We start from the raw sequence: 48,955 nt of genomic DNA, 5'->3' as shown, positions 1-48,955 counted from the left end.
GTTCATCCTGAGCCAGGATCAAACTCTCCAAAAAGAGTATTGATTGCTCAATAGTTTGTTACTTGATAAAACGTTGACGCTTGTTTATTGTGTTCAGTTTTCAAAGAACTTTTGTTCAAATCGCTCAAAAGCGACTTTATTAATATAACATTTATCAATTACAGTGTCAATGTTTAATTTCAATCTTTTTTTGTGACACTCACTTATCAAAACTGCTTGTTTTGCAGCGACGTTGATTAATATACCATGCTTATTTTTTCTTTTCAAGTGTTTTTATAAATTTTATTTAATATTATTTTTCATCTATAAAATATGATATCCAATTCGATTAGCTATATCAATATAAGTTCTTCTAAGAAATGATCATCAAAAAAAGATTGCCCTATCACAGGAGCAACCTCTAGATTATTGATTTATAATATTGATGAAGTTTTTGGATATTTTCACACTCATCGTTTTTACCTAATTCTTTATAAATTGAAACTAAAACATTAAATGGAAACAGATTTATGTTATTTTTATTGGTTCTGTCTTTTTCTTCAATTAATAACGGGACTATCGCAATATCATTATTACAATAGAAGATACATTTATCAATGGAGTTCTTATTGCTTTTTCTCAGCTTATCATGAATTTTAATTAACCATATATAAGAAGCATGTACAGTTGAAATATCTTTTGCAATCTCAATTGCTTTAAGCAAAATTTTCTCGGTTAAATTATACTTTCCCATTTCAAATGTCCAGATGCCAATTCCAAGTAAGAAAGAACTCGGATCTCTTCTTGTAGTTAAATCACTGTCAAAGGAATCTACCTGATGCAGATTAAAGCTCGAGAAGCCGTATGATCTTTTACAAACTTGTCTTACGATGTTCTTTTCCTTCTCAGAAAGGGTTTCCCAAAATTCTTCTAAATTAAGCTGCCTAATGATTCCACCATACTTTATAGATAATTGCTGATTCATTTCATTATTTTTCGATTTAAACAAATTTATCAAACTCATCTGACCACCTCTTTTTTGTACAACCATTCTATGCGTGAATCCTTAAATTGATGAAAGATATATACAAGGGTAGTGACTAGATTGTTATATCAAAAGGTAGTCTAGCAATTTTAGTAATAGAGTGAGAACGTAAGGAATGCAAAAACAAGACCCATTGTTACAGAAAAGATAAATGAGCCGGCCTGTACTTTCCCTTCACAATTAGATATTCGAATCCCCTCCATATAAGCATTTGAAATAAGGAAAAGACACATGATAAATGATAAGAACATTGCAAAAGCATGAATAAATTCCATCTTGTTACCTCCAAATAGATTGTTTGATAGATATATATGATAGAACACATACTAGTATTCCCATTATTACTAGACTCTTTTACTATTAAATTCTAGGGCAGTTTTATTTAAATATGACTGAAAGATAAACATCTAATTATCGTCTAATATATAAACATTAAATTTATAAAGGAGGTTTGAAGCGATGGATCCTCAACTAATTGAAAAATGGTTTTATTCCTACAGTGATGATATCTATTCATACCTTGTTTACTACACTGGCTCTAAGGATGTTGAAGACCTTGTGCAAGAAGTTTTTTTAAAAGCCATTCATTCCATTCATCAATTCGAAGCTAAAGCCCATCCAAAAACATGGCTTATATCAATCGCTAGGAATTTAGTGATTGATCGGTTACGCAAGAGGAAGCTCTTAAATCTTATCTCTATTAACATGCTATTTAATAAAGAAGCAGTGATCCAAACAGGAGAAATGCCAGAGGCTATACTCCTTACAAATGAAACACTTTCTGAAATCTATCGTGAGATCAGTTCATTAAAGAATTCTTACAAAGAGGTGCTCATATTACGCCTTGTTCTTGAATACAGCGTAGATCAATCCGCCACTATACTCGGGTGGTCAAATGCTAAGGTCAGTTTAACCTATCACCGGGCATTAACGGCATTAAAGAAAAGGTTGAATAGAACAAATGACAAAGGAGGTAATAACATTGAGAAAACGTCATTATGATCCTGAGAAGGAAAAGTTCCCTACCTTTACAATAGAAGCGACAAAGAAGAAGTCTATGATTAGGACATTAGTTACTGAGGCATCAGACGAACCTCGTAATAAAGTAATTCAAAGAAATATCATGACATACGTTAGCAGTGTGATGATCCTTTGCGTTGTAATTGGACTTGGTTATTATGGTATAACAGCTATAATATCTGATGTAAATCATAATAGTTCTATTCTTCAACAGAATTATGACTTTAGTTTGCCAGCAGGTATGGAAGCTGAGAAACAAGATGATGGTTCTTACCTTTTTAAAGAAGGAAATACAATCGTTGGTGGCATTAGAAAAATAAATAAAGAAGAGAAATCAGAGATATTAGCTGAAGGAGGCATTTTCAAGGAGACGACTATTGAAGGCCTTATGTATCCGACAGAACTTAAATTAATCCATATTAAACGTGATCATATCACTGCGACTTTTCATTACTTCATAAAACCCACTGACACTGAAAAAGATGAATTTAATGTCTACCTCCATCTATATGGTTCTTATGAACAAGAAGAAATGATTACAGAGCAACTTCATCGTATAGCTGAATCTTTGGTAATCCATTAATTTAGATAAGCAACTACCCCTGTTCTCGAATATGATAACAAAAAGAAATCGGGGGATAGGTATGATTAGGATTAATGGTACAACTGTACAATTTGATGACGATAACGAAAATCTTGCTTTAATGAATAAAGAAGAAATTGATATTCTTCAAACCATGGCAAGCCACCAAGATATTTATGAATACGATTCGTTCGAACAACTTTTATTTGAATTAAAAATGCGTATAGAGACAATTGTGGCTGCAGAAGAACTTAATCGTAGTGGTGCTAGATTCGCTACGTTTGAAACCTCATTCTGCAATGAAGAGTATTGGGATTTAATTGAAACCGGGGCATTTGTATTAAAAGATGATACTTCTCCAGCTGAAGCAGTGTTGGATATATACAGTCAAGGAGACAAATATGCATTTGAATGTGCTACAGCCATGGTTATTGTTTTTTACAAGGCTGCTGTTGAATCAGTTGGTAAAGAATCCTTTGATCATTTATTTGCAGATTTAGTTCTCTATGATTGGCATTATGATAAGGACATTGGTTTGATGACTACAAGAGGGAATGAATTTATACCGGGTGATTGCATTTACTTTAAAAATCCAGACTTTGACCCAGAGACTCCTTATTGGAGAGGCGAGAATGCGATTGTTATCAATGAGGACTTATATTACGGGCATGGAATTGGCATTAAAAACGCTACTGAAATCATAGAACATCTTAATAACCATAGAAAAACAAATGCAACAGAATCGGCTTATATTCTTAGTCAGCACACAAGGCCTGATTATCGAACTCTATCAAATTATTCTCTTCCTCAAACAAGATCTGCTCAAATAAATTTGATTACACCTGTTTCTCAAGCTTTTATCGGTAGTAATTTCTATATCTTTTAAAACGGATGCATTATTTGGTAATTGCTTGAAAATACTACAAGTTAAGATCATATTTGTTTGGAGGAAGTTTCATGAAACGATTTGTAGTCATTTGTTTTGTCCTTACTCTTTTCAATATAAGCACAACGAATTTTGCTTTTGCCGAGATAACTGATAAAGAAGTTAGTCAATATATTAACGATATTGGATTAACAAATGAAGAAGTGGAAAACTACCTAACATCTAACCATTCAAGTATCGATGAATTTGATTCTGTTGCCGATTTAGATTCGTTTTTAGGGACTCCAATTACATCAGAGAATCTAAATCAGCTATTAACTGTACATGATCTATCAGAGGAAGAGCTCCATACTCTCCTATCTGGATTTGGAGAAAATCTTGATAATTACTTATTTATTGAGGATTTAGAGGTGGACGTTGGATTTTATTTAAAGCATGCAGAAATCATCCATGAAGCTGAAAGATTACTTTCTGATATCGGGATGACAAGAGATGAAGCCAATCAACTATTTGACCATATAATTACCTTAAATAATAATGGTTCCTTAGAGAGAGAGCTTAGTCCTATTAGTATTAATCTTGAGCAATACTACTCTTATGACTCGAACACTCAATTGTCAGATGCTCAGAAAGCTGATTTACGAACACAGTTTGAGAACATGTTAAGTATTCTTCAGTTAAATCCAAGTTACTATGTTATGAATAATGGAGAACAACAACCGGTAAATTTAGATCAACTTCTTTCAACAGATATTACTGAAGATCAAGTAATCATCGTTCAGTTGAATAATGAGGATGATCAGGTTGTTATGGACCTCCAATTAACTAAGGATAAATTATCAGCAGATTTCCTTATTCTCCGAGGAGAGCAATTTATTAATATGGCAAGCTTAGCAAATGAACTTAATGTATCGATGATGGCTGCTGAATTACCAAACACAGCTTCTCCATTTTGGAACAACATATTAATCGGTCTAGCCTTATCTCTATTAGGCTGGTTCATTTTAGTTAGAAATCGTCCAGCAAAGAGCTAGATAATTGAACAAGAGCAGAGTGGTTACTCATCTGCTCTTTTTTCAATCAAAGCCTTCATATCTCTCCATCCATATGATTGTTCCTCTAATTCCACACCTGAAATAAATATCGTTGCTGTCCCAACCAATTCTGGATTCATGGACTCATAGAATTTACGTGATGGATTATCCTTTAAAAACCAAACTAGCATTGATTGATATCCTTTTTCATAGAGATTATTACATAGTCGGTTAACGAGTTTTTTTCCGATTCCCATTCCCTGGTACTCTTTTAAAAGATAGATGGCATATAACTCTGCATCATACTCATATTTGCCACTTCTTTCTTTGCCACCATTTGCAAATCCAATGATTTCATTCGACTCATTTACAGCAACATATGCACATGACGTTTCAAACCCTTGCTCCAAAATCCTTGTCCACACTTTTTGTTTATCTTGAACCTGTAGACTGTTGAGGTATGCATCTGGGACAATCCCTTTATATGTTGTCAGCCAACTCTCCACTTGCACTCTAGCAATTCCTTCACTATCGGATAACACTGCATGTCGAATCTTTTGCATAGTCCCTCCTATTAGTTCTTATTTGTTTGTACACTCGTTTCTTTATATACTCTTCGCTCATTTAATAAATACAATGAAATACCTACAATAATAACAAGTCCACCAATGACTTGAGTCCAAAGAACATGTTCACCTAAGATAAAATACGCCAAGATGGCAGCCCCTACTGGCTCAAACAAAATAGCTATCGAAATCGTAGAAGTACTCAACCATTGTAGAGACCAGTTAAACATGCTGTGGCCTAACAGTGTTGGCACAATTGCCAGAAGCAGAAAAACCATCCAATCATTTAATGGATATGGAGCTAAAGGATACTGTAAAGCAATGACATAAAGAAACAACGTGATTGAACTAATCCCATATACAATAAAAGTATAGGTGATCAATGACAGCCTCTTCCTAACATGTTGTCCAAAAAGAAGATATGCTGTAACCATGATGCAAGCAATTAATGCTAAGACATCACCATATAGAGCCATTCCACTAATTTGGAAATCTCCCCACGCAATAATAACACTCCCACAAATCCCTAATATGCCACTAGCCACTGAACTAAACCTTATTTTCTCTTTGAAAAAGAGATACGTACCTATAAATGCAAATAAAGGCTGTAAGGTAACTAGAACTGTTGAACTAGTAACTGATGTGTAATTCAATGATTCAAACCATAATATAAAGTGAAAGGCGAGGAATACTCCTGCGATTAACGAGTATAACCAATCTCTTTTAGAAATGAATTGTAGTTCATGTTTATATTTGATTAAGAAAATCGGAAGCAGGATAAACGTAGAAATTAACAAACGATAAAACGCTATCACTGGTGCAGGTGCACTTGCCAGTTTAACTAAAACAGCTGACGTTGATACAGCAATGACACCAATACCAACTAATACAAAGGGATTTATTTTCATTTTACTTAGTACTCCTCTAAATTATGAGATATTTACACTGTTCTAATTATATCTGAATTTTATAAATATAACAGAAAAAAGAGTGACTAAGTCGTCACCCTTTTTTTTGGCTATTTTCGTATATATTGTTGCTTTTTTGATACCGCAGCCTGAATCCACTCCGCGTCCTGTGAGAGCCAACTAGTCCCACGGGAGTCTTTTAGTGTATTCAGTCTGCTAGAAATCTATTCTCAATTAATTAACCTCAAAAAACAACATACTTTGAGAAAACAACCTATTTATTAAATAGTAGTTCCCCGCTTAATTTAAAGGAGTCCATTTGGTGGGCAGTGATTTTTGATGGTGAAAGGGCATATAGATGATCTCCTATATAGACCGTTCTAAAAATCGTACTTTCCCATTCCTCATAAAAATGCTCGCCTTCCATATGTGTAATTTTTGACTGAAGGTTGAAGCCTTTGTTAAGGTCTAGATTGTACACATAAGCCCCTTGGAACTCAAATCGTTGTTCATAAGTATTCCCTTCTACGTCATAATAAACGGACACTGGAAATGCAAACATCCCCTTTGTCTTGTGAAATAACAGAGATTTATGATCAAATTCAATCGGAGAATATGTGCCCCTACCGCCAATAATTTCATTGAATTTTTCCTTAGGGTTTGATACATCACTGACATCAAATAGAGATATTTTGACTCCTTGTGTGAAGACTAATGGCTCTTCTCCAGACTGTTTACTTGGTACAACTTTTGTATCATGTCCAAATCCAATCAGATGATTTTCATCATACGGGTGTAAATACGAGCTAAATCCAGGTATCTTCAATTCCCCTAACACACTTGGTTTCGTCGGATTACTTGCATCGATTACAAACAATGGATCCACTTGCTTAAAGGTGACAATATAAATTCGCTCCCCCATAAATCGCGCAGAATAAATCCGTTCACCACGAGCTAAATTTTCAAGCTGCCCGATTTGTTTTAAATTCTCATCATAGATATAAAGATTGTTTGATGATGGTCTTTCCTCGTTCCATGTATCTCCTTTTGTTGTAACAACACGAAAATTCCCATCGTGCTCATCCATTGAGAACTGGTTCAAAATCGTACCTGATACTTCAGTGGAGCTTCGGAACTCAACCTTCTCCTTATCAATAGAAAATTTGTAAATATTCGTGTCAGGTGAATAGCCTTGATCCATCCTCAAACTAACGAACGTACTATAGTCCGAAACGGCTAAGTATAGGTTATCCTTAGACATATATATCTGATCTCCACTGCCTAAATACGTTGTGAAGGTCGTTTCTTTTTCTGGTTCATTCAAGTTAAATGCTGCAATCATGGTATAGTTCGTTTCATTGGAATTCGGAAAATATTGAATGTCCTTATAGTCTATGAGCTTCTCTTCTTCACTACTAGCTGTATCTGAATATCGCGGCCTAAGCTCCATATTCCCTTCCTCTTCAAGTGTCCAAATATCAGGGTAATGATTTGAAACAAGATAAATGTATTCTCCAATTCTCCTTGAAGTAATATAATTCCCCTCAATTTCAACCTCGCGAATTTGCTTAGGCTCTTTTTTATTACTTATATCGTACACAAGCGCTCGAGTAGAATGAAAAGATGGCAGTATGCCAATCTCTCCATTTCCAGTACTTTGCTTCTTTACATCAGCTCTCTCTTCGTATCCATAACCAATAACAACTAATTGGTCCTCAAAGAGAAATAGCTGTGAAGGTGAAAAAGACTCCTTATAAAGAATAGTTCCTGCAAGCTTCATATCACTTGCTGGGAGTGCCTTCGTAATTAGAACCTTCCCATCCTGTACTTGATAGATATATTCTCCGTCTGTTTTTACGGAATCAGCTTCATCTACACCATCCACTTGGATATTCGTTTCTGAATAACTCATATCAGCAGCATTATTACTTCCAGCTGAACCCGCTGACGATTCTGCCATTTTATCGTCTGAACTCTCCATTCTTAGAAATGAAGATCCTCTACCTTCTTTTGCTCGATCTATCGCTACTTTAAATATTTCGTCCAGTTTTTGTTTTGTTCCGACTACTGGTAGGGTTTCTTGAACAACAAAGGTTAACTGTTTACCTGATTTAATAGCTCTTCCATTATCTGCTTTGATTGTTTTTTTGATATACAATGTATAGAACTCGGCATCGAGCTTAAATCCTTCTTGGGGTGGGGCAATCATCACTGTTTTTCTATCATCACTTACAGATAAATCAACCTCTTGTTTTTCCCCTTTATCATTTATGATAAATACAGATTCCTCCGTAACCGTCTTAGGATCAATTGCTTTTGAAAAATGAACCGTCCATTCCTTATTTGGCAAAACAAGTAATTTCTCATCTGCCCATTCATTAATAATTTTCGGACTCAAACCAAGTAAAATAATTAAAATGCTCACTAATAACAGAATCAAACCGCCCGTGATAAGTATTTTCTTCTTCATTACTTACCCTCCTTTTCTCTATAGACGCAAGGAAGGTTGATTTGTTACAGCATTTCTTAAATAAATTTTAAAAAGGCTGTTTTCCCATAGTTTGTTGATATTAGACATAAATTATTTGAAAGTGAAGGTTCTAGCAGACTGAATACACGGGGGACTCCCGTGGGATTAGTAGGCTCACACAGGACGCGGAGTGTATTCAGGCTGCGGCTTTATAAGCAACATTTCATACAATTACACTAAAAAAAAGTTATAACTATCTACCTATATTTTTTTGTTATTGACTATCTCATTTATGCTAATTAAAATGAAATTAATTCAGCTTTTCTTTTTGGGACTGTAGTTCAGTGGGAGAATACTTGTCTGGCAGACAAGGGGTCGTGGGTTCGAATCCCATCAGTTCCATCCTAATGTAAACACACAAAACACTCTTTCAACTTCTTTATTACTTTGAAGTTGAAGGAGTGTTTTTTTATGGAAAATTAAGTCTTAAGTCTTAGTCGTTAATTGGCCTGTAGTTGGTGTAACAATGATAAGGGATTATATATGATGAATATACCAATAACGAATATCGAAAAGGATGAGTGTTGATGAAGAAAATATTATTTTTCCCCTTATTAAGAATGCCCTCTGGTCATCATCAAGTAGCTGATACATTAACAGCAATCATACAGAAAAGAAACCCCGACATCTTATGTAAGAAGGTTGATTTACTTAGTGAGTGGAATCCAGTGATCGAAAGTATAGTCACCAAAACGTACCTTGAATGGATTCACCATCTCCCTGAAACATACGCTTGGGTATATAAACAAATGGCGTACTCGTCCAAGTCTGGGCGCTCTTATAAATATTATGAATTATTATTCATGAACAAAATGAAGAAAATCATTTCCGAGGAACAGCCTGACCTGATTATTTGCACACATGGCTTCCCTTCATACTTTCTAAGCAGGTTAAAAATAAAAAAACAATGTCCAATACCGGTTATCAACGTCTACACAGACTTTTTCATAAATGATGTATGGGGGAAAGAAGGAATCGATTATCACTTTGTACCAACACTTGCTGCCAAACAACATTTAGTAACTACCAATAATGTGCTCGAAAAAAAGGTGTTTGTCACTGGAATACCCACACATGAATTGTTTGAACAACATGTAAATCATACAAAGACGAACTCGAAATTTCATGTTTTAGTTTCAGGTGGAAGTGTTGGACTTGGAAATATGATTGATATGCTACAGAATCAACCAAACGAGAATAATTGTGAATTTTATGTTTTATGTGGCAAGAATAAAAAGCTTTTCCAACATCTAGTAAAGCTTAAATGTGACAATATCCATCCCTTACCTTATATTTCATCACGTGAAAGAATGAATGAACTATATAGTAATGTTGATGCAATCATCACGAAACCAGGTGGGGTGACAATTAGTGAGGCGTTAAAGAAAAGGATCCCGATTTTCATTCACTCTGCACTCCCTGGACAAGAGGAAATTAATCTAAAGCTATTAAAAGAGGCAAACCTAGTACATGAATTAAAAGATACACATTCACTAGAATACCAGCTTTCTACTGTCTTAAGCGATCCAGCTATGACTGGACAATACCAATATTCAATACAGAAGTACTTAACTGAAATAAAAACAGGCAATCCAGTTGAAATCTCCAATCTCATTAACGATTTGATCACTTTTCATAAAGAAGATATAGGTTCAGATACTTCTCAAGTTGTCAGGTAGATTGGAGGAATCATGAATGATTGAACAATTTTTGCAATGGCTTAATACACTTGGATTTCCAGGGTTATTTCTCGTGATGTTTTTAGAAGGATCATCTTTACCGTTTCCAGGTATTGTTATTGTACTTTCTTTCGGTTATCTCTTCTCTCCTGGTTATTTAGGTACAGCTGTTATCGCTATTGGAATGAGTATTAGTTATACCATTGCAAGTCTTATCCCTTATTTTTTTGGGCGCAAGCTAGAGAAATTATTTCCAAATAGACTACAAAAAGGGTTAGTAAAAGGGAAATTATATTTCAAAAAGTATGGAATATGGAGTATTGCTTTATCTCGTCCTTTTGGCATTGGCAATTATATTTCATATGTAGCTGGCATGAGCAAGGTTAATCTATTGAACTATCTACTATTAACATTCTTAGGAATCTACCCTTGGTCTTTTACCATGATTCTTCTTGGAGATTATTTCAATGGGAATTACAATGCCGTTATGGATTTCTTACACTCCTACAGCATTTATATATATGGGGCTATACTAATCCTACTAATTTGTATTGTCCTATTTTACTATAGAAAAACGAGGAAACAAAAGGGACAAAATGAAGTCCGTGCAAGAAAGGAGGCTCATCATTGAAACGTACAGGAATTTCACTTGGAGGTGGCTCTCTTAGAGGTGTTGCCCATATAGGTGTATTAAAAGAATTACTAGACAACGACATACAGATTACTCACATTGCAGGAACAAGTGCTGGATCTGTTATTGGCGGGCTTTTTGCATGTGGAATGAATCCAGATATGATGAAAACCGTTCTTGATGATTTATCCATCCGACGGCATATAGATATTGGATTCAATAGAAAAGGCTGGATAAAGGGTGATCGAATCTATCAAACATTACTCAAATTGACTGAAGGGAAGCATTTTTCAGATTTGGACCTACCATTTGCCGTCATTTGTGTGGACCTAATATCAGGAGAAATGGTCGTTATTGATTCTGGGGAGGTGGCATTAGCGATACGAGCGAGCATTGCAATTCCTGGTGTCTTTTCACCCGTTGAAATTGAAGATAAACTATTAGTGGACGGTTATATTTTAAATAACAATCCCGCCGATATAGTTAGAGCAATGGGGGCAGACAATGTAACTTCAGTTAGAGTTCGAGGCACAAATTGTTCTCATCCCGCTAATATTATTTCTTATTTAAATCGGTATATCGACATTGCTAGTCAGAAGAATACAGAAAGATGCTTGGAAAAGTATGCAGATCTTTTAATCGATATTGATTTACTTGATATCGGCAGATTTGAAACAAAATATTTATCCAAAGTCATTAAATTAGGTCAGCTTGAGGCACGAAAAGCATTATTAGAGCACCACTCCAAACACCAGAATAGCAATGTGATTCATTTAGAACATTGGCAACGAAAAAACACAAATATATTATAAAAAGAGGATGTCCCTAAGTGCATGGCACTTTCTTTGGGTCATCCTCTTTTCGTTAATCAATCATGAAAATTTGTACCGTCTGTTGTTGCGTTAATGATTCCTGCACGAATGACAAAGTCACCAAAATGCTCGTCTTGCTCGCGTTCTTTTGCATAGCGAGGAAGAATGTCACCCAATACACTTAAGATCTCTTCTTCACCGATATTTTCTCGGTACATTTTGCTAAGTCTGCTACCGTCATGTGCAGCACCTAAATACATATTGTACTTACCTGGTGCTTTTCCAATAAAGCCAATTTCACCTAACGCATGACGTGCGCATCCATTTGGACATCCTGTCATACGAATGGTTATTTCTTTATTGGTTAGACCATTTTCATCAACAATTAATTCAATTTTATCAATAAGCTTCGGTAAGTATCTTTCAGCTTCTGCCATTGCCAATCCACAAGTAGGAAGTGATACACATGCTAATGCGCTACGACGTAATGCAGAGTAATGCTTACCATCTGTTAAGCCATATTGCTCAATTAGTGCCTCAACCTTTTTCTTTTTCTGACTTGATACGTTTGCTATCACTAGATTTTGATTCGCTGTTAAGCGGAAATCACCAGTATGAATTTTCGCAATTTCACGTAATCCAGTCTTCAACTGATAATCATCAAAATCTGCAATACGTCCACCTTCAACAAACAGGGTAAAATGCCACTTTCCTTTTACACCCTTCACCCATCCATAACGATCACCATTATGATCAAAATGGTATGGTTTTGCTTCTTCTAAGCTCCAACCAAGACGATTTTCCAATTCTGCCTTAACGTTATCTAGACCTAAACGGTCAACTGTATATTTGAAGCGAGCGTTTTTTCGAACAGATCGGTTACCATAGTCACGTTGAATCGTAATGATTTTTTCAGCTACATCATACATTTGCTCTGGCTTACAAAAACCAATCACTTTAGCTAACTGAGGATATGTTGCTTTGTCACCATGTGACATCCCCATTCCGCCACCAATAGCAACATTGAAACCAACCAACTTACCCTCTTCTACAATCGCGATATAACCTAGGTCTTGAGAGAATACATCAATGTCATTTGATGGTGGGACGGCAACTCCAATTTTAAACTTACGTGGTAAATATAATGGACCATACATTGGTTCAATTTCTTCTTCCACTTGAGGCGTGCCCGCCACCATTTCCTCATCCAACCAAAGCTCATGATAAGCTCTTGTTCTAGGTAATAAATCATCACTTAGCTTCTTAGACCATTCAAACACCTCTGAATGGAGCTCAGATTGATCTGGATTTGGGTTACACATTACATTACGATTTACGTCTCCACATGCTGCAATGGTATCTAACATGGACGCATGTATTTCTTGAATCGTTTGTTTCATATTCCATTTCAAAATACCGTGCATTTGAAAGGCTTGGCGTGTTGTTAGCTTCAATGTACCGTTCCCGTATTTGTCTGCAAGATCATCCATAACAAGCCATTGTTCTGGTGTCGAAACACCACCTGGTGTACGAACACGAAGCATGAATTGATATGCAGGCTCAAGCTTTTGCTTTTGACGCTCATTACGGAGATCACGGTCATCCTGTAGATAACTGCCATGGAATTTCATTAAACGATTATCATCGTCAGATATTCCAGCACTTAGTGGCTCTAACATTGATTCTGCTAATGTACCACGAAGATAATTACTTCTTTCCTTGATGCCTTCCACATCACTTGGTGCGCCACCTGGCGCTTTTAAAGTTGGGTTCACCATGTTGCAAGACTCCTTTCTAAATCAAAATCAATATACATCACGCTGATAACGTTTTTGCTGTTGCATATCGGCAAGGTAGGCTTCTGCTTCTTCGCGAGTCATTCTACCTTCTTTTTCAAAGATTTCGATAAGTGTTTGATGGACATCGTGTGCCATATGCTTCTCATCACCACAAACATAGAAAGCAGCTCCAGCTTGAATCCAATCAAACAACTCTTTACTATGCTCAAGCATACGATGTTGTACATATACTTTTGATTCCGTATCACGTGAAAACGCCACATCCATTTTCGTTAACACGCCATCCTTAACCCACTTTTGCCATTCCGTTTGGTAAAGGAAATCAGTAACAAAATGCTGATCCCCGAAGAATAACCATGCTTTGCCATCTGCTCCAATTTCCTCACGCTCTTGCATAAAGGAACGGAATGGTGCTATTCCAGTCCCAGGTCCAACCATAATTATCGGAGTACTTGGGTCCTCAGGTAGCTTAAAGTTTTGATTATGTTGAATAAATACTGGTAATGTATCACCAGGCTGTAAGCGTTCTGCACATAGAATGGAGCATACACCTTTTCTTTCACGACCATGTGCACCGTATCGAACGGCACCTATTGTTAAATGAACTTCTTCAGGATTTGCTTGAATACTACTTGCAATTGAATATAGACGTGCAGGCATTTTACGAAGAATTGCTACGAACTCTTCTGCTGACACATTCCATGGACCGAAATCACGAACTAAATCAAGTAAATCACGGCCATCTAGATAAGATTTCAATTGTTCTTCATTCCCTGAAGAAACAAGCTCCTTTAACTTCTCATTTGAAGAAAGCTCTGCTGCTTTCTGTAAAAATGGTTTCGTTAATACCGTAATTTCAAATTGAGTGGTAAGTGCTTCCTTAAGCGAACGTACATCACCTTGTTTGTTTACCTTCACTTTTTCTTCTGGATTCCATTTCAATTCCGATAGTAACAAATCAACTAACTCTGGATCATTCTCAGGGTAAATCCCAAGACTGTCTCCTGGTTCATAGGTAAGACCCGAACCTTCAAGAGATAACTCGATATGTCTTGTTTCTTTATTTGATCCACGACCATTCAAGTTCAGATTTTCAAGAACCTCAGCTCTAAAAGGATTCGTTCTAGAATAAGTAGATTCTCCAACCTGTTGAGTATCTGCATTTACTGATGTAGTTAAAGACACTTCTTGTGCGTCACTGAGATTAGATAGAACTCCTCCAATCCATTCAGCAGCTGGCTCATCAAAGTCAAGATCACAATCTACACGCGGATAAAGTCTAGTACCACCTAGCTCTTCTAATTTCTCATCAAATTCTTTCCCTGTTTGGCAGAAAAATTCATATGAGCTGTCACCAAGAGATAAAACTGAAAAACGAAGATCCTCAAGCTTTGGTGCTCTTCTTCCATGAAGGAACTCATGAAATGACAGGGCATTATCTGGTGGATCTCCCTCTCCATGGGTACTCACTAAAATCAATAAATTCTTAACCTTCTTCAAATTATTGGGCTTAAAATCATTCATCGAAGAAACGGTTACTTTAAATCCACTCTCTTCAAGTGTTTTTCCTGCCTTATTGGCAAGACTTTGAGCATTGCCTGTTTGTGATCCAAATAGGATCGTTACTTCTTTAGAGATTGTCTGAGCTGTAGTCGCTGCCGGTAATTCAGATACTTGATTACCCTGCGTGATCTCAGCAACAGCTGATACAGTTTGGGAAGCTGCTATGTATCCACTCAACCATATTTTTTGTGATTCTGTTAACGTCGGCAGTAATCGATTAAGGAGGTCTGCCTGCTCCTGATTAAACGGACTGTTCATTACCTGAAGTTGCAACAATATCCACCTCACAAAGGATTATAAAACTATCATACTTCTTTTTTCATTATGACTTGTCTCAACCATTTTTGCCAATCATTTACGAATGAATGGCCAATTTACTTAATCGTATATTCATTATTCCTATAAGTCAAGTGGGTTTTATGTTTCATCATGATTTTAACACTTTATAGGATTAGCAAAGATAAGGGAATCGATTCGACAGTTTTCACAATTCTCTTCAACACTTAGTCGAATTAACTCGGAAAGTATTTGTTATCTTTCACCCCAAACTTGTCAATCATAATCTAGAACCGGACATGGTAAGACTGACTATCATTACAGCCTTTATCTACTAATTGACATCATAACCATGTTCGGTTTGAATTTGATCTTATAATAATTGTTTCTATAAATTAGGTATAAAACGATTATCCAAACCTCATACTTATTAGTAAATAATGTCTAGGTGGGAGTCCCTTGAGTATATTTAACGCCATATCTGAGTGGAAGAACGAAAGACATCATCAACACCTAACTCAGATGAAATCAATTGGAAAGTGTCCAGAATGTAATGGAAGTCGAATCGTCCCAACCTTTCGTGCCATTTATAACGGGCCACCTCTTTGCCCTGGTTGTGAAGGAAGTGGCTTATATTCAGATTGGAAGAATCGTCAATAAGGAAGGGATCAGACCTATTCGTCTTGATCCCTTTCTTTCTAGCTTTCCTCTACCCCTTAGCATCTACACGCTCTTTCCGCACACGCTTTAACATAAAAATGCTCTTTCTTCCATTTGTCTTTTCGATTGAATTAACAATAAAACTTACTACAATTAATTCAGCTAATAAGCCAATAGATTGTGCAAATGCACCAATTGCACCGTTCCACCCTGCAGCAAATTTAACACCCAAACCTAAAACGATTAGAGTAATAACGAGGTTGGTTGACTGTGATACAATGGTCACTTTCGTTTGTCGATGAAGCATTAAAATCCCATTAAAGAAATCGACAAATGGAAAGACCAATGCCATGATCATGAATATCTTCAACACCTGTAAGCTCGCCTCTAGTAATCTACCATTAATCCCCATCACATATTGTAGAAATAAAGGACCAATCTCAGTAAAACAAAATAATGCAATCAGTAAAAATGGAATAAAGCCGATAAGTAATGAAAATTGTTTAATTAACACCTCATTGTCATCATAAAAGTTAATGACTATTTGGTGAATATAGGAGAAAAAGCTTAAAAATAATTGAGTGACACTTAAAGCGATTGCATAACTTGCAATGGCTAACTCTATATCACTTGTCTTACCTAAGAATACATTAATCGATGGTCCAATTATGACAGTCACGACTGATGATAACATTAAAGGATGATAAAAGCGGAATATTTGGGATTTAGATTTTATTTTCAACTCACTTTTTTCTGGCATACCTTTGACTAACTTCCTCGCTTCAAACATGCTAATGATAAATTCAATCATCATTCCTGTTAAGAAAATGTATGCTCCAGTTACAGCTGTTATATGACCAGTGTGGATAAAAATCAACGATAAAGCATACATTGCAGCTAAACGAATCATCATTCCGATTGTAAGCCATTTCGTCTGACGATTGAAAATAATAATCCCATGACACAGACAACGTAACCCAGAAAAAACAGTAACAAAAATTAATACCTGATAAATTTCCTTGATTCCAGCTACCATGGATTCTTTCACACCAAAAAGAGTAAGGAAGATAAAATCTCCAATACTTGTATAGGCAACAGCTAAAGAAATCAACATGATTCCACCAATCAAATAAAAGGAGAAATTCGTCATTAATTTAAATGAGTTCCTGTCTCTTACTAACGTCGAACAGGTTTGCCTTAAAATCACCGCTAAACGCTCGGTAATGGCAAATAAACTCATCGCTATCGCATAGCTTGCGATAATCGTTTCAGAATTCTCTGCTCGGGCAAGTGTACTGTTGATGATAATATGTGACAGTGTAACAAGGCTTGCAGAAATTCCAAGTGGGATAAAAAATATTAAAATCGTTTTTATTTCCAGCTGTTCCTTACTATCTGATTTCATAGGTTCCCCGCACCTTTTTCACGTTATTTAATCCAATAAAAGGAGCTGCTCCAATGTAAGTGTAGGCACACTTTTGGGGCAGCTCCTTTCTTATGTGGGCTTAGACACCCATTTTTCGTCTTGTGTTACTTGGCTTTTTTGTTGCTTGGCTTTTTGCCTTTTGGTTAGGACTTTGCCCAAACTTTTGTCCTTTTGCTTGAGCTTGTTTTTTATTCGCAAGCTGCTGCTTCATTAACTCCTGCAAGCTTACCTTCTTACGTTCTGGTGCTTCTACTTGTTCTTGGTTTTGGTTCTCGTTTGACATATGGTCGGACTCCTTTTCATCCTTAAATGGTTCATTACTGATTGTCACCATTATAATACACAACTAATCATAAAACCATTACCTTATTTGCCCGTCACCTGTCATTAAGTACTTAATCGTTGTTAAGGCGGGTAATCCCATTGGTCCTCGAGCGTGTAATTTTTGAGTGGAGATTCCGATTTCTGCTCCAAAACCTAATGCTCCACCATCAGTAAAACGAGTAGATGCATTGTGATAAAGTGCAGATGCATCCACTAGCTTCATAAATTTAGAAGCAGCTGACTCATCCTCCGTAATAATCGCTTCAGAATGCTTCGTTCCATAGGTCTCAATATGTTCAATCGCTTCATCAATTGAATCTACTACTTTAACAGCGATATCTAAGCTTAAGTATTCATTCTCCCAATCTGATTCGGTTGCTATCTTAGCTCCTGGGATACGTGAAGCAACCGTTTCATCGCCATGTATTGTTATGTTATATTCGTGACATGTAGCCATAAACGTATCTAAGTTATTCTCAAACCATACTTTGTGAATAATCGCTGTTTCCGCTGCATTACATACGGCTGGACGATCTGTTTTTGCGTTGATAAGAATCTTCAATGCTTTTTCAACATTAGCCTTCTCATCTATATACAAGTGACAGTTTCCAACACCTGTTTCAAGTACTGGGACGGTTGCGTTATTTACCACTGCGTTAATTAGTGAAGCACCACCTCGTGGAATTAAAACATCAATATGCTGCTTCATCGTGAATAACTCCTGTGTTGCTGTACGGTCTGTACTTGCAATAAATTGGACAGCTTCTTTTGGAATCTTCGTTTTTTCCAGTGCTTGATGCATCACATCGACAATCGCCTGGTTTGAATGGATTGCTGAAGATCCTCCTTTTAGAACAATGGCATTTCCTGATTTAAGAGCCAGACCCGTTGCATCTGCCGTAACATTTGGTCTTGCTTCATAAATCATTCCAATAACACCAAGTGGGACTGTTACTTTTTCTACCTTTAATCCATTTTCTAATGTCCAGCTTGATAATACCTCATTGGTTGGATCGGCAAGCTTTGCAACTTGACGTAATCCATCTGCAAAATCAAAGATTCTTTCCTTTGATAAACTTAAGCGATCGATATATGCTGCATCAAAGCCTTGTTCCTTACCAGCTTCTAGATCCTTTTGATTGGCTTGTAAAATGGTTTTATATTCCTCTTCTAAACTGGTAGCTAAAACAAGTAACGCTTCATTCTTTTCTTCTGTAGTTAATAGACTTAGTTGTTTTGCTGCTTTTTTAGCTGCTATTGCTTGAATTTCAACACTTGATTTTTCTAAAATAGCCATCCAAACACTCCCTGTTTTCTATAATCCTACTGGTATTGAAACATCCAAATGGCAAACAACATTTTCAATCTCAAAAACTGGTTTAATATGTGTCTGCCCATTTTCCGTTTTATCTATATATTCCTGAAGCTGATCTGACGAATAATTGACAATTCCAAGCCCTATTTCATCACCGTTTTGTTCACACAATCTTATGACAGACCCTTCCTTGAAATATCCCTCTAGATCTAACACTTCCTGAATGGATACACTTTGTTTTTTGTCGATAAGTAAGGTACGAGCCTTACTAGTCAACGTGATCTTCCCTTTAGGACCCGAATTGAAGGCGATCCATTGCTTTTTCTGATTCAAACAAACGGTATCATCTGTTGCTTCGAAATAGGTTCCCTTTGCTTCCTGGTGGACAGCATCTATTAAAATGTTAGGATGACTTGCTTTCCCTAAAAAGGTATTAATTCCTAGAGCCATTGCGATTTTGACCGCATCAATTTTTGATTTCATCCCGCCAGTACCAACTTCACTACCTGATCCACCTGCTGCCGCTTCAATTTCTGGTGTAATTTCATAGACTTTATCTAATAATGTGGCTTCACTATTTTGTCTAGGGTCTGAATCATATAACCCATCTATATCTGAAAGGATAATCAATTGATCAGATTCTAATAAACCTGCAACCTTTGCTGAAAGTGTATCATTGTCACCAAACTTTAACCGATCAATTGTCACAGTATCATTTTCATTTACAATCGGAATGATTCCACGCTCTAACAATACATTAATTGTATTACGGACATTGTTATAACGATTTTCATCCGAGAAATCTCCTCTTGTAATCAAGATTTGAGAGGCCACATAGCCGTGAGACAAAAATAATTCTGAATATGCCTCTATTAAAAGCCCTTGCCCAATAGAAGCAGCTGCTTGCTTTTCTGGTAATGAGATTGGTCGATCTAGACAACCTAGCTTCCGGTAGCCTGCTGCTACAGCTCCTGATGAAACAAGTACAACCTCATGTCCTTCATCCTTTAGTTGGACTACTTCATCAACTAGTTTTTCTAGCTTCTTTCTGCTAATCTCCCCATGTCTACTTGTTAGTGAGCTGCTTCCTATTTTTATTACAACCCTTAGGTTGTTGACGTCTTGGGCCGTCATTATATCACTCCTGTGTCTAATTTGGTTGTTTTATATTGCTTTAATCTTCTTCACTGCGGCTTCCCCTTGAAGCTGCGCACTAATTTCCTTTGAACGTGCGGATGCACTTTTTACCGCTTCAGAAATAGCAATGCCACCACCATTTAAATCTAACGCCTTTAATCCAGCAGCTGTTGTGCCATTTGGGGACGTAACATTCTCTCGTAGAACCTTAGGCGTTTCATCTTGCTCTTGAATCATTTTTGCTGCTCCTACTATGGTTTGGGCAATAATCTGACGAGATGTTTCAGGGTCAAGGCCATTCTCTGCCCCGACTTTTTCCATATGCTCCATGAGGTAATAAAAGTATGCAGGACCACTACCAGCTATTCCTGTAAAGATATCCATCTTCTCCTCATTAATGACAAATACTTCGCCAATTGTTTGTAGAAGCTCTATTGCTAATTTGACTTGTTCAAATGATGTGTTTGTTCCTGAGGATATAGCTGTTGCTGATTCACCAATCATACTTGACGTGTTTGGCATGACTCGTATGACTTGTTGACCTGGATGTAGATGTTGTTCGATATATGAGGTTGTAATTCCCGCTAACACGGAAAGAATTAATGTATTTGGATGAATGTCATTTTTAATAGAAAGTAAGGCTTGATCAATATCCTTTGGCTTCATCGCTAAAATAACGATATCAATTTCCTTTAAGCCTACCGTTTCTCTTTGTGCAACAGAAACTCCGTATTTCTTCTCCATTTCTTTTAAGCGCTGAACGTTATTTCTGTTTGTGACAATTACTTGCTTTGGTGGGACCTTTTCAGAATGAACTATTCCTGAAATCATTGCTTCTGCCATTGATCCTGCACCTAAGAATGCAATCGTTTTTTTATATAGCATGTCATCTCTCCCATTTGTTTGTTTTGTTCGTATTTTTGTTCTCTTTTTTTGCAACGACTTTATCGTAACATGTATAAAATTGTTTTCAATAGGTTCAGAGGAAGTGATAAGTAAAACAATCAATTAGTGAGTGAAAGCGTTACCATTCATCTCTAATCTTTGTTAAGACGCTCTGAAGGCTAATAATTCCATCTCACTCGAGAATATGGAGATTGTGTGAACATGCGGTCCTAGATACCTTAGGACGAAAGTAGTCTTTTATAAAAAAGGGAATCATGATTAAATAACTATATTAGATTTAGTTGATTGAATGTAACGAATTTCAATGATTGGATTTAGCCTAAGGGGTGGAATTGTGGATAAACAAATATTAATTATTGAAGATGAAATAAAGATTGCTCGGGTATTAAAGCTTGAATTAGAGCATGAGGGTTATAAGGTTGATATGGCACATACAGGAACCTCTGGCTTATCACTTTTTCAATCTAGCAAGTGGGATTTAGTCATATTAGACGTGATGTTACCAGAGCTTAGTGGATTAGAACTACTTAGAAGAATCCGTGGAACCGGTGATTTAACCCCCATCATTTTGCTCTCAGCAAGAGACTCTACTCCAGATAAAGTAAGTGGATTAGACCTTGGGGCAAATGATTATATGACGAAGCCGTTTGAAATTGAAGAATTATTAGCAAGAATCCGTGCTAGTTTAAGAATTAAGCATCATTCGACGGAAGATGGATTAAAAATGGCTGATCTACTCATCGAAGAGAAATCAAGGCTTGTTACACGGTCAGGAGTCAATATCGAATTAACTCCAAGAGAGTATGATTTACTTCTTTTTCTTCTGAAGAATAAAAACCAAGTATTAAATCGTGATCAGCTTTTAACCAATGTATGGGGATTCGATTATCTAGGAGATACCAATGTCGTTGACGTCTACATTCGTTATTTAAGAAAAAAGATAGACCAGCCTTTTTCACCCCCTCTGATCCATACTGTAAGAGGTGTAGGCTATATGATGAAGGAGTAGTCCATGAAACTTAGCTCAAGAATTCAACTGTTTTCGACCGTCTTATTATTACTTATGATCATTCTGACTAACACAGCTATTTACTTTGTTTTTATGAACATGATGATATCAAATGAAAAAGACCGGGTTCAGAGACAAACAGAACAAATAGCAGAAGGGTTACAATCCCTTGATATGACAGAAACTAGCTCAACAAATCTCCTTCATGCATACCTTCCTGCAAACGGGATGATTCGAATTATCGACAAGGACGGCGTGCCACAAATTACAACAACGAAGAACATGGCCATTACTGATGAAATTAATCCTTCCTATCAAACAATGAGTCAGACGGTTGTAAAACAAATCAAACAAGACCGCTATGTCGTCAGCTATTATCCAATGATAGGGAATGATTCGAATATTGTTACTCTTGAAGTAGCTGAAAGTATTCAAGAAACTGATACTACACTAAGACAATTACGCACTGTTCTCTTTATTGCATCCCTTGTTGTTCTAATCCCTTCCTTTCTTGGAGGAAGAGCATTGAGCATCTTGATTTTGAAACCAATTATGACCTTAACTACAACAATGAAGGACATTCAAAAAAGAGGGATATTCAAGAAAATTGATCTCGAGCATCATTCTAAGGATGAATTACATGAAATGGGTAGTACCTTTAATTCAATGATGGAAATTCTAGAAAATAACTTTGAAAAACAACAGCAATTTGTGTCAGATGCTTCTCATGAGCTTAGAACACCACTTACCGTGATTGAAAGCTATGCAAGCATGTTAAAGCGCTGGGGAATGAAAAAACCAGACGTTCTTGAGGAATCCGTTGAAGCCATATATTCCGAAGCTGTTCGGATGAAAGAAATGACCAATCAAATGCTGCAACTGGCAGGGTCAGATGCAAAATGGAAGCTTGAGATTGAAGACATTGACATGGTCCCCCTATGTTCTGAAGTAATCCGTACATGTAGTGATGTCTTTCAAAGAAATATTACATTAATCAATAATAAAGATTCGATTATTTATCCTGTAGATAAACATAAGATGAAGCAATTATTATTTATATTGTTAGATAATGCCATTAAATATAGCTCTGATGATATTGAAGTTATTCTACTTGAAGATCAAGACAGACTGTTCATCAAAGTCAAGGATTTAGGTATGGGTATCCCAGAGAGTGAAATCGACTCTGTCTTTGATCGCTTTTACCGCGTGGATAAAGCGAGAAATCGTGAATCTGGTGGGACCGGACTAGGACTGTCTATCGCTCAGAGAATTGCAAATGCTCATGACGCGAATATTTCAGTGGAGAGTCGTGAAGGACAAGGCACGACATTTACAATTGAGTTTCAAGAGAGGAAGCTAATATGAAGAAAAAGCTGATAATTGGAAGCATCGTGGTAGCGGGTATCCTCATTCTAATAGTTGTTTACTTTCAATTTATAACCCCTTCTTCACAACAATCAGCCTTGACACAGCAAGAAATGATCCAAGTGGTGGAGGAAAGGTATCAGGGGATAGTAGACGAAATTATTCCACTTGAAGAGAACTATAAACTCCTATTTTCAAATGAGTTGGGAAGTTATGAAGTAACATTGGATTCTCAAGGAAAGGTAATAGAATTACAATTGATTGAAGCCAATGAAAAGAATGAATCCACCTCACTGCTTACAGAAGAAGAGGCGACAAGACTAGCCATTGAACAAGTGAATGGGAATGTTGATTCTGTTCAAGAAACAACAAAAGATTCACGCTCAATCTATTCTGTGACCATAACTAGTTCAGATGGAACGTTTCAGGTTGAGATTGATCGCGCTACTGGTGAGACTCTTGATATCCATGAGACTTCCACTTCTCTACCAACTACAAAAATATCTGAAAAAGAAGCCATTGCAATAGCTTTAGCTGAGGTGAATGGTGAAGTTGACGATGTTGAACTAGAAGAAGACAATGGAACTTATTATTATGAGGTGGAAATCGAATATAATGACAAAGACGTTGTCATCACGATCGATGCCTATACAGGAAAGATTTTATCAATTACATGGGAAAATTAATAAAACCTTTCTATTTTCTCATCAAATTCTAATCTTCCTATTGTTTTCCTCTCATTTTCACTGACTACAATGAAGTTGAGAAAACAAAAGGAGGAACAAAAAATGAAAAAAATAGTAACAGTGATTATTGGGATGGGCTTAGTAATTGGTGCAGGTGTTGGAGTTAATGCAATGAAGAATAATGGTGATGATAATTCAGTAGTGGTAACAAACAAAGTTGAGCAAACGTCAACAGCAACACCAAAGAAAGATGAAGCAACTAAAACCATTGATGTGGAAAAAGCAAAAGAAATTGCACTTCAATATGTAGATGGAGAAATTGAAGAGGTTGAGAGAAAATCCAAAGACGGCCGTACCATTTATAAAATTGAAGTTGACACTCGTGATGATGATGATTTTGATGTATATGTTGATGGCCAGACAGGTGAAGTACTAAACAAAAAGAAATCAGAGTTAGTTAAGGTTACACGTGAAGAAGCCAAAAAGATTGCTTTAAAGGAAGTTCCAGGAAAAATTGAAGAGATTGAATTAGATGAAGAAGACGGATTCTATAAGTATGAAGTTGAAATTGAAGCAGACAATGGAAAAGAAGTAGAATTAAAGATATCTGCTCAAACTGGTGAAATCTTAAAAATGGAATGGGATAACTAAAAAATCATTCAGAAGCTTAGGAGGCGTACCTTCTAAGTTTCTTTTTTTAGTTCGCACTAACACTTCCTGGAAATTGTGTTAAAATAATTTTAACATTCACATATTTCAATGGAATTGAGGCGTTATTCATGAATCCTTTCGATTTTCACTTACCTACTAGTATCAAAATTGGGGTTGGTCATTTTAATAAAACAGCTGAATATCTTGCTGAACAAAAAGTAGGAAAAAGAGTATTTATTGTGACAGACCCAGGAATAGAACAAATTGGATTACTTGATAAGCTCGAAAATAGTCTTCAAGGTCACGGCTTTACAACCTATCGATTCACTAAGGTTCAACCGAACCCAAGAGATTATGATTGTGTTACAGGTGGAAAAGAAGCTAACGATTTTCATGCAGATTGTATCATTGCATTAGGTGGCGGCTCTGTAATTGACGCTGCAAAAGCAATTGCTATCTTACAAGTGCTAGGTGGCACCCCACAGGACTATGCAGGGAGAAATCAGGTACCACAAGCAGTGACCCCACTTATTGCCATTCCAACAACAGCAGGTACAGGTGCTGAGGTTACTCGTTCATCAGTCATTACTGACTCTACTAAGAAAATCAAACTTACAATAAAAGATGTGAAAATCGCTCCATTGTTAGCCATTATTGATCCTGAACTTACATATAACCTTCCTGCCCCACTTACTGCATCAACTGGCATGGATGCATTAGTACATGCAATTGAGGCTTATACATGTAAGCTTTCTAATCCGATTGCAGACGGTCTGGCTATACAAGCAATGAAATTCATCTATCCGAATTTACGAACAGCCTTTAATGACGGCCAACATAGTAAAGCACGTGAACAATTAATGATAGGGTCAACCATTGCTGGTATGGCTTTTTCTCATGCTGATGTTGCATCGGTGCACTGTATGGCCGAAGCCATTGGTGGATTATACGACACTCCACATGGTATAGCTAATAGCATGTTTTTACCATATGTCTTAGAGTTCAATGCACAAGCTGATCCGTTAAAGCATGCAACAATAGCAAGAACAATTGGCATTGCTACTGAATCACAATCAAATGAGGAAGCCACAGCGGCATTAGTAGCAGAAATGAAGAAACTGGCAACTGATCTTGAAATCCCAAGCTTCTCATCACTTCCAAATGTGAATCCAGGTGATTTTGATTATTTAGCAGATTCATCCTTCCATAATGGATCCACTCCAAGTAATGCTAGAACTATTACTAAAAATGATTACTTGAACCTATTTCAAAGTGCGTGGGAAGTCTCCGTGCTAAAAAATGATTAAAAACGGTTTTAGATTAAATAAAATCAAATCAATAGTTTAGCAGCCTGAATACGGGGAGTGTATTCAGGCTGCGCCTGCTTACACAATCTAACAGTTGAGCCCACACGGATCACTTCGCCTAATCATAGGATAAAGGAAAAAGTGAAAGGTGTGAAAATAAATGACGTTTGGAAAGTATACCTTAATTTCTATTGCCACTTTCTTAATAATTATTTCCGGTTTCACTGTTTTCCTCTTAAATAGCGATAAAACAACAGCTTCTGAATCTACTCAAAACGAATCAACTAACTCATCAGCAAATACGAAGATCACTATCAATAACAATATAGTGAATAACATTAGCGGAGACGCTGAAGTAACAGTTAATAGTAATATCACGAATGATTTAAAAGGTGATGCTACTAGTGAAGTAACAAATAATGTTGAAAACAATGTAGAAGGAAATGGCACAGCTCATTTCACAAATTCAATTGAAAATTTAATGTCTGGATATACAGTTGGATCACTTGAAAATCTCATTGAAAATAATATGAATGGCAATGGTGATCACACATTGGACAACAGCATTAATAACGCACTAGATGAAAATGTAAATGTTGATGTTTCAAATGGTGTAAATAATTCAGTCGATAATCAAGCGGGAAACGATAATGGCAACAACGAAGATAATGAAGGTGAGAATGGCAATGGTAATGAAGAAGGTAATGGTGACAATGAAGAAGCAACTCCCCCTGAAGCCAGTGGAGACACTGTTTGGGGGATAGATTCTGCAAGTGAAACAACTGATGAATTCTTTGCTTGTGTCCGCGAAAACTTTGGAGATCCAGTGATTGTTGGACGATACCTTGAAACAAAGGAAGGTGTTTCTGAGGGATTAACTGATGATCAAATTGAATTAATTCATGCAGAGAATGCTAGTATTCTCTTAATCTATAACCACTTTGAGGACGCCACTGGATATGATAATGGAGTAGCTCAGGCTGAACAAGCCATTAGCTTTGCAAAAGAAATCGGAGCTCCTGAAGGAGTGGCTATATTTGCCGATATTGAACCAAACTATCCAGTAGATGCTGATTTCATTAGAGGTTGGTATGATACAATGTCAGATTCAGAATATGAATCTGGAATCTATGGAGTTTTTGATGAAGACCAGGATCTATATCAGGCATATAATGCTGCAGTTGAGGAAGACAAGAGTATTTTAGAGAATAATTATATTTGGACAGCTGCTCCTAATGAAGGGATTACAACAGAAGAAAACGCTCCAGAGTATAATCCTACAGCACCTGAAGGGTCATTAGCTTGGGGTTGGCAGTATGGAATAGATTCAGAGCAATGTAATATTGACACTAACCTATTTGAAAACAATCTAATCGATGTACTATGGTCACCTAAATAATAACACAACCTTACATCCTCTATGACAAATGTCTAGGGGATTTTTTGCTATGACTACCGTTTTTAAACAGTCCGCAGTCTGAATACACTCCGCGTCCTGTGGGGTGTCTGGTGAGCCTCCTCGTCACTTACGCTCCTGTGGGGTCTCACTCTGGCCACGCATCCCACGGGAGTCTCCGTGCATTCAGCCTGCTCCCTACTTCTAATGTTTTTACATATTTACACATATCTTTAGGACAAGTTTCATACATGTTATATATATCATTTTTATTATCGGAGGGATTTTATGAAGTTACTTCCCGTATCTATTATTCTTGCAGCAGCTGTGATTGGTATAACCTATACACTTACACTCAGCCCTTCAAAAACAGATCAGAGTCAGGAGAATCAGATTGGCAATCATATTCATACTGAAACTGAAACTGAACACAATTATGTCTCCTTTCAATCGTTAGAGAATAAAGAACTCACGCCTGACGATCAAGAAACATACGAAGCATTGAAAAAAAATATTAAATTATCATATCAAGTAAGCACCGAGCTAGACTTTCTTTTAAAAGAACTTCAAACAACAGATGAATTAGAAGGTGCCTTGGAAGCAATGGAGATTGCTTATAAAGAAAACTCAACCCTATTACAGGATATTCACCTTAGATTCGACCCACATGACCATGTTCTATTAGAGCTTAAAGAAAGTTATACATCGATTATCACTCAATATATCGAAGGACTTAGATTTCAGTTAAATGCGATTGAACATGGAAATACTGAAAAAATGAATAATGGACAGGAATTATTAGATAAATCAAAGAAAGAACTAACTAACCTATCTACCGCATTAAAAACAACTTAAAATAAACAGTCACCCACTCCTTTCTACTGAATAAGATGACTTAGAGAATAGGTTATCTCAGATCAAGAGAAAGGTAGGTCCTCAAATGTTTTATCACGTTAAAGAATTGCAATATAAAGCAAAACCAGATCGTCCAGATCCAATTTTCGCAAGACAATTACAAGAGGTTTTAGGTGGTCAATTTGGAGAAATTTCTGTTGCACTTCAGTATCTTTTCCAAGGCTGGAACACTCGTGGAGATGGAAAATATAAAGACTTATTAATGGACACGGGAGCTGAAGAGTTAGCTCACATCGAAATGCTTGCAACCATGATTGCACGTCTTTTGGATGGTGCCCCTGTTGGAGATTTAGAGAAAGCTGCAAAGGATCCTGTAATTGGTGCCATTTTAGGAGGAATGAATCCTCAGCATGCGATTGTGTCTGGCCTAGGTGCCATGCCAGCTGATAGTGTAGGTAATAGATGGACAGCTGATTATATTATCGCCAGTGGAAATCTTCTAGCAGATTTCCGTGCTAATTTAACAGCAGAATCTCAAGGTAGACTTCAGGTTACACGGTTATATGAAGCAACAAGTGACCGCGGAGTTAAAGATATGCTTTCTTGGCTAATCGCAAGAGATACTATGCATCAAAATCAATGGCTTGCTGCGATCTATGAATTAGAATGTAAAGAAAATGTCGTCGTACCTAGTTCGTTCCCTCGTGAACTAGAAAAACGCGAAGTGTCTCATGTCCTATTTAATTATTCTAGAGGTAATGAAAGTGCCGCAGGACGTTGGGCAAGTGGACCAAGTATTGATGGCGAAGGTGTATTCCAATATGTAGAAAACCCTCAACCATTTGCGAAAAAACCTGTATTGAAGCCTGCTCCTCCTTATATACACAATACATTACCTGCCGTATTACGAGATCAGGAAATACCACCAAGCTTAAAATAAGCTTCACATTGCAAGTGGTCGTTAATCAGGTGACCACTTGTAATGATCATCCAATATTATCTTTACATATTTATTCTTGTTCTACCCATACTACAAAATGTATTCTTAGAAAATGGAGATGATCCTAATGGGTAGAGTAAAACTTGGAAACCCAAATGCACAACGAAATAACAATGTAAAAAAGGGTAACCGAACTAGTGAAGAACTGGTTGAGTTTGCTTCTTACACAGATGTAAAGGCAGAAAAACAAAACAAAAATAAATAAGTGTTAACAAATTTAATGTCAGGGCAACCTAGCCTTGGCATTTTTTAATACAAAAAAGCTCTAACTTTATCACTCCGTTAGAGCTTCTCATCCTACATTTCCTCTAATTCTGTGACTGCTACTGAGCTTTTTTCATGCTCGTTGCCTCTCATATGTACGGTGCAAAGATTCCCTTGCTCATCACAGCTATCAATCCAGACTGACTGTCCATGATAATGAACCGTAATATCATCTGGTGAGGATATGATTTGTTTCGCACGTCTAATATCCATTCTTTCCCCTCCTCCTTTTTAATTTTCAACACCACCCTAGTTTCTTAACTTCTGTCCCTTTTTATGCAACACTTTTTCGCTAATTGTACACACTAGTTGATAGGAAGAAACAAGTGTGGAGGGAAAAGGATGAAACTATCAGCTGAAGAAAAGAAAACATTAAGCACTTCCATTGATAAACTGAATGAAGGTTTAGATGAAGTGATTGCGTTGTACAACGAAGCTGAAGACGACAGACCAGTTATCCAATTTGACGCTGAGGTGATGGAAGCAATTGAACAAGCAAAAGAAACCTTTGGGGAAGAAGAAATAACCAGACGAATCAATACAATCATTAAAGAGGTCTTCTCCTTCCTTCCAAAACAAGAAAAGGAATAATCCAAAATGAAAACAACCAGTATGATCGCAGGCTTCTTAAGGTGGCCCATTATTCCTAGAATCTTATCTTTGGTCATGATCGTCACCTTTGTATTTGGATTCACCATCCACCTACTCGAACCAGATAACTTTCCAACGATTTTTGATGGTATTTGGTGGGCGATTGTAACAACATCAACAATTGGGTTTGGTGATTATGTCCCAACAAGTATCATAGGTCGTTCTGTAGCAATCTTGTTAATCCTTATTGGTACTGGCTTTGTGACAACCTATTTTGTTACATTATCAACAGCGGCTGTAACAAATCAGAATGCTTTCCTAGAAGGAAAAACCCCTTATCAAGGAAATAATCATGTAATCATTATCGGTTGGAATGCGCGAGTGAAGGAAGTCATTCACCAATTAAAAATAATTAATCCCCTAATGGATATCATTCTGATTGACGAAACGCTCGAAAAAAATCCATCTCCCTCTAATCATTTTCATTTTATTAGAGGCAATCCTAAGTCTGACGAGATATTAACAAAAGCTAGGGCCAATGAAGCGTCAACGATTTTAATAACATCCGATCAAAGCATGGATGAAGATCAAGCCGATATGTGTTCAGTGCTTACCTTATTAGCAGTAAAAGGCATTAATCCAACTATTTATAGCATTATCGAAATCCTTACATTTGATCAAGTGAAGAATGCTGAAAGAGCAGGGGCTGATGAAATCATCCAAACGAATAAGCTATCTAGTTATGTGATGATCAATAGTCTTGTTTCACATGGCATGTCTGACGCCTTGTTAAATATGCTGGATCAATTAAAAGGAACGAAACTAAAATACCTTGAAATTACCTTCGATTTAGTTGGGATGACATTCAGAGAATGTAGTCATCATTTACTTCGTGAGAAAAAATTACTTATTGGAATTAAACGAGGAACGAACACGATGGTTAATCCCGATCCATCAGTAATCATCGAAAAACAGGATGAATTATTAGTGATAAAAGATTAAAAAGATGAGGCTAGTATTGGCCTCATCTTTTTATATTTAATCTATTAAGACAGATTCAAGCTCTCTTACGAGGGCCTTTCCTAAATCACGATGCTTTTCAGGAAAACTTGCATCTGCATCCACTGGAGCCTGAAATTGGTTTGTTGTTGCAGTTAACACATCTATTTCTACCTCTTTATCAATCCCATCTTGATACTTATGTGATAATAAAAATGGTCTTCCTAACTGCACTGTTACCCCATGGGAATCTAATTGACCATCAATCGCTTCAAAGGGAATGCGTAAAAATTGGTATCCTTCCTCTTCATCAATCTTATAATCAAAATAGCCATGATCATAATCCCAGTTGCCACCAATCGAATAACCTAATGGTTTTAATTGCTGTTCTAACTGGTATAGCTGTGTTGTTACTCCTTCAATTTTTGAAGGTAATGGAATCATCTGAATAACCCCCTACTGTAATCTAACCTTAGGTTATCCAATTATTAATTTTTAATGATTTATAAGAGCTGTTTTATTGCAATTTAAAACAGTAGCCTGAATAAAAAAACGGACCTTATCAAGTGACAAGATCCGTTTCATTCATTATTTTAAACGCTTTTCAAGTTCCGCTTTCTTCTCTTCAAATCCAGGCTTTCCAAGAAGGGCAAACATGTTTACTTTGTATGCTTCTACTCCTGGTTGGTCAAATGGATTTACACCTAATAAGTATCCGCTCATTGCACAAGCCTTCTCAAAGAAATACACTAAGTAACCAAATGTGTATTCATCTAATTCCGGTAGATTCACAATTAGGTTTGGTACTCCACCGTCTGTATGTGCAAGCATAGTTCCTTCGAATGCCTTTTTATTAACGAAATCTACTGATTGACCCGCTAAATAGTTTAATCCATCAAGATCATTTTCTTCCGCTTCAATCGTCAATTCATGACGTGATTTCTCCACATTAAGTACTGTTTCAAAGATATCACGACGACCTTCTTGTACATACTGGCCTAGAGAATGTAGGTCAGTTGAGAAGTTAGCTGATGATGGGAAGATCCCCTTCTGATCTTTTCCTTCACTTTCGCCAAATAACTGCTTCCACCATTCAGCAAAGTATTGAAGACCTGGCTCATAGTTAATCAACATTTCAATTGTTTTCCCTTTATTGTACAGAAGATTACGAACAGCAGCATATTGGTAAGCTGCATTTTCTTCAAGCTCTGACTTAGAGAAATCGTTGCTTGCAGCTTGAGCACCTTCCATCATTGCTGCAATATCAGCACCACTTACTGCAATTGGTAAAAGTCCTACTGCTGTTAGAACTGAGTAACGGCCACCAACATCATCAGGAATAACAAAGGTTTCATAGCCTTCCTCAGTTGCAAGTGTCTTTAATGCACCACGTGCTTTATCAGTTGTAGCAAAGATACGTCCTTTTGCTTCTTCCTTACCATATTTTTCTTCTAACAATTTGCGGAAAATACGGAAAGCAAGTGCCGGCTCAGTCGTTGTACCAGACTTAGAAATAACGTTGATAGAGAAATCTTTTCCTTCTAGAAGGTCCATTAAATCCTTCATATATGTAGAGCTAATGTTATTACCCACAAAGATTACCTGTGGTGTTTTGCGCTGCTCTTTTGAAATTGAGTTATAGAAAGAGTGATTCAAGAATTCTATTGCTGCTCTAGCACCTAAATAAGATCCACCAATTCCAACAACTAGTAGCACATCAGAATCATTTTTAATCTTTTCAGCACTCTTAACGATTCGGCTAAATTCTTCTTTGTCATATTCTGTAGGAAGGTTAATCCAACCTAAGAAATCATTACCTGCACCTGTTCCTTCATGAAGAGAATGGTGGGCAACCTTTACTGCATCACGTAGGTATGTAATTTCATGCTCACCAAAGAAAGTAAGTGCTTTTGTATAGTCAAAAGTTACATGTGTCATGTATTTTGAGCCTCCAACCTAAAAAAATTATATTTCCATCTATCACTTTATCGAATCACGACATTTAAATCAAGGACAGCCCCTCTTTGTAAGCGTAACCAGTTTTAAAATTTTCATGAATCTTTTTTTCATTTAGGCTGTTTTCTCAAAGTTTGTTGTTTTTTGAGGGTGAATTAATTGAGAATAGATTTCTAGCAGACTGAATACACGGGGGACTCCCGTGGGACTAGTTGGCTCCCACATGACGCGGAGTGTATTCAGGCTGCGGTATCAAAAGCAACAATATATACGAAAACAGCCTTCATTTAAATAAGAAGCTACCCTAATGAATAGGGTAACTTCTAAAATCCTTATAATGCTGCAGTTAATATTTCTTTAACATCGTCTTTATTCAATTTATTAAATGTACCAAATTCTCCAAATACCACGGTCTTTTCAGCCATGACATCGATTTGATCATCACCAATTTCATAGTCAGCAAGTCTTGATGGGGCACCGATGCTATTCCAGAATTCACGAAGCTTATCAATCCCTTCTAGGGCCACTTCTTGATCTGTTTTACCAGTTGTATCTACATCAAACACACGCTCAGCTAATTGCTTAAATCGTGCAACATTTACATTTAAATTGTACTTCATCCAATGTGGGAAGATAATCGCAAGACCCCCACCATGAGGAATATCATAGACAGCAGACACAGCATGCTCAATATTATGAGTAGCCCAGTCGCCTCTATATCCCATGTTAACCATCCCGTTTAATGCCATTGTACCACAATAAAGAATCGTTTCACGAAGTTCATAATTCTCTAAGTCGTTCACTAATTTTGGTCCTGCTTCCATCACTGTTTTCAGAATGGATTCACACCAACGATCTTGTAACGGTGTATTGTTGACATGATGGAAATAGTGCTCAAATACATGTGACATCATATCTACAATTCCATAGATGGTTTGATCTTTTGGAACGCTATAAGTATGTACAGGATCTAAGATTGAGAATCTTGGGAATGTTGCAGGGCTTCCCCATCCATATTTTTCATTCGTTTCCCAGTTTGTAATAACTGAGCCTGAGTTCATTTCTGAACCAGTTGCTGCTAGTGTTAAGACAGTTCCAAACGGAAGAGCTTCTTTGGCTACTGCTTTACGAGACATGAAGTCCCATACATCACCATCATATTTTGCACCTGCTGCAATCGCTTTTGTACAGTCAATGACACTTCCTCCACCAACTGCTAAAAGAACATCTATTCCTTCTTGCTTACAAATTTCAATTCCTTTTCTTACAGTTGAAACACGAGGATTAGGTTCCACACCTGAAAGTTCAAAAGCCTGAGCGTCAATTTCTTTTAAAAGTGATAGGACATTATCATAAATGCCATTTCTCTTAATGCTTCCACCACCATATACGATTAGAACCTTCTTACCATATTGAGGTAGTTCTGTTTTTAACTGCTCTAATTGCCCTTTACCAAAAATTAATTTTGTTGGATTATAAAATGTAAAATTATCCATTTTTATCCCTCCTCTTAACTTGATTATGCGCGTTCAAAAAATGTTTGTAAAGTAATTCACTTAGACATGTGCAACATGTATATTTTTCATAATTTTACTAATTCTATACGTCTAAGTATTTTTTACCGGGGGATGTTTATGAGTACAATTCAACATATAGCACTTGTCCTTACTATATTTGGTGCAATTTTTTTGGGCATTTACGGTTTCTTCCAATTTGATTTAGTGGCAGAAATTTTTGGTGGAAAAGCCTCGAATTTTTCAAGGATCTTTTATGGTTTAGTTGGTATTGCTGGCGTAATTAATCTTGGACTATTATTTAAACCTTCATTAGATGAAGCTAGGAGCACGAAGTAGCTTCTAGTACAGAAAAAAGAGGCAAGGGATTCCCTTGGCCTCTTTAGTGATTTATTTTTTAATTAAATCTTCACGATCTGATTGTTCAATCCACTCTTCAAGCTTTTCTTTAAGAGTATTGAAACCTTGTGGAGTTTCAGTTTCAACCTTAACTGGTGCTTGACGTTGCTTTCTTGGTCTTGCTTGTTTAGGCTCTTCTGTTTTTTCAGGAGCTTCTTGAGTAGCACGAATTGAAAGACCGATCTTACCAGCTGCTTCATCAATTGATAAAACTTTCACGCTAACCTCATCACCAAGCTTAAGATGCTCGTTAACATCTTTCACATAACCATGAGTAATTTCTGAAATATGAACTAACCCTTGAGTTGATTCGTCTAATGCAACGAATGCTCCATAAGGTTGAATACCTGTTACTTTTCCTTGAACTACACTTCCAACTTCGAATTTTTCTGACATGTAAACACTCCTAAATCTTATTTATATACATACTTTTATACGCAATTTTAAATTATATCATAGATTAATGATATAATCAAAAATTAAAACACGCTAACATTCTTATGCTTTACTTTTTTTATTCTAATTATGATGTATAAATCTTGAAATAGGAGGTTATCCTATTATAAATACTTTCTAGTATTCCCCCCCTTTTTGAAAGGCTGTTCCCACAATGTGAGAACAGCCTCTTTTTGTATGATTACATTCTCTTTTCCATGAATCGTCCCATTCTTTTTACTGCTTCTTGTAATTGCTCAACTGACGAGGCATATGAACATCTGACAAAGCCCTCACCACTTTCACCAAATACATTCCCTGGGACAACTGCTACCTTCTCTTCTAGCAGAAGCTTTTCAGCGAATTCTTCTGAAGTCATCCCCGTTTTTTCAATGGAAGGAAAAGCATAGAATGCACCACCTGGAGTATAACAGGTTAATCCAATTTCGGTTAACGAGTTCACAAAGAAGTTTCGTCGCTGACGATAGCTTTTCTTCATTTCTTCGACATCCTGCATTCCACTTTGAAGTGCTTCTATCGCTGCATGCTGGGCCATTGTCGGAGCACACATCATGGTGTACTGATGAATTTTCAACATCGCTTGCAATAGGTCAGCTGGTGCACAAACAAAACCAAGTCTCCAACCAGTCATCGCAAATCCTTTTGAAAAACCTGAGATTAGAATTGTTTGTTCAAACATTCCTTCAATGCTAGAAAAGCTTGTATATGCCTGGTCATATGCTAATTCTGCATAGATTTCATCAGAGATGACTAGCAGATTATGTTTCTGAACGATTTTACTTATGTCGATAAGCTCATCCTTTGACAGCACACTACCTGTTGGATTATTCGGCGAACAAATAAGAATGGCTTTTGTCTTATTTGTAATGGCTTCTTCAAGCTGAACTGGCTTTAATTTAAATTCATCCTGACTATTTGTATGAATAGGTACAGGAACACCACCTGCTAACGTTACGATTGGTGCATATGACACAAATGTTGGTTCTACAATGATGATCTCATCGCCTGGATCAATAATCGCTCTTAACGCTAAATCAAGTGCCTGGCTTGCTCCAACCGTTACTAATATCTCTTTGTCAGGATTGTAATCAACTGAAAATGATCGATTTAAATAACTCGATATTTCTCTTCTTAATTCGATCAAACCCGCGTTTGCAGTATAAGAAGTAAAACCTTGCTCTAACGAAAGAATACAAGCTTCTCGGATTGCCCAGGAGGTAACAAAGTCTGGCTCTCCTACTCCTAACGATATAACACCCTCCATATTTGCCGCTAAATCAAAAAATCTCCGAATCCCTGAAGGCTTAAGCTCGGAAACTGTCTTTGCTAAGTAATGTGATTGCTTCGTGGTCATGGAGACACCACGATACGTTTATCTTCTTCACCATGATCAAAGATTGTTCCATCATGTTTATACTTCTTCAGTACAAAATGAGTCGTCGTTGATAATACAGAATCTAATGTCGATAATTTATCTGACACAAAATTCCCAACCTCAGACATTGATTTCCCTTCAATCACTACTGATAGGTCATATGCTCCTGACATCAAATAAACCGACTTTACTTCAGGGTAACGATAGATACGCTCAGCAATGGCATCAAATCCTACTCCTCTTTTCGGAGTAACCTTCACATCAATCATTGCTGTCACACCTTCGTGTCCATCAACCTTTCTCCAATTCACGATTGTATTATATTCAACAATAATCTTTAATTCCTCAAACTTACGAACGATTGCCTCTACTTCCTCTTTACTTTTGTTAACCATTTTGGCAATCGTATCAATTGATAATCGACTGTCTTTCTCAATCAGTTCTAATATTTCTACTTCTGTCTCATTAAATGTCATGTTGCTCCTCCAATTCTCAAAAAAACAGGAATTTTCCCATAATTATAACAAAAAAATGGATTCTCCGAGTTGATTTTCTATATTTTTTTATTCAATTAACCAATGGCTTTTACATGAATATCTTTCCACTAATGGGTAAAATAAACCTAGAATATTAAAAAATGGAGTCGATCTCGTGATACAGACAAATAAGTTCGAGCATACAATCACCATTTCTGGAATGACTATTCATTATGAGTTATATAACAATGATGATAGTGATAAGCCTACCCTTTTACTAATTCATGGTTTCTTGTCTTCAACATTTAGCTTTCGTCGTTTAATCCCCTTATTAGCTCGAGATTACACGGTCATTGCTATTGATTTCCCTCCGTTTGGAAAAAGCGGAAAGTCAAAAAACTTTACATATTCTTACGAGAATATTGCAAAAACGATCCTATTATTTATAGAAACGCTGGCTCTTACTAATCTCATTGTTATCGGACATTCAATGGGTGGTCAACTTGGGTTACAAATGGCGAAGCAGCAGCCTGAAATGGTTGAGAAATTAATTTTATTATGTAGCTCTTCCTATTTAAAGCCAACAAAAAAGTCGCTTCGCTATGCTTCATACATCCCCTTATTTCATCATTATGTAAAGTTTTGGTTAGCCAAAAAAGGTGTGATAAATAACCTATTAAATGTAGTGTATGATCAATCGATGATAGATGAGGAGATGATAGAAGGTTACAGACTGCCATTTGAGAACCAGGAGATTTTTATTGGAATGACAAAATTAATCCAAGACCGAGAAGGAGAATTAAGTTCAGAAGACTTACAAGGGATTACAACACCTTGCTTGCTAATTTGGGGTGAACATGATCGGGTTGTACCATTACATATCGGAAAAAAACTTCATCAAGATTTGCCCAATTCCTCCCTTATTGTATTTAGAGACACGGGTCATCTCGTACCTGAAGAGAAACCTGAGGATGTCGTTAAACATGTTAAACAATTTATTACCGTTAGTTCTAGAAAAGGAACATACCAACTCCTGCAGGACTAGCTGCCATGGAGAAATCCTACTTGAGGAAAGAGTGGATAAACTCTTATCCTCAAATCTCACAAGTGGAGCTGTTTTTTATCAGTAATAATTCATTTGCCTTCTTCTCACAAGTTTTTAAAGGAATTACTTCCTCAAACGAGAATTCATATATAGCTTGAATTTTTCTAGCTAATTTCGAAACATCATTTAATACATGGACGGCTTGGAGAACATCCACTATTTCAGTTTCATATGAACCTGGTCCATAGCCAAGTGGATCCCAGTTATACAATTGTTCCATTAATCTAATATTCATGTTTTGCATTTCCACACATATCACCTAGCTACTCTATTTTTTGTGTTATTATCATACCATAATCTAAATTGGAGGGGTAAATTTGGAGGAATCTTTATTTGATCAAGTCATTGAAAGAAGAGGAACAAATTCTGCTAAATGGGATTTAACTGAGAAATTATTTGGAAGCTCGGATGTTTTACCTATGTGGGTTGCGGATATGGACTTTATGGCTCCCGAGAAAGTATTATCTGTAATCAGAGAACGATTAGATCATGGTATCTTCGGATACAACGTCTACCCATCAGAATTAGCCAATTCCATTCAAGCTTGGGTACATAAACGACATGGATGGGACATAAATGAGAGTTGGCTTTCTTACAGTCCAGGAGTTGTAACAGCATTAGCCATGGCCATTGGTGCATTTACAAATCCAGGCGATAAAATTATGACTCTTACACCCGTTTATCATCCTTTCTTTCATGTTGTCGAACGTAACGGCCGTCAGCTTATCACCATTCAAAACAAGCTCGTTAATGAGCAATATGAAATTGACTTTGAACAATTAGAACAGATACTAACTCCTGATATTAAGGCCTTTATTCTTTGTAATCCCCATAATCCAGGAGGAAAAGTATGGTCTAAAGCAGATTTACAAAGACTAGGTGAGCTATGCGTGAGAAATGGAATCCTTATCTTATCTGATGATATTCATTCCGATATTATCGTAGGGGATACTCCATATACTCCACTTGCGTCAATTTCTGAGGAAATCAAACAACAAACCCTCACCTTTATTGCACCAACAAAAACATTTAACTTGGCCGGTATCCAAGCATCAGCTGTTGTTATTCCAAATCGTCGTTTAAAGGTTAAATTTGATCACCATCAAGGGAATCAAGGATTAGCTGGTCTGAATACATTTGGAATGGTCGGAATGGAAGCAGCCTATCGATACGGAGAAGAGTGGTTTGATCAATTTATTGCTTATTTAAAAGGGAATATTAGTCGTTTGCAAGAGTTTATTCAAGAAGAACTCCCATCTATTCGAATGATCCAGCCTGATGCAACTTATTTAGTTTGGCTCGATTGTAGAAATTTAGGTTTAACTGATAAAGAGCTCGAACAGCTTCTATTAAAGAAAGGGAAAATCGGACTGGAGTCAGGTCCAAAGTATGGTCCAGGTGGTGAAGGATTTGTTCGTATCAATCTAGCCTGCCCAAGAGCTACTTTAGAAGAGGGACTAGTAAGACTTAAGACCGCGTTTGAGGGATTATAATTTCTAACTGAAACTAATCTGGCCTCGCAATTTATGCAAGGCCAGAATTTTATTACTCTTCATTCTTAAGCTGTTCTTCTAGTTGTTTTGCTTTTTCTTGTTCTTTTCTTGAGTGATGGATAAACCATCGCATTGTAAGAATCGTTGCAGCAAGAAAAATCATACAGGTAATTGCAGCAGGAAAATATTCTGATTTGTCTTCTGGAAAATACAAAAATAATGATAGTACGTCTATCATTTGCATAAAAATCAGCCCTTTACAGATCTTTTAGTTTCAGTATACCATGTCCAATATTTAATTAAAGTACTAAAAAGGAGAGTAAGTTATGACGATCGAAGAGTTACAGGTAGGAGATACTGTTACCGGAATTTATAAGACTGGAAAATACATAGGTGAGATTACCGCTATTCGCCCACAGCATTATCTTGTAAAAGTGAAGGCCGTTTTAAAGCATCCAATGCAGGGAGATTTACATCACCCAAAAGAAGCAGAGGTACCATTCTTTCACGAACGGAAGGCTTTAGCACATCATGAACAAACCAATATTCCAAAAGCGATGGTGAAAAAATATAATGGAGAAATTATACCATACGAGCAATCTTTGCGTGACGCGCTTACTACCTTAACCAATGAGCTTTCAACTCAACAAACGTTATGGGCTGAACGGTCTCTTGAGAACGTAAGAACATTAGAAAAGGAATATTTCAAATAAGAAAAAAAGGCTTTCCTCAGTCAATTTACTGAAATGGAAAGCCTTCCTTCGTTAAACGACTCTTTTTGCCCCGACATAATATTGAGACCAATAGGAATTGTCTAGGGAATAAACGGCAATCCCTTTTGAAGATGTGGCTGAGATAAATTGATTATTTCCAACGTAAAATCCTACATGAGAGATTTCTCCAGGTTTGTTCACTGCATAAAAGACCAAATCTCCAGGCTCAAGATTAGCTCTTGTGACAGAAGTCCCCATTTGATAGTAAGAACCTGATGTAACTCTTGGGATATCAATTCCATGTTTGGAGAACATGAACGATACAAAACCAGAGCAATCAAAGCCGGCTGGAGTTGTGCCTCCCCATACATATGGGACACCTAGATAATTATACGTATCAGATACGAGCTCTTGCTTTATTTGTTGGCTCGTTTTTGTCTGCTCAGGAGCAGTCGCTTGTTGTCCAGTCACCTTTAAGACTTGTCCAATACTTAGTGTATCGGATTGGAGATTGTTTAGCGATTTTAAATTAGACACAGACATATTATATCTTTTGGCGATTGCATAGAGTGAATCACCCGCTTGAACTTTATATGTTTGAGCTGTTTGCGGAGCCTCGGTTTGTGTTTGTAAACCTGGTATTTTAAGTGTCTGACCGATTGAAAGGCTATCAGAAGGTAATTGATTTAAGCTTTTCAACTCGGCAACTGTTGTATTGTATTTCGTAGCTATTCCCCATAAGGAATCACCTGATTTAACGGTATAAATTGATGTTGAAGTTGATGTTGGTTGTTGTGTTGATGGAGAGACACTTGCTTTCACTGTTAAGATTTGACCTGGTTTAATGACATCAGTTGATAGGTTGTTTAGAATTTTCATTTCATTTACTGTCATATTAAACTGACGTGATACTGAATATAACGTATCACCAGTCTTCACTGTATATGTAGAAGGAGCCTGCACAGGATTAGCTGCAGATACATTCAGTGATTGACCGATATAAATCATATCACTTGTCAAATTGTTGATTTGTTTTAATTCGGTCGGAGTAAGATTATGGGCTTTTGCTATACTCCATAATGTATCGCCAGTTTTCACTTGATATGTTTGTGTAGTTTCAACCACTGCTGGTTCATTCGATGCCGCTTCTGTGTATAGAGGTCCACTTGCAAAAGCCACCGTTGCTACAACAAATGTTCCGATCATAACTTTTACAGTTGTAGGGTTAAATGCAGGAAGCTTTTCAGAGATATATTGTTTAATGCTTTCATTCAAATGCAATTTCTTACCGTTATGGTTACCACCAAATTCAGAAGAGAATTCAGTTAAGCTTGGGTCTAGGTGTAAGATAATCGTTTGGTCATCTTGGATTCTGTGTCCAACAAACATAAAAATCCCTCCTTACCTGATAGAATCTCCTAGGTATGATTTTTTTATGAGAAGTTGGGTTCAAACAAACAATAAAAAAACAGATGTCCTATAAGTAAAGTGTCAGGCACTTTTAGGACATCTGTTTTTATAAGGCAAACTTATTTAAGACTTTGGAGAGATCAATTCGATCTCCAATTGTCGTAGGTTCAGGCTTTGCTAAATATCGTTTATCATTCTCAACTAGTTTAAAAATATTGTAGGTTGTAAGGGCATCATCTAGGGCACAATGATGTTTTCCTGTGCCTTCTTTTCCATACTCCTGCACAGCCTTCCATAACCCTGTTTGATTTTGATCTCCAAAAAAACGCTTATACTCCATTGATAAGTCAACCTTTTTCCCTTTGAATGGGAATGGTATATTGTGTTTTGCACAATTCGCCCTTAATACCTTCATATCCATATTACCCCAAGTAACAATCGTACTATCCTTGTTTGTGTCAGCTTCATCTAATAATTTGACCAGGTCAGCGAAGGATATGCCTTGATCAACCTGAGCTTGTGAGATTCCTAAAAAAGATTTGCATCTTGAAGTTAATACTGGAAAATGGCTTGGTTTTACATAAGAGGAATACGTTTGTTTGATGGATTTATTACTAACAGAAACAAGTCCAACCTCAATGATTTCTGGGAAAAACCCCTGAGGAGTCATCTTATTTTCAGGCATTGAAAATTCAAAATCGATAAACAGATATTGGTTATACTCTGCCATTCGTTCTTCCCCCTTCCTAGAAATACGAACCATATATCTAAGAGCTACGAACATTATTAGTAACTATCATTATACCATGAGAGACACCATAATTTGTATCTTTTTTCAGAATATATAAAAAACCAAATGGTCATTTTTGTTAAAAATCATGAAAAGTCTTTCATAAACCGAAATAATATTTTATACTATTTAGAGAGGCGAAATAATAATTAACAAGAAGGTGTAAGTATCAAGAATCGAAATTTGTTCATTATGTGGTTTGCCAATTTTTTTGTTGCTGCAAGTGCGACAATGATTATGCCCTTTCTTTCACTGTATATTGAAACATTTGGAAATTATTCGGATGACTATGTACAACGCTGGGCTGGATTTGTATTTGGAATTACCTTTCTAACTGCTTTCTTGGTCTCACCTCTTTGGGGGAGATTCGGAGATAAGTACGGTTATAAGAAGATCCTACTTATGACTGGCTTCGGTATTGCCACCAGTATTTTTCTTATGGGATATGTGTCGTCTGTCTCTCAGTTGTTTTTCTTACGTTTATTTATGGGAGCTGTGACGGGATTTATTCCTACTTCTTTGGCATTAATTTCAGCACAAACTCCAAAGGAATCTGCTGGAAAAGTCTTAGGAACCTTGCAAATGGGGACTGTGTCAGGTGGCTTATTAGGCCCATTAATTGGTGGGGCAATGGCTGATGCTGTTGGATTTCAGTATACGTTCTTTATCACCTCTACCATCATTTCATTAGCGACATTGCTCGTTTTATTTGGAGTAAAAGAAGTTCGTAAACAAGCAACTGAAAAAACTAAAAAATTCACACGAAAAGAAGTACTTTCTCATATCTTTCATCAACCCGTTTTATTATCGGTCATGTTCATCTCATTAATCGTTCAAGCTGCAAACTTCAGTATTCAACCTTTATTAGCGTTATATGTTAGTGAGTTAACTGGGGCAGCAAATATTGCATTTTTAGCCGGATTAGCCTTTTCTGCAACTGGATTTGGAAACATGCTAGCAACTCGACAATGGGGAAAGCTCGGTGACAAGATTGGTCATGAACGGGTCATCTTCATCTTATTAATCTTAGCAGGGATTCTATTTATTCCTCAAGCATTTGCACACTCATTATGGCAATTGGTGATTTTCCGTTTTCTATTTGGAATCTCTATAGGGGGACTGATTCCTTGTATGACTGCTTACATTAGGCAGGTCGCACCTTTATCTGTTCAAGGTGAGGTGTTAGGGTATAATGTCAGCTTCCGCTATTTAGGAAATGTGATTGGACCAACGATGGGTGGAATCTTAAGTGGTTTTTTTGGGATATCAACCGTGTTTTTAATTACGAGCTGTCTATTTTTCATCAGCGCAACGATTATCTGGTTTAGTATTCACCGTTCAACAGAGAGGGTCAATATTCATGTAGATGCACAAAAGGGATGACGAGGAGTCATCTCTTTTTATTGGTTTTTGTTTGAATGTTATTTATACTTTCTATATAAAAGGCTGTTTTCGTATAAATTATTGCTTTTAAAGTCGCAGCCTGAATACACTCCGCGTCCTGTGGAGTGAGCGGTGATCCTCCTGGTCGCTGGCTCCTGTGGGGGCTCACTTGGCTCACGCATCCTACGGGAGTCTTGAGCGTATTCAGTCTGCTAGAATTATATCTTTTAATAATGTACAGCTAAAAACAACAAACTTTGGGAAAACAGCCATATAAAAAGATAAAAGGACAACTATATATGAAAAAATATGCTTATCTTATGATTTTCTTCTTCCTTATTGCTTGTTCTAATGATGCCCCTTCTACAAAAGAGGAAATCACTATTTCCGCTGCCGCAAGTTTGACAAACGCATTGCTAGAGGCAAAAAAAGAGTTCGAACTTATTCATGATTCTGTTGAAGTTCATGTTAATGTTGGTTCATCTGGTACACAACAGAAGCAAATTGAACAAGGAGCACCCGTTGATTTGTTTTTATCAGCATCAAGCTTGAACTTCCATCAGCTATTAGATGAAGGATTGATTGAACAAAGCTCAGTTATCGCATTATTAACCAATTCAATTGTTTTAGTGAAAAATAAAGATTCTGAGCTAGCGATAACCGATTTTTCTGACGTGACAAACGACTCAGTTAAGACGATTGCCCTTGGGATTCCCGAAACGGTTCCTGTTGGTCAATACTCAAAGGAGCTTTTCCTCACATTAGGGATTTGGGATTCGATCCAACCCAAAATCATACTAGCTAAGGATGTGCGTCAGGTCCTTACTTATGTAGAAACAGGAAATGTAGATGCTGGAATCGTCTATTCCTCTGATGCACTCACCTCTGAAAAAATAGAGGTCATGGCAAATGCAGAGAAATCCCTCCATTCCCCTATCATTTATGAAATGGGAATCGTGAAATCTAGTCATAAAAAAGAACTAGCCGCACAATTTGCTGACTTCTTACAAAGCGAAAAAGCCCTCTCCATCTTTAGAAAATATGGATTTACCCCTTTAAAAGAGTAAAAGACACAAGGATCTTCCATCCTCGTGTCTTCATTCTCTAACGATCAACTCGAATATATTCTCTAGACATAAATGCAGGGAATATCCTATACCTACCACTCTCATTAATCATATAACCATCATCAGTCTGTTGTACTTGATATTCACTTTCATCGTCATGATCTAAATAATATTCTCGTTTTGTCTGTTCATTCAATAACCATGCTCCAACGAAAAGTAGCACGAATATTGAAATGCCTACAAATGCTTTCTTAAACAAACTAATCACCTACTTGGTATTTAGTTTTTTTATAAAGCAGAGAAAATATACCTAAAAACAGAAATAAAAAAAATTTTTTGTGAAAATATACGCGTTTCTACATATTTAATAACTTTGATAAAATTGGTAGATACTATAAGATAGCATGCATGCAAGAAATAAACCTATGGTATATAATAAGTTTTGCTACCATTAGGTTACTATTCACTTAGTGCATCAAAAACAAACAAAAAAATGAATTTTTATACTTTAAAAATACAAGGGGGTTATACTTTTGTCATTGTTACACTGGGCCATTTTATCACCATTTATAATGGCTTTATTTGTACCACTTTTCTATAAGAAGTTTCGAAGTATACATACTGGCTGGTTTGTCCTAATCCTGCCAATCCTACTATTCATTTATTTCTTCCAGTTCATAGGTGATACCATGAATGGTAGAAATATCATTGAATCAGTTGGATGGATTCCATCGATTGGGATTAACTTTGTCGCTTATGTAGATGGCTTGGGGCTATTATTTGCACTATTAATTACAGGTATCGGTTCCCTCGTTATTCTATATTCCATTTACTACTTGTCAAAAGACAAAGAAGCCATTCATAACTTCTATGTGTACCTACTCATGTTCATGGGTGCGATGCTGGGTGTTGTTCTATCAGATAATGTACTTGTTCTATATACGTTCTGGGAACTAACGAGCTTGTCATCATTCCTACTAATTGGATATTGGTATCAACGTGAAAAATCACGATATGGTGCACAGAAATCGATGTTAATTACTGTGTTTGGCGGATTATCCATGCTTGCAGGTTTTATCTTACTGTCAATTATGACGAATACGTTTAGTATCCGCGAAATGATTTCACAAGTAGCAACACTTCCTGAACATACGCTATTCATTCCAGCAATGTTACTAATTCTACTTGGAGCATTTACTAAATCTGCACAATTCCCATTCCACATTTGGTTACCAGATGCAATGGAAGCTCCTACACCTGTTAGTGCATACTTGCACTCTGCAACAATGGTTAAGGCTGGGATTTATCTTGTAGCAAGATTAAGTCCTATATTTGCAGGCTCAGCAGAATGGTTTTGGATTGTATCAACGGTCGGGATTATCACCCTATTCTGGGGTTCATTCACTGCTGTTAAGCAAACCGATTTAAAGGCAATATTAGCCTTCTCAACAATCAGTCAGCTCGGGATGATCATGTCCTTACTTGGACTTGGATCAGCTGCACTGCATTACGATCACTTAGACAAAAATATCTATATGGCAGCAACTGTAGCAGCGGTATTCCATTTGATTAACCATGCTACCTTTAAAGGAAGCTTGTTTATGGTTGTCGGAATTGTTGACCATGAAACAGGGACAAGAGATATACGAAAGCTTGGCGGACTAATGGGTATCATGCCGATTACGTTCACACTCGCTGTTATCGGATCATTTGCAATGGCTGGAATCCCACCATTCAACGGATTCTTGAGTAAGGAAATGTTCTTCACTGGAGTTGTGAATGCAGCTTCACTTGATATTTTCAATATGCAAACATGGGGTGCATTGTTCCCAATCATTGCTTGGATTGCAAGTATTTTTACGTTTATCTACAGTATGATTCTTGTATTCAAGACATTTACTGGAAAATATCAACCTGAGAAATTAGACGTTAAACCACATGAAGCACCAATTGGTATGCTTATTCCACCAATTATCTTGGCTTCACTCGTCATTATTTTCGGTCCATTTGCAAATATTCTATCTCAATCAATTATTGAACCGGCAATGGCCGCGATTCAGCCAAGTCTTTTAGGTGAGAATGGGTCATATCATGTTCATATCTATTATTGGCATGGTTGGAACACTGAATTATTTATGACGATAGGTGTTATTGCAATTGGAACTCTTCTATTTATTAGTCTTTTAAAATGGTCCAAGGTATATGACTTGTTTCCAAAGAGACTTACACTTAACAATTTGTATGATGGAGGGCTAGTTGCATTAGAGCGTTCATCATTTAAAATCAACAAGTTTTATATGACTGGTTTTATTCGCGACTATTTAGTGATGATCTTTGCCTTCATGATTGTGTTGCTAATGAGTGCGTTATTTGTAAAGGATGCATTCGCATTTACAACAACAAACAGTGCACCGATTGGTATATATGAAGTGGTTCTAACGCTTGTATTGTTAGCAGGGACCATTACTATTCTGTTTGCAAAATCAAGATTAACATCGATCATCTCTCTAGGTGTTGTTGGGTACAGTGTATCCTTATTCTTTGTATTATTTAGAGCACCTGATTTAGCACTTACACAATTAATAGTTGAAACAGTATCAGTAGCCCTGTTCTTGCTTTGCTTCTATCACTTACCAGAGCTACAGATTAAACCGAAATCACTGAAATTCCGTTTACCAAACCTAATTATTTCTTTAGGTGTTGGTACGCTAGTTACGCTACTTGCTCTTTCTGCAAATGGCTCAAAACTATTTGAATCGATTTCAAGTTATTTTGTTGAAGCAAGTTACAAAGAAGCTGGTGGTAAGAATATGGTTAACGTAATCCTTGTTGATTTCCGTGGCTTTGATACTCTATTTGAAATTGCTGTACTTGGAATCGCCGCACTTGGAATCTTTGCGATGATTCGTTTACGTCTGACAAGGGGGAAAGAAGGATGAAGACAAACGACTTAATTCTACAAACCATCACGAAAATAGCGATATTCATCATTCTTGCTTTCTCTCTTCACCTCTTCTTTGCGGGACATTATACTCCTGGTGGAGGATTTATAGGAGGTTTGATGACTGCTGCGGCACTAGTGTTGCTGCTATTAGCCTTTGATGCAAAAACAGTTAAAAAAATCTTTCCGTTTGATTTTATCAAGGTGGCAGCACTTGGGTTATTGATTGCTGTATTAACCGGAATGGGAGCATTTCTATTTGATGTTCCATTCTTAACCCATACCTTCGGATATTTCGATATCCCAATATTAGGTCATACAGGGCTTGCTACTGCCGTTCTATTTGATATTGGTGTATATCTTGTGGTTATTGGTGTAACGATGACCATTATTCAAACGATCGGGGAGGATGAATAATGGAAATTTTAATGTCTTTTGTTATCGGAATCTTATTTACAGCTGCAACCTATTTAATACTATCAAAAAGCTTATTACGTATCATTATTGGCACGGGACTACTAAGTCATGGAGCACACTTATTACTTCTGACAATGGGTGGATTAAAACGCGGAGCTGCACCACTACTAGGTGAGGAAGCCCCAACGTATTCTGATCCATTACCACAGGCTTTAATCTTAACAGCTATTGTTATTAGCTTTGGAGTAACCTCCTTCT

Annotated in this window: 52 protein-coding genes and 1 tRNA gene (1 of these 53 cut by a window edge); 29 read left to right on the top strand and 24 right to left on the bottom strand. The window is 36.8% G+C overall.

The window, feature by feature from the left end:
- Nucleotides 1–400 precede the first annotated feature (400 nt).
- Both F7888_RS16565 and F7888_RS16560 read right to left on the bottom strand, forming a co-directional pair.
- On the bottom strand, nt 401–1,030 hold the full coding sequence (locus F7888_RS16565; protein ID WP_191781324.1) for a hypothetical protein: 630 nt from the start codon (nt 1,028–1,030) through the stop codon (nt 401–403).
- Nucleotides 1,031–1,113: 83 nt separating this feature from the next.
- The gene (locus F7888_RS16560; RefSeq protein ID WP_191781322.1) at nt 1,114–1,299 is read right to left on the bottom strand and encodes a hypothetical protein; all 186 of its coding nucleotides are present in this window, start codon (nt 1,297–1,299) and stop codon (nt 1,114–1,116) included.
- Nucleotides 1,300–1,483: 184 nt separating this feature from the next.
- Between F7888_RS16560 and F7888_RS16555 the strand changes: the two genes are divergently transcribed.
- The 4 genes from F7888_RS16555 to F7888_RS16540 all read left to right on the top strand — a co-directional run bounded on the left by F7888_RS16555 (nt 1,484) and on the right by F7888_RS16540 (nt 4,547).
- The gene (locus F7888_RS16555; protein ID WP_191781320.1) at nt 1,484–2,026 is read left to right on the top strand and encodes an RNA polymerase sigma factor; all 543 of its coding nucleotides are present in this window, start codon (nt 1,484–1,486) and stop codon (nt 2,024–2,026) included.
- The gene (locus F7888_RS16550; RefSeq protein WP_191781318.1) at nt 2,007–2,627 is read left to right on the top strand and encodes a hypothetical protein; all 621 of its coding nucleotides are present in this window, start codon (nt 2,007–2,009) and stop codon (nt 2,625–2,627) included. Before F7888_RS16555 ends, F7888_RS16550 begins: the two co-directional genes overlap by 20 nt.
- Before the next feature lie 61 nt (nt 2,628–2,688).
- Nucleotides 2,689–3,513 (top strand): protein-glutamine gamma-glutamyltransferase, encoded by an 825-nt coding sequence (locus tag F7888_RS16545; RefSeq protein ID WP_191781317.1) that lies wholly within the window; start codon nt 2,689–2,691, stop codon nt 3,511–3,513.
- Nucleotides 3,514–3,584: 71 nt separating this feature from the next.
- Nucleotides 3,585–4,547, top strand: a complete 963-nt coding sequence (locus tag F7888_RS16540) for a processed acidic surface protein (RefSeq protein WP_191781315.1) — start codon at nt 3,585–3,587, stop codon at nt 4,545–4,547.
- Between the two features lie 23 nt (nt 4,548–4,570).
- On the opposite strand, the gene F7888_RS16535 is transcribed toward F7888_RS16540, so the two are convergent.
- The 3 genes from F7888_RS16535 to F7888_RS16525 form a co-directional block, all read right to left on the bottom strand.
- Nucleotides 4,571–5,110 (bottom strand): GNAT family N-acetyltransferase, encoded by a 540-nt coding sequence (locus F7888_RS16535; protein ID WP_191781313.1) that lies wholly within the window; start codon nt 5,108–5,110, stop codon nt 4,571–4,573.
- An 11-nt stretch (nt 5,111–5,121) separates the two neighbouring features.
- On the bottom strand, nt 5,122–6,021 hold the full coding sequence (locus F7888_RS16530) for a DMT family transporter (RefSeq protein ID WP_191781312.1): 900 nt from the start codon (nt 6,019–6,021) through the stop codon (nt 5,122–5,124).
- 274 nt (nt 6,022–6,295) lie between these two features.
- A complete protein-coding gene (locus F7888_RS16525) occupies nt 6,296–8,491 on the bottom strand; it encodes a beta-propeller domain-containing protein (protein ID WP_191781309.1) in 2,196 nt (731 codons plus the stop codon).
- Between the two features lie 330 nt (nt 8,492–8,821).
- On the opposite strand from F7888_RS16525, the gene F7888_RS16520 reads away from it, so the two are divergent.
- The 4 genes from F7888_RS16520 (at nt 8,822) to F7888_RS16505 (ending at nt 11,673) form a co-directional block, all read left to right on the top strand.
- Nucleotides 8,822–8,893 (top strand) — tRNA-Ala (locus F7888_RS16520).
- A 185-nt stretch (nt 8,894–9,078) separates the two neighbouring features.
- Nucleotides 9,079–10,230: an MGDG synthase family glycosyltransferase gene (locus F7888_RS16515; protein WP_191781307.1), complete on the top strand. Its 1,152-nt coding sequence runs from the start codon at nt 9,079–9,081 to the stop codon at nt 10,228–10,230.
- A 16-nt stretch (nt 10,231–10,246) separates the two neighbouring features.
- Nucleotides 10,247–10,861 carry a DedA family protein gene (locus F7888_RS16510; RefSeq protein WP_191781305.1) on the top strand — a complete coding sequence of 205 codons (615 nt, stop codon included), beginning with the start codon at nt 10,247–10,249 and terminating at the stop codon, nt 10,859–10,861.
- Entirely contained in the window at nt 10,858–11,673 is an 816-nt protein-coding gene (locus tag F7888_RS16505) for a patatin-like phospholipase family protein (RefSeq protein WP_191781303.1), read from the top strand. The genes F7888_RS16510 and F7888_RS16505 overlap by 4 nt, the downstream gene beginning before the upstream one ends.
- Nucleotides 11,674–11,729: 56 nt before the next feature.
- Here F7888_RS16505 and cysI read toward each other — a convergent pair whose 3' ends face one another.
- Together cysI and F7888_RS16495 are read right to left on the bottom strand one after the other, a co-directional pair.
- Nucleotides 11,730–13,451 carry an assimilatory sulfite reductase (NADPH) hemoprotein subunit gene (gene cysI, locus F7888_RS16500; protein WP_191781301.1) on the bottom strand — a complete coding sequence of 574 codons (1,722 nt, stop codon included), beginning with the start codon at nt 13,449–13,451 and terminating at the stop codon, nt 11,730–11,732.
- Nucleotides 13,452–13,478: 27 nt separating this feature from the next.
- Nucleotides 13,479–15,308: an assimilatory sulfite reductase (NADPH) flavoprotein subunit gene (locus F7888_RS16495; protein ID WP_191781299.1), complete on the bottom strand. Its 1,830-nt coding sequence runs from the start codon at nt 15,306–15,308 to the stop codon at nt 13,479–13,481.
- 462 nt (nt 15,309–15,770) lie between these two features.
- Between F7888_RS16495 and F7888_RS16490 the strand changes: the two genes are divergently transcribed.
- Nucleotides 15,771–15,971, top strand: coding sequence for a methionine aminopeptidase (locus tag F7888_RS16490; protein WP_191781297.1), 201 nt, complete (start codon nt 15,771–15,773; stop codon nt 15,969–15,971).
- A gap of 49 nt (nt 15,972–16,020) precedes the next feature.
- Here F7888_RS16490 and F7888_RS16485 read toward each other — a convergent pair whose 3' ends face one another.
- From F7888_RS16485 to proC, 5 genes are all read right to left on the bottom strand, one after another.
- On the bottom strand, nt 16,021–17,376 hold the full coding sequence (locus F7888_RS16485; protein ID WP_225228849.1) for a multi antimicrobial extrusion protein MatE: 1,356 nt from the start codon (nt 17,374–17,376) through the stop codon (nt 16,021–16,023).
- A 100-nt stretch (nt 17,377–17,476) separates the two neighbouring features.
- Nucleotides 17,477–17,680, bottom strand: a complete 204-nt coding sequence (locus tag F7888_RS16480) for a hypothetical protein (protein WP_191781295.1) — start codon at nt 17,678–17,680, stop codon at nt 17,477–17,479.
- 78 nt (nt 17,681–17,758) lie between these two features.
- The gene (locus tag F7888_RS16475) at nt 17,759–19,018 is read right to left on the bottom strand and encodes a glutamate-5-semialdehyde dehydrogenase (protein ID WP_191781293.1); all 1,260 of its coding nucleotides are present in this window, start codon (nt 19,016–19,018) and stop codon (nt 17,759–17,761) included.
- Nucleotides 19,019–19,036: 18 nt separating this feature from the next.
- Nucleotides 19,037–20,170 carry a glutamate 5-kinase gene (proB, locus tag F7888_RS16470; protein WP_191781290.1) on the bottom strand — a complete coding sequence of 378 codons (1,134 nt, stop codon included), beginning with the start codon at nt 20,168–20,170 and terminating at the stop codon, nt 19,037–19,039.
- 30 nt (nt 20,171–20,200) lie between these two features.
- On the bottom strand, nt 20,201–21,058 hold the full coding sequence (gene proC, locus F7888_RS16465) for a pyrroline-5-carboxylate reductase (protein ID WP_191781288.1): 858 nt from the start codon (nt 21,056–21,058) through the stop codon (nt 20,201–20,203).
- 355 nt (nt 21,059–21,413) lie between these two features.
- Here proC and F7888_RS16460 point away from each other — a divergent pair, with 355 nt between their 5' ends.
- From F7888_RS16460 to F7888_RS16420, 9 genes are all read left to right on the top strand, one after another.
- Nucleotides 21,414–22,088: a response regulator transcription factor gene (locus tag F7888_RS16460; protein WP_191781286.1), complete on the top strand. Its 675-nt coding sequence runs from the start codon at nt 21,414–21,416 to the stop codon at nt 22,086–22,088.
- A gap of 3 nt (nt 22,089–22,091) precedes the next feature.
- Complete coding sequence (locus F7888_RS16455; RefSeq protein WP_191781284.1) at nt 22,092–23,453, top strand: HAMP domain-containing sensor histidine kinase; 1,362 nt, start codon at nt 22,092–22,094, stop codon at nt 23,451–23,453.
- Entirely contained in the window at nt 23,450–24,139 is a 690-nt protein-coding gene (locus F7888_RS16450) for a PepSY domain-containing protein (RefSeq protein WP_191781282.1), read from the top strand. The genes F7888_RS16455 and F7888_RS16450 overlap by 4 nt, the downstream gene beginning before the upstream one ends.
- 102 nt (nt 24,140–24,241) lie before the next feature.
- A complete protein-coding gene (locus tag F7888_RS16445) occupies nt 24,242–24,790 on the top strand; it encodes a PepSY domain-containing protein (protein ID WP_191781280.1) in 549 nt (182 codons plus the stop codon).
- 128 nt (nt 24,791–24,918) lie between these two features.
- Nucleotides 24,919–26,097 (top strand): iron-containing alcohol dehydrogenase, encoded by a 1,179-nt coding sequence (locus F7888_RS16440; protein ID WP_191781278.1) that lies wholly within the window; start codon nt 24,919–24,921, stop codon nt 26,095–26,097.
- A gap of 160 nt (nt 26,098–26,257) precedes the next feature.
- Nucleotides 26,258–27,496, top strand: coding sequence for a glycoside hydrolase domain-containing protein (locus F7888_RS16435; protein WP_191781276.1), 1,239 nt, complete (start codon nt 26,258–26,260; stop codon nt 27,494–27,496).
- Nucleotides 27,497–27,781: 285 nt separating this feature from the next.
- Nucleotides 27,782–28,348 (top strand): hypothetical protein, encoded by a 567-nt coding sequence (locus tag F7888_RS16430; RefSeq protein ID WP_191781274.1) that lies wholly within the window; start codon nt 27,782–27,784, stop codon nt 28,346–28,348.
- 85 nt (nt 28,349–28,433) lie between these two features.
- On the top strand, nt 28,434–29,288 hold the full coding sequence (locus F7888_RS16425) for a manganese catalase (protein ID WP_191781272.1): 855 nt from the start codon (nt 28,434–28,436) through the stop codon (nt 29,286–29,288).
- A 127-nt stretch (nt 29,289–29,415) separates the two neighbouring features.
- Complete coding sequence (locus F7888_RS16420; RefSeq protein ID WP_191781270.1) at nt 29,416–29,553, top strand: hypothetical protein; 138 nt, start codon at nt 29,416–29,418, stop codon at nt 29,551–29,553.
- Nucleotides 29,554–29,645: 92 nt separating this feature from the next.
- Here the strand turns inward: F7888_RS16420 and F7888_RS16415 are convergent, their stop codons facing one another.
- The gene (locus tag F7888_RS16415) at nt 29,646–29,825 is read right to left on the bottom strand and encodes an H-type small acid-soluble spore protein (protein ID WP_191781268.1); all 180 of its coding nucleotides are present in this window, start codon (nt 29,823–29,825) and stop codon (nt 29,646–29,648) included.
- Between the two features lie 129 nt (nt 29,826–29,954).
- On the opposite strand from F7888_RS16415, the gene F7888_RS16410 reads away from it, so the two are divergent.
- Together F7888_RS16410 and F7888_RS16405 are read left to right on the top strand one after the other, a co-directional pair.
- Nucleotides 29,955–30,203: an atypical membrane-integrating protein (Mistic protein) gene (locus F7888_RS16410; protein WP_191781266.1), complete on the top strand. Its 249-nt coding sequence runs from the start codon at nt 29,955–29,957 to the stop codon at nt 30,201–30,203.
- A 6-nt stretch (nt 30,204–30,209) separates the two neighbouring features.
- On the top strand, nt 30,210–31,205 hold the full coding sequence (locus F7888_RS16405; RefSeq protein ID WP_191781264.1) for a potassium channel family protein: 996 nt from the start codon (nt 30,210–30,212) through the stop codon (nt 31,203–31,205).
- Between the two features lie 36 nt (nt 31,206–31,241).
- On the opposite strand, the gene F7888_RS16400 is transcribed toward F7888_RS16405, so the two are convergent.
- From F7888_RS16400 to F7888_RS16390, 3 genes are all read right to left on the bottom strand, one after another.
- Nucleotides 31,242–31,646, bottom strand: a complete 405-nt coding sequence (locus F7888_RS16400) for a YugN-like family protein (RefSeq protein WP_191781262.1) — start codon at nt 31,644–31,646, stop codon at nt 31,242–31,244.
- A 144-nt stretch (nt 31,647–31,790) separates the two neighbouring features.
- The gene (locus F7888_RS16395; protein ID WP_191781260.1) at nt 31,791–33,140 is read right to left on the bottom strand and encodes a glucose-6-phosphate isomerase; all 1,350 of its coding nucleotides are present in this window, start codon (nt 33,138–33,140) and stop codon (nt 31,791–31,793) included.
- Nucleotides 33,141–33,490: 350 nt separating this feature from the next.
- A complete protein-coding gene (locus tag F7888_RS16390; RefSeq protein WP_191781258.1) occupies nt 33,491–34,654 on the bottom strand; it encodes an iron-containing alcohol dehydrogenase in 1,164 nt (387 codons plus the stop codon).
- Nucleotides 34,655–34,792: 138 nt separating this feature from the next.
- On the opposite strand from F7888_RS16390, the gene F7888_RS16385 reads away from it, so the two are divergent.
- Entirely contained in the window at nt 34,793–35,011 is a 219-nt protein-coding gene (locus F7888_RS16385; protein ID WP_191781256.1) for a DUF378 domain-containing protein, read from the top strand.
- A 51-nt stretch (nt 35,012–35,062) separates the two neighbouring features.
- On the opposite strand, the gene yugI is transcribed toward F7888_RS16385, so the two are convergent.
- From yugI to F7888_RS16370, 3 genes are all read right to left on the bottom strand, one after another.
- Nucleotides 35,063–35,467, bottom strand: a complete 405-nt coding sequence (gene yugI / locus F7888_RS16380) for a S1 domain-containing post-transcriptional regulator GSP13 (protein ID WP_191781254.1) — start codon at nt 35,465–35,467, stop codon at nt 35,063–35,065.
- Between the two features lie 241 nt (nt 35,468–35,708).
- On the bottom strand, nt 35,709–36,881 hold the full coding sequence (locus F7888_RS16375) for an aminotransferase (RefSeq protein ID WP_191781253.1): 1,173 nt from the start codon (nt 36,879–36,881) through the stop codon (nt 35,709–35,711).
- The gene (locus F7888_RS16370) at nt 36,878–37,378 is read right to left on the bottom strand and encodes an Lrp/AsnC family transcriptional regulator (RefSeq protein ID WP_191781252.1); all 501 of its coding nucleotides are present in this window, start codon (nt 37,376–37,378) and stop codon (nt 36,878–36,880) included. Before F7888_RS16370 ends, F7888_RS16375 begins: the two co-directional genes overlap by 4 nt.
- Nucleotides 37,379–37,598: 220 nt before the next feature.
- Between F7888_RS16370 and F7888_RS16365 the strand changes: the two genes are divergently transcribed.
- Nucleotides 37,599–38,423 carry an alpha/beta fold hydrolase gene (locus F7888_RS16365; RefSeq protein ID WP_191781350.1) on the top strand — a complete coding sequence of 275 codons (825 nt, stop codon included), beginning with the start codon at nt 37,599–37,601 and terminating at the stop codon, nt 38,421–38,423.
- Nucleotides 38,424–38,472: 49 nt separating this feature from the next.
- Here the strand turns inward: F7888_RS16365 and F7888_RS16360 are convergent, their stop codons facing one another.
- A complete protein-coding gene (locus F7888_RS16360) occupies nt 38,473–38,718 on the bottom strand; it encodes a DUF1871 family protein (RefSeq protein WP_191781348.1) in 246 nt (81 codons plus the stop codon).
- Between the two features lie 82 nt (nt 38,719–38,800).
- On the opposite strand from F7888_RS16360, the gene F7888_RS16355 reads away from it, so the two are divergent.
- Complete coding sequence (locus tag F7888_RS16355; RefSeq protein WP_191781251.1) at nt 38,801–39,976, top strand: MalY/PatB family protein; 1,176 nt, start codon at nt 38,801–38,803, stop codon at nt 39,974–39,976.
- A 52-nt stretch (nt 39,977–40,028) separates the two neighbouring features.
- Here the strand turns inward: F7888_RS16355 and F7888_RS16350 are convergent, their stop codons facing one another.
- The gene (locus tag F7888_RS16350) at nt 40,029–40,220 is read right to left on the bottom strand and encodes a hypothetical protein (RefSeq protein ID WP_191781250.1); all 192 of its coding nucleotides are present in this window, start codon (nt 40,218–40,220) and stop codon (nt 40,029–40,031) included.
- A gap of 82 nt (nt 40,221–40,302) precedes the next feature.
- On the opposite strand from F7888_RS16350, the gene kapB reads away from it, so the two are divergent.
- Entirely contained in the window at nt 40,303–40,689 is a 387-nt protein-coding gene (gene kapB / locus F7888_RS16345) for a kinase-associated lipoprotein KapB (protein WP_191781249.1), read from the top strand.
- A gap of 51 nt (nt 40,690–40,740) precedes the next feature.
- Here kapB and F7888_RS16340 read toward each other — a convergent pair whose 3' ends face one another.
- Both F7888_RS16340 and kapD read right to left on the bottom strand, forming a co-directional pair.
- Complete coding sequence (locus F7888_RS16340) at nt 40,741–42,078, bottom strand: C40 family peptidase (protein ID WP_191781248.1); 1,338 nt, start codon at nt 42,076–42,078, stop codon at nt 40,741–40,743.
- A gap of 127 nt (nt 42,079–42,205) precedes the next feature.
- On the bottom strand, nt 42,206–42,829 hold the full coding sequence (kapD, locus tag F7888_RS16335; protein ID WP_191781247.1) for a 3'-5' exonuclease KapD: 624 nt from the start codon (nt 42,827–42,829) through the stop codon (nt 42,206–42,208).
- Between the two features lie 252 nt (nt 42,830–43,081).
- Between kapD and F7888_RS16330 the strand changes: the two genes are divergently transcribed.
- Together F7888_RS16330 and modA are read left to right on the top strand one after the other, a co-directional pair.
- Entirely contained in the window at nt 43,082–44,272 is a 1,191-nt protein-coding gene (locus F7888_RS16330) for an MFS transporter (RefSeq protein WP_191781346.1), read from the top strand.
- 299 nt (nt 44,273–44,571) lie between these two features.
- On the top strand, nt 44,572–45,339 hold the full coding sequence (modA, locus tag F7888_RS16325; RefSeq protein ID WP_191781246.1) for a molybdate ABC transporter substrate-binding protein: 768 nt from the start codon (nt 44,572–44,574) through the stop codon (nt 45,337–45,339).
- Nucleotides 45,340–45,376: 37 nt separating this feature from the next.
- Here the strand turns inward: modA and F7888_RS16320 are convergent, their stop codons facing one another.
- Complete coding sequence (locus F7888_RS16320) at nt 45,377–45,598, bottom strand: hypothetical protein (RefSeq protein WP_191781244.1); 222 nt, start codon at nt 45,596–45,598, stop codon at nt 45,377–45,379.
- A gap of 274 nt (nt 45,599–45,872) precedes the next feature.
- On the opposite strand from F7888_RS16320, the gene F7888_RS16315 reads away from it, so the two are divergent.
- The 3 genes in view from F7888_RS16315 to F7888_RS16305 are tightly spaced (each overlapping or abutting the next) and all read left to right on the top strand, a layout consistent with a single transcriptional unit that may run on beyond the window.
- Nucleotides 45,873–48,278 (top strand): Na+/H+ antiporter subunit A, encoded by a 2,406-nt coding sequence (locus F7888_RS16315; RefSeq protein ID WP_191781242.1) that lies wholly within the window; start codon nt 45,873–45,875, stop codon nt 48,276–48,278.
- Nucleotides 48,275–48,697 (top strand): Na(+)/H(+) antiporter subunit B, encoded by a 423-nt coding sequence (locus F7888_RS16310; RefSeq protein ID WP_191781240.1) that lies wholly within the window; start codon nt 48,275–48,277, stop codon nt 48,695–48,697. The genes F7888_RS16315 and F7888_RS16310 overlap by 4 nt, the downstream gene beginning before the upstream one ends.
- Nucleotides 48,697–48,955: the 5' portion of a Na(+)/H(+) antiporter subunit C gene (locus F7888_RS16305; protein WP_191781238.1), read on the top strand. 83 nt of this gene lie beyond the right edge of the window; 259 of the gene's 342 nt are visible here — the first part of the coding sequence; the start codon lies at nt 48,697–48,699; its stop codon lies beyond the right edge, outside the window. The genes F7888_RS16310 and F7888_RS16305 overlap by 1 nt, the downstream gene beginning before the upstream one ends.

The sequence above is a fragment of the Litchfieldia stipae genome, assembly GCF_014837155.1.
GTDB lineage: Bacteria > Bacillota > Bacilli > Bacillales > Bacillaceae_L > Litchfieldia.
The sequence above is the reverse complement of the archived record's forward strand: the minus strand, read 5'-3'. Positions and strand labels throughout refer to the sequence as shown.

Bases quoted from the DNA above. Each gene is read 5' to 3' on its own strand.
- F7888_RS16400 (WP_191781262.1), bottom strand. From the start codon at position 31,646: ATGATTCCATTACCTTCAAAAATTGAAGGAGTAACAACACAGCTATAC.
- F7888_RS16425 (WP_191781272.1), top strand. From the start codon at position 28,434: ATGTTTTATCACGTTAAAGAATTGCAATATAAAGCAAAACCAGATCGT.
- F7888_RS16405 (WP_191781264.1), top strand. From the start codon at position 30,210: ATGAAAACAACCAGTATGATCGCAGGCTTCTTAAGGTGGCCCATTATT.
- F7888_RS16330 (WP_191781346.1), top strand. From the start codon at position 43,082: ATGTGGTTTGCCAATTTTTTTGTTGCTGCAAGTGCGACAATGATTATG.
- F7888_RS16395 (WP_191781260.1), bottom strand. From the start codon at position 33,140: ATGACACATGTAACTTTTGACTATACAAAAGCACTTACTTTCTTTGGT.
- F7888_RS16375 (WP_191781253.1), bottom strand. From the start codon at position 36,881: ATGACCACGAAGCAATCACATTACTTAGCAAAGACAGTTTCCGAGCTT.
- proC (WP_191781288.1), bottom strand. From the start codon at position 21,058: ATGCTATATAAAAAAACGATTGCATTCTTAGGTGCAGGATCAATGGCA.
- F7888_RS16360 (WP_191781348.1), bottom strand. From the start codon at position 38,718: ATGAATATTAGATTAATGGAACAATTGTATAACTGGGATCCACTTGGC.
- F7888_RS16480 (WP_191781295.1), bottom strand. From the start codon at position 17,680: ATGTCAAACGAGAACCAAAACCAAGAACAAGTAGAAGCACCAGAACGT.
- F7888_RS16350 (WP_191781250.1), bottom strand. From the start codon at position 40,220: ATGCAAATGATAGACGTACTATCATTATTTTTGTATTTTCCAGAAGAC.
- F7888_RS16410 (WP_191781266.1), top strand. From the start codon at position 29,955: ATGAAACTATCAGCTGAAGAAAAGAAAACATTAAGCACTTCCATTGAT.
- F7888_RS16415 (WP_191781268.1), bottom strand. From the start codon at position 29,825: ATGGATATTAGACGTGCGAAACAAATCATATCCTCACCAGATGATATT.
- F7888_RS16455 (WP_191781284.1), top strand. From the start codon at position 22,092: ATGAAACTTAGCTCAAGAATTCAACTGTTTTCGACCGTCTTATTATTA.
- F7888_RS16540 (WP_191781315.1), top strand. From the start codon at position 3,585: ATGAAACGATTTGTAGTCATTTGTTTTGTCCTTACTCTTTTCAATATA.
- F7888_RS16565 (WP_191781324.1), bottom strand. From the start codon at position 1,030: ATGGTTGTACAAAAAAGAGGTGGTCAGATGAGTTTGATAAATTTGTTT.
- F7888_RS16475 (WP_191781293.1), bottom strand. From the start codon at position 19,018: ATGGCTATTTTAGAAAAATCAAGTGTTGAAATTCAAGCAATAGCAGCT.
- kapD (WP_191781247.1), bottom strand. From the start codon at position 42,829: ATGGCAGAGTATAACCAATATCTGTTTATCGATTTTGAATTTTCAATG.
- F7888_RS16535 (WP_191781313.1), bottom strand. From the start codon at position 5,110: ATGCAAAAGATTCGACATGCAGTGTTATCCGATAGTGAAGGAATTGCT.
- F7888_RS16445 (WP_191781280.1), top strand. From the start codon at position 24,242: ATGAAAAAAATAGTAACAGTGATTATTGGGATGGGCTTAGTAATTGGT.
- F7888_RS16515 (WP_191781307.1), top strand. From the start codon at position 9,079: ATGAAGAAAATATTATTTTTCCCCTTATTAAGAATGCCCTCTGGTCAT.
- F7888_RS16525 (WP_191781309.1), bottom strand. From the start codon at position 8,491: ATGAAGAAGAAAATACTTATCACGGGCGGTTTGATTCTGTTATTAGTG.
- F7888_RS16510 (WP_191781305.1), top strand. From the start codon at position 10,247: ATGATTGAACAATTTTTGCAATGGCTTAATACACTTGGATTTCCAGGG.
- F7888_RS16310 (WP_191781240.1), top strand. From the start codon at position 48,275: ATGAAGACAAACGACTTAATTCTACAAACCATCACGAAAATAGCGATA.
- F7888_RS16430 (WP_191781274.1), top strand. From the start codon at position 27,782: ATGAAGTTACTTCCCGTATCTATTATTCTTGCAGCAGCTGTGATTGGT.
- F7888_RS16365 (WP_191781350.1), top strand. From the start codon at position 37,599: ATGACTATTCATTATGAGTTATATAACAATGATGATAGTGATAAGCCT.
- F7888_RS16485 (WP_225228849.1), bottom strand. From the start codon at position 17,376: ATGAAATCAGATAGTAAGGAACAGCTGGAAATAAAAACGATTTTAATA.
- yugI (WP_191781254.1), bottom strand. From the start codon at position 35,467: ATGTCAGAAAAATTCGAAGTTGGAAGTGTAGTTCAAGGAAAAGTAACA.
- kapB (WP_191781249.1), top strand. From the start codon at position 40,303: ATGACGATCGAAGAGTTACAGGTAGGAGATACTGTTACCGGAATTTAT.
- F7888_RS16555 (WP_191781320.1), top strand. From the start codon at position 1,484: ATGGATCCTCAACTAATTGAAAAATGGTTTTATTCCTACAGTGATGAT.
- F7888_RS16440 (WP_191781278.1), top strand. From the start codon at position 24,919: ATGAATCCTTTCGATTTTCACTTACCTACTAGTATCAAAATTGGGGTT.
- F7888_RS16435 (WP_191781276.1), top strand. From the start codon at position 26,258: ATGACGTTTGGAAAGTATACCTTAATTTCTATTGCCACTTTCTTAATA.
- F7888_RS16420 (WP_191781270.1), top strand. From the start codon at position 29,416: ATGGGTAGAGTAAAACTTGGAAACCCAAATGCACAACGAAATAACAAT.
- modA (WP_191781246.1), top strand. From the start codon at position 44,572: ATGAAAAAATATGCTTATCTTATGATTTTCTTCTTCCTTATTGCTTGT.
- proB (WP_191781290.1), bottom strand. From the start codon at position 20,170: ATGACGGCCCAAGACGTCAACAACCTAAGGGTTGTAATAAAAATAGGA.
- F7888_RS16560 (WP_191781322.1), bottom strand. From the start codon at position 1,299: ATGGAATTTATTCATGCTTTTGCAATGTTCTTATCATTTATCATGTGT.
- F7888_RS16545 (WP_191781317.1), top strand. From the start codon at position 2,689: ATGATTAGGATTAATGGTACAACTGTACAATTTGATGACGATAACGAA.
- F7888_RS16390 (WP_191781258.1), bottom strand. From the start codon at position 34,654: ATGGATAATTTTACATTTTATAATCCAACAAAATTAATTTTTGGTAAA.
- F7888_RS16450 (WP_191781282.1), top strand. From the start codon at position 23,450: ATGAAGAAAAAGCTGATAATTGGAAGCATCGTGGTAGCGGGTATCCTC.
- F7888_RS16370 (WP_191781252.1), bottom strand. From the start codon at position 37,378: ATGACATTTAATGAGACAGAAGTAGAAATATTAGAACTGATTGAGAAA.
- cysI (WP_191781301.1), bottom strand. From the start codon at position 13,451: ATGGTGAACCCAACTTTAAAAGCGCCAGGTGGCGCACCAAGTGATGTG.
- F7888_RS16530 (WP_191781312.1), bottom strand. From the start codon at position 6,021: ATGAAAATAAATCCCTTTGTATTAGTTGGTATTGGTGTCATTGCTGTA.
- F7888_RS16385 (WP_191781256.1), top strand. From the start codon at position 34,793: ATGAGTACAATTCAACATATAGCACTTGTCCTTACTATATTTGGTGCA.
- F7888_RS16340 (WP_191781248.1), bottom strand. From the start codon at position 42,078: ATGTTTGTTGGACACAGAATCCAAGATGACCAAACGATTATCTTACAC.